The 57671-nt window shown below is 40.2% G+C and carries 54 protein-coding genes, 1 tRNA gene and 1 riboswitch (2 of these 56 cut by a window edge); of the genes, 32 read left to right on the top strand and 23 right to left on the bottom strand.

Going from position 1 to position 57671, the window contains the following annotated elements; genetic code table 11:
- The 4 genes from AAC026_RS16340 to priA form a co-directional block, all read left to right on the top strand.
- A protein-coding gene (locus AAC026_RS16340; RefSeq protein ID WP_339700264.1) for an amino acid permease crosses the window boundary here: on the top strand, positions 1 to 44 show its end. Its footprint begins 1261 nt before the window's first position; 44 of the gene's 1305 nt are visible here — the last part of the coding sequence; the start codon falls outside the window, past its left edge; its stop codon occupies positions 42 to 44.
- A 1-nt stretch (position 45) separates the two neighbouring features.
- Entirely contained in the window at positions 46 to 921 is an 876-nt protein-coding gene (locus tag AAC026_RS16335; protein WP_339700261.1) for an arginine deiminase family protein, read from the top strand.
- 133 nt (positions 922 to 1054) lie between these two features.
- Positions 1055 to 3091 (top strand): thioredoxin domain-containing protein, encoded by a 2037-nt coding sequence (locus AAC026_RS16330; protein ID WP_339700258.1) that lies wholly within the window; start codon positions 1055 to 1057, stop codon positions 3089 to 3091.
- 66 nt (positions 3092 to 3157) lie between these two features.
- Positions 3158 to 5668, top strand: a complete 2511-nt coding sequence (gene priA, locus AAC026_RS16325; RefSeq protein WP_339700255.1) for a primosomal protein N' — start codon at positions 3158 to 3160, stop codon at positions 5666 to 5668.
- Positions 5669 to 5682: 14 nt separating this feature from the next.
- On the opposite strand, the gene AAC026_RS16320 is transcribed toward priA, so the two are convergent.
- Entirely contained in the window at positions 5683 to 7068 is a 1386-nt protein-coding gene (locus tag AAC026_RS16320; RefSeq protein ID WP_339700251.1) for a cation:proton antiporter, read from the bottom strand.
- A 208-nt stretch (positions 7069 to 7276) separates the two neighbouring features.
- Here AAC026_RS16320 and AAC026_RS16315 point away from each other — a divergent pair, with 208 nt between their 5' ends.
- The 3 genes from AAC026_RS16315 (at position 7277) to AAC026_RS16305 (ending at position 9866) form a co-directional block, all read left to right on the top strand.
- Positions 7277 to 7651: a hypothetical protein gene (locus AAC026_RS16315; protein ID WP_339700248.1), complete on the top strand. Its 375-nt coding sequence runs from the start codon at positions 7277 to 7279 to the stop codon at positions 7649 to 7651.
- A gap of 112 nt (positions 7652 to 7763) precedes the next feature.
- On the top strand, positions 7764 to 8252 hold the full coding sequence (locus AAC026_RS16310) for a hypothetical protein (RefSeq protein WP_339700245.1): 489 nt from the start codon (positions 7764 to 7766) through the stop codon (positions 8250 to 8252).
- A 144-nt stretch (positions 8253 to 8396) separates the two neighbouring features.
- Complete coding sequence (locus AAC026_RS16305; RefSeq protein ID WP_339700242.1) at positions 8397 to 9866, top strand: potassium/proton antiporter; 1470 nt, start codon at positions 8397 to 8399, stop codon at positions 9864 to 9866.
- Between the two features lie 10 nt (positions 9867 to 9876).
- Here the strand turns inward: AAC026_RS16305 and metF are convergent, their stop codons facing one another.
- From metF to AAC026_RS16290, 3 genes are read right to left on the bottom strand one after another with little or no spacing between them, the layout of a single operon-like run.
- Positions 9877 to 10830: a methylenetetrahydrofolate reductase [NAD(P)H] gene (metF, locus tag AAC026_RS16300; RefSeq protein WP_339607145.1), complete on the bottom strand. Its 954-nt coding sequence runs from the start codon at positions 10828 to 10830 to the stop codon at positions 9877 to 9879.
- A 40-nt stretch (positions 10831 to 10870) separates the two neighbouring features.
- Entirely contained in the window at positions 10871 to 14038 is a 3168-nt protein-coding gene (locus tag AAC026_RS16295) for a vitamin B12 dependent-methionine synthase activation domain-containing protein (RefSeq protein ID WP_339700239.1), read from the bottom strand.
- Positions 14039 to 14071: 33 nt separating this feature from the next.
- A complete protein-coding gene (locus AAC026_RS16290; RefSeq protein ID WP_339700236.1) occupies positions 14072 to 15085 on the bottom strand; it encodes a homocysteine S-methyltransferase family protein in 1014 nt (337 codons plus the stop codon).
- A 47-nt stretch (positions 15086 to 15132) separates the two neighbouring features.
- A riboswitch (SAM riboswitch) is annotated at positions 15133 to 15237 on the bottom strand.
- A 137-nt stretch (positions 15238 to 15374) separates the two neighbouring features.
- Here AAC026_RS16290 and AAC026_RS16285 point away from each other — a divergent pair.
- The gene (locus AAC026_RS16285; protein ID WP_339700233.1) at positions 15375 to 16283 is read left to right on the top strand and encodes a phosphatase; all 909 of its coding nucleotides are present in this window, start codon (positions 15375 to 15377) and stop codon (positions 16281 to 16283) included.
- Positions 16284 to 16384: 101 nt separating this feature from the next.
- Positions 16385 to 16789 carry a hypothetical protein gene (locus tag AAC026_RS16280; protein WP_339700230.1) on the top strand — a complete coding sequence of 135 codons (405 nt, stop codon included), beginning with the start codon at positions 16385 to 16387 and terminating at the stop codon, positions 16787 to 16789.
- A 250-nt stretch (positions 16790 to 17039) separates the two neighbouring features.
- Here AAC026_RS16280 and AAC026_RS16275 read toward each other — a convergent pair whose 3' ends face one another.
- Positions 17040 to 20126 (bottom strand): hypothetical protein, encoded by a 3087-nt coding sequence (locus tag AAC026_RS16275; protein ID WP_339700227.1) that lies wholly within the window; start codon positions 20124 to 20126, stop codon positions 17040 to 17042.
- A 473-nt stretch (positions 20127 to 20599) separates the two neighbouring features.
- Positions 20600 to 21595, bottom strand: a complete 996-nt coding sequence (fbp, locus tag AAC026_RS16270; RefSeq protein ID WP_339700224.1) for a class 1 fructose-bisphosphatase — start codon at positions 21593 to 21595, stop codon at positions 20600 to 20602.
- Positions 21596 to 21667: 72 nt separating this feature from the next.
- Between fbp and AAC026_RS16265 the strand changes: the two genes are divergently transcribed.
- The 3 genes from AAC026_RS16265 (at position 21668) to AAC026_RS16255 (ending at position 26549) form a co-directional block, all read left to right on the top strand.
- Positions 21668 to 22927, top strand: a complete 1260-nt coding sequence (locus AAC026_RS16265) for an aspartate kinase (protein WP_339608527.1) — start codon at positions 21668 to 21670, stop codon at positions 22925 to 22927.
- 27 nt (positions 22928 to 22954) lie between these two features.
- Positions 22955 to 23698, top strand: a complete 744-nt coding sequence (locus AAC026_RS16260; RefSeq protein ID WP_339700221.1) for a sulfite exporter TauE/SafE family protein — start codon at positions 22955 to 22957, stop codon at positions 23696 to 23698.
- An 88-nt stretch (positions 23699 to 23786) separates the two neighbouring features.
- Positions 23787 to 26549: a M14 family zinc carboxypeptidase gene (locus AAC026_RS16255; protein WP_339700218.1), complete on the top strand. Its 2763-nt coding sequence runs from the start codon at positions 23787 to 23789 to the stop codon at positions 26547 to 26549.
- Between the two features lie 133 nt (positions 26550 to 26682).
- On the opposite strand, the gene AAC026_RS16250 is transcribed toward AAC026_RS16255, so the two are convergent.
- The 8 genes from AAC026_RS16250 to AAC026_RS16215 all read right to left on the bottom strand — a co-directional run bounded on the left by AAC026_RS16250 (position 26683) and on the right by AAC026_RS16215 (position 32645).
- Entirely contained in the window at positions 26683 to 27480 is a 798-nt protein-coding gene (locus AAC026_RS16250) for an endonuclease/exonuclease/phosphatase family protein (protein WP_339700215.1), read from the bottom strand.
- A 217-nt stretch (positions 27481 to 27697) separates the two neighbouring features.
- A complete protein-coding gene (locus tag AAC026_RS16245; protein ID WP_339700213.1) occupies positions 27698 to 28558 on the bottom strand; it encodes a DUF5777 family beta-barrel protein in 861 nt (286 codons plus the stop codon).
- A 4-nt stretch (positions 28559 to 28562) separates the two neighbouring features.
- Positions 28563 to 29120 (bottom strand): YceI family protein, encoded by a 558-nt coding sequence (locus AAC026_RS16240; protein ID WP_339700210.1) that lies wholly within the window; start codon positions 29118 to 29120, stop codon positions 28563 to 28565.
- 9 nt (positions 29121 to 29129) lie between these two features.
- A complete protein-coding gene (locus tag AAC026_RS16235) occupies positions 29130 to 29552 on the bottom strand; it encodes a hypothetical protein (RefSeq protein WP_339700207.1) in 423 nt (140 codons plus the stop codon).
- Between the two features lie 10 nt (positions 29553 to 29562).
- Positions 29563 to 30351, bottom strand: coding sequence for a SprB repeat-containing protein (locus tag AAC026_RS16230; RefSeq protein WP_339700204.1), 789 nt, complete (start codon positions 30349 to 30351; stop codon positions 29563 to 29565).
- 86 nt (positions 30352 to 30437) lie between these two features.
- The gene (locus tag AAC026_RS16225) at positions 30438 to 31904 is read right to left on the bottom strand and encodes an alpha-L-fucosidase (RefSeq protein WP_339700201.1); all 1467 of its coding nucleotides are present in this window, start codon (positions 31902 to 31904) and stop codon (positions 30438 to 30440) included.
- Positions 31905 to 31963: 59 nt separating this feature from the next.
- On the bottom strand, positions 31964 to 32422 hold the full coding sequence (locus tag AAC026_RS16220; RefSeq protein WP_339700198.1) for a DUF2452 domain-containing protein: 459 nt from the start codon (positions 32420 to 32422) through the stop codon (positions 31964 to 31966).
- Between the two features lie 34 nt (positions 32423 to 32456).
- A complete protein-coding gene (locus AAC026_RS16215; RefSeq protein ID WP_062593457.1) occupies positions 32457 to 32645 on the bottom strand; it encodes a hypothetical protein in 189 nt (62 codons plus the stop codon).
- A gap of 26 nt (positions 32646 to 32671) precedes the next feature.
- On the opposite strand from AAC026_RS16215, the gene AAC026_RS16210 reads away from it, so the two are divergent.
- The 6 genes from AAC026_RS16210 (at position 32672) to AAC026_RS16185 (ending at position 38264) form a co-directional block, all read left to right on the top strand.
- Positions 32672 to 32827 carry a hypothetical protein gene (locus AAC026_RS16210; RefSeq protein ID WP_339700195.1) on the top strand — a complete coding sequence of 52 codons (156 nt, stop codon included), beginning with the start codon at positions 32672 to 32674 and terminating at the stop codon, positions 32825 to 32827.
- Between the two features lie 49 nt (positions 32828 to 32876).
- Complete coding sequence (gene dinB / locus AAC026_RS16205; protein WP_339700192.1) at positions 32877 to 33986, top strand: DNA polymerase IV; 1110 nt, start codon at positions 32877 to 32879, stop codon at positions 33984 to 33986.
- 66 nt (positions 33987 to 34052) lie between these two features.
- Complete coding sequence (locus AAC026_RS16200; protein ID WP_068414174.1) at positions 34053 to 34517, top strand: MaoC family dehydratase; 465 nt, start codon at positions 34053 to 34055, stop codon at positions 34515 to 34517.
- Positions 34518 to 34740: 223 nt separating this feature from the next.
- Positions 34741 to 37266: a DEAD/DEAH box helicase family protein gene (locus tag AAC026_RS16195; RefSeq protein ID WP_339700186.1), complete on the top strand. Its 2526-nt coding sequence runs from the start codon at positions 34741 to 34743 to the stop codon at positions 37264 to 37266.
- A 441-nt stretch (positions 37267 to 37707) separates the two neighbouring features.
- Positions 37708 to 37896: a hypothetical protein gene (locus tag AAC026_RS16190; protein ID WP_053224831.1), complete on the top strand. Its 189-nt coding sequence runs from the start codon at positions 37708 to 37710 to the stop codon at positions 37894 to 37896.
- Positions 37893 to 38264 carry a Fic family protein gene (locus AAC026_RS16185; RefSeq protein WP_339700181.1) on the top strand — a complete coding sequence of 124 codons (372 nt, stop codon included), beginning with the start codon at positions 37893 to 37895 and terminating at the stop codon, positions 38262 to 38264. The genes AAC026_RS16190 and AAC026_RS16185 overlap by 4 nt, the downstream gene beginning before the upstream one ends.
- Positions 38265 to 38447: 183 nt before the next feature.
- Here AAC026_RS16185 and AAC026_RS16180 read toward each other — a convergent pair whose 3' ends face one another.
- The 3 genes from AAC026_RS16180 to AAC026_RS16170 form a co-directional block, all read right to left on the bottom strand.
- Positions 38448 to 39941: a M24 family metallopeptidase gene (locus AAC026_RS16180; RefSeq protein ID WP_339700178.1), complete on the bottom strand. Its 1494-nt coding sequence runs from the start codon at positions 39939 to 39941 to the stop codon at positions 38448 to 38450.
- A 77-nt stretch (positions 39942 to 40018) separates the two neighbouring features.
- On the bottom strand, positions 40019 to 40402 hold the full coding sequence (locus AAC026_RS16175; protein WP_339700175.1) for a DUF6768 family protein: 384 nt from the start codon (positions 40400 to 40402) through the stop codon (positions 40019 to 40021).
- Entirely contained in the window at positions 40395 to 40940 is a 546-nt protein-coding gene (locus AAC026_RS16170) for an RNA polymerase sigma factor (RefSeq protein WP_339700172.1), read from the bottom strand. Before AAC026_RS16170 ends, AAC026_RS16175 begins: the two co-directional genes overlap by 8 nt.
- Before the next feature lie 176 nt (positions 40941 to 41116).
- Here AAC026_RS16170 and AAC026_RS16165 point away from each other — a divergent pair, with 176 nt between their 5' ends.
- From AAC026_RS16165 to AAC026_RS16140, 6 genes are all read left to right on the top strand, one after another.
- The gene (locus AAC026_RS16165) at positions 41117 to 42106 is read left to right on the top strand and encodes a Gfo/Idh/MocA family oxidoreductase (RefSeq protein WP_339700169.1); all 990 of its coding nucleotides are present in this window, start codon (positions 41117 to 41119) and stop codon (positions 42104 to 42106) included.
- Positions 42107 to 42124: 18 nt separating this feature from the next.
- A complete protein-coding gene (locus AAC026_RS16160; protein ID WP_339700166.1) occupies positions 42125 to 42952 on the top strand; it encodes a prohibitin family protein in 828 nt (275 codons plus the stop codon).
- Positions 42953 to 43051: 99 nt separating this feature from the next.
- Positions 43052 to 44338, top strand: coding sequence for a citrate synthase (locus AAC026_RS16155; RefSeq protein WP_339700163.1), 1287 nt, complete (start codon positions 43052 to 43054; stop codon positions 44336 to 44338).
- Positions 44339 to 44545: 207 nt separating this feature from the next.
- Entirely contained in the window at positions 44546 to 45004 is a 459-nt protein-coding gene (locus AAC026_RS16150; RefSeq protein WP_339607814.1) for a CBS domain-containing protein, read from the top strand.
- Between the two features lie 249 nt (positions 45005 to 45253).
- The gene (locus AAC026_RS16145; RefSeq protein WP_339700160.1) at positions 45254 to 46279 is read left to right on the top strand and encodes a DNA topoisomerase IB; all 1026 of its coding nucleotides are present in this window, start codon (positions 45254 to 45256) and stop codon (positions 46277 to 46279) included.
- Positions 46276 to 47592, top strand: coding sequence for a DUF2254 domain-containing protein (locus AAC026_RS16140; RefSeq protein ID WP_339700157.1), 1317 nt, complete (start codon positions 46276 to 46278; stop codon positions 47590 to 47592). Before AAC026_RS16145 ends, AAC026_RS16140 begins: the two co-directional genes overlap by 4 nt.
- Before the next feature lie 6 nt (positions 47593 to 47598).
- On the opposite strand, the gene AAC026_RS16135 is transcribed toward AAC026_RS16140, so the two are convergent.
- Positions 47599 to 47883 carry a GNAT family N-acetyltransferase gene (locus tag AAC026_RS16135; protein ID WP_339607817.1) on the bottom strand — a complete coding sequence of 95 codons (285 nt, stop codon included), beginning with the start codon at positions 47881 to 47883 and terminating at the stop codon, positions 47599 to 47601.
- A gap of 476 nt (positions 47884 to 48359) precedes the next feature.
- Between AAC026_RS16135 and AAC026_RS16130 the strand changes: the two genes are divergently transcribed.
- The 7 genes from AAC026_RS16130 to AAC026_RS16100 all read left to right on the top strand — a co-directional run bounded on the left by AAC026_RS16130 (position 48360) and on the right by AAC026_RS16100 (position 54309).
- A tRNA-Asp gene (locus AAC026_RS16130) sits at positions 48360 to 48433 on the top strand.
- Between the two features lie 97 nt (positions 48434 to 48530).
- Entirely contained in the window at positions 48531 to 49817 is a 1287-nt protein-coding gene (tyrS, locus tag AAC026_RS16125; RefSeq protein ID WP_339700154.1) for a tyrosine--tRNA ligase, read from the top strand.
- A gap of 121 nt (positions 49818 to 49938) precedes the next feature.
- Positions 49939 to 50589 carry a protein-L-isoaspartate(D-aspartate) O-methyltransferase gene (locus AAC026_RS16120; RefSeq protein WP_339700152.1) on the top strand — a complete coding sequence of 217 codons (651 nt, stop codon included), beginning with the start codon at positions 49939 to 49941 and terminating at the stop codon, positions 50587 to 50589.
- A 134-nt stretch (positions 50590 to 50723) separates the two neighbouring features.
- Positions 50724 to 51245 carry an acyl-CoA thioesterase gene (locus tag AAC026_RS16115; protein ID WP_339607820.1) on the top strand — a complete coding sequence of 174 codons (522 nt, stop codon included), beginning with the start codon at positions 50724 to 50726 and terminating at the stop codon, positions 51243 to 51245.
- Positions 51246 to 51296: 51 nt separating this feature from the next.
- On the top strand, positions 51297 to 51857 hold the full coding sequence (locus tag AAC026_RS16110; protein WP_339700149.1) for a hypothetical protein: 561 nt from the start codon (positions 51297 to 51299) through the stop codon (positions 51855 to 51857).
- On the top strand, positions 51857 to 53605 hold the full coding sequence (locus AAC026_RS16105) for a potassium transporter TrkG (RefSeq protein ID WP_339607822.1): 1749 nt from the start codon (positions 51857 to 51859) through the stop codon (positions 53603 to 53605). The genes AAC026_RS16110 and AAC026_RS16105 overlap by 1 nt, the downstream gene beginning before the upstream one ends.
- 11 nt (positions 53606 to 53616) lie before the next feature.
- Positions 53617 to 54309, top strand: coding sequence for a TrkA family potassium uptake protein (locus AAC026_RS16100; RefSeq protein ID WP_339607823.1), 693 nt, complete (start codon positions 53617 to 53619; stop codon positions 54307 to 54309).
- A gap of 32 nt (positions 54310 to 54341) precedes the next feature.
- On the opposite strand, the gene AAC026_RS16095 is transcribed toward AAC026_RS16100, so the two are convergent.
- Genes AAC026_RS16095 through AAC026_RS16075 form a run of 5 tightly spaced genes read right to left on the bottom strand, consistent with a single transcriptional unit; the run spans position 54342 to position 57501 of the window.
- The gene (locus AAC026_RS16095) at positions 54342 to 54761 is read right to left on the bottom strand and encodes a molybdenum cofactor biosynthesis protein MoaE (protein ID WP_339700146.1); all 420 of its coding nucleotides are present in this window, start codon (positions 54759 to 54761) and stop codon (positions 54342 to 54344) included.
- Positions 54758 to 55000 carry a MoaD/ThiS family protein gene (locus AAC026_RS16090; protein WP_339700143.1) on the bottom strand — a complete coding sequence of 81 codons (243 nt, stop codon included), beginning with the start codon at positions 54998 to 55000 and terminating at the stop codon, positions 54758 to 54760. The genes AAC026_RS16095 and AAC026_RS16090 overlap by 4 nt, the downstream gene beginning before the upstream one ends.
- Positions 55001 to 55016: 16 nt before the next feature.
- Positions 55017 to 55775, bottom strand: coding sequence for a sulfite exporter TauE/SafE family protein (locus AAC026_RS16085; protein WP_339700140.1), 759 nt, complete (start codon positions 55773 to 55775; stop codon positions 55017 to 55019).
- Positions 55776 to 55778: 3 nt separating this feature from the next.
- Positions 55779 to 56918, bottom strand: a complete 1140-nt coding sequence (gene moeB, locus AAC026_RS16080) for a molybdopterin-synthase adenylyltransferase MoeB (RefSeq protein WP_339700137.1) — start codon at positions 56916 to 56918, stop codon at positions 55779 to 55781.
- Complete coding sequence (locus tag AAC026_RS16075) at positions 56908 to 57501, bottom strand: nucleotidyltransferase family protein (RefSeq protein WP_339700134.1); 594 nt, start codon at positions 57499 to 57501, stop codon at positions 56908 to 56910. The genes moeB and AAC026_RS16075 overlap by 11 nt, the downstream gene beginning before the upstream one ends.
- 156 nt (positions 57502 to 57657) lie before the next feature.
- Between AAC026_RS16075 and AAC026_RS16070 the strand changes: the two genes are divergently transcribed.
- A protein-coding gene (locus AAC026_RS16070; protein ID WP_339700131.1) for a DPP IV N-terminal domain-containing protein crosses the window boundary here: on the top strand, positions 57658 to 57671 show its 5' portion. It continues 901 nt past the right edge of the window; 14 of the gene's 915 nt are visible here — the first part of the coding sequence; its start codon is at positions 57658 to 57660; the stop codon falls past the right edge of the window.

Raw genomic sequence — 57671 nt, 5'->3', positions numbered from 1 at the left:
TATTGGGAATTCCAGTCTATATTTGGAGTAAACGAAAAATCTAAAATGCATACCTCTCATTCGGAATACGGAACAATTAAATCCCTTTGGATCAAGCCTGTAAAACATGGTTTTGTAGATCAGCAAATGATTGACAGCCAATGGATAGATTTGAACTTTCTGGAATGCCCCAGCTACCCAAAAGCACTTCAGGAATACGATAGTTTCAAAGCGAATTTCTATTTCCTTGGTCCGAACTTAAAGACTTTCGGTTCGAATGATTATGTGAAAATAGATTCCATATACTGTAGAGATGCTTCGATCGCTACTGACTACGGAATGATTCTCTGCAATATGGGTAAAGCCGGCAGAGTCAATGAACCCATGTCGCACAGAGAAGCTTATGAGGCGGCTGGCATAAAGATTTTCGGGCAAATTGAAGGACCTGGTACCTTGGAAGGCGGTGATGTGGCTTGGCTCGATGAAAAAACTTTGGCGGTTGGAAATACTTACCGCACCAACCCAGAAGGAATCAGGCAACTCAAAGCGCTTTTGGAACCCAAAGGAATTGAGGTGCTTATCGTAGATTTACCACATTACAAAGGCCCCTCCGATGTATTCCATCTTATGTCTATTCTTAGCCCTGTGGATAAAGATTTGGCTGTGATTTACTCTCCGTTAATGCCTATTTCCTTTAGAAATGAATTAATCAGAAGAGGTTTTGAGTTTATAGAAGTGCCCGAAGACGAGTTTGATTCTATGGGTTGTAATGTATTGGCCATTTCGCCCAGAAACTGCTTAATGGTGGACGGAAATCCTTCCACCGAAGAACAGTTGAAAGCAGCGGGTTGCAGGGTAACGACCTATCAAGGCGATGAAATAAGCTATAAGGGCGGTGGTGGTCCTACTTGCCTTACAAGGCCAATGATGAGGGAAATATAAGCACTTTCATTTCACCCAATCCAAATTCATTTCGAATAGAAGCCTTAAAACTTTTTAGGCTCTAAATTCTATGCGATCTTCGTAAGCAGAACGGCTCATGGTTCGTTCTTCCAACATCAAAAATCGAATACTTATGCCCCATCAAGCCAATCGACTGATCAATTCTTCCTCCCCTTATCTTTTACAGCATGCCTATAATCCTGTAGACTGGTTTCCTTGGGGTGAAGAAGCTTTAGAAAAGGCGAAGAAAGAAGACAAACCGATTATCGTGAGTATTGGCTATTCGGCTTGCCATTGGTGTCATGTGATGGAAAGAGAAAGCTTTGAGAACGAGAAAATTGCAGAAATCATGAACGCGCATTTCGTTTGCATTAAAGTGGACAGAGAAGAGCGTCCGGATGTGGATCAAGTGTATATGGATGCCGTGCATGCCATGGGTTTGCAAGGAGGTTGGCCGCTAAACGCCATTCTCCTACCCGACCAACGCCCATTTTATGGAGGGACATATTTTCCAGCACAAGGCTGGGCTAACTTGCTGCTTCAAATCGCCAAAGTATTTAAAGAACAACGTGCCGAATTAGAAAAATCGGCTGAAGGTTTTATGAATTCGCTCAGCGTGAGTGATATTCAAAAGTATGGCTTGAATTCTATCGGTGCGGATTTCAGCAAAGCGGATTTGAGCCAAATGTTTAAGATTCTCAGTCAGAATTTTGACAAGGAAAAGGGAGGCATGAACAAAGCTCCTAAATTCCCAATGCCTGTCATTTATTCCTTTTTGCTTCGCGAATTTGAAGCGAATAAAAACGAGGCCGCTTTGGCTCATGTAAAGCTTACGCTCAACAAAATGGCTTTCGGAGGGCTCTATGATCAAATTGGAGGTGGCTTTACCCGCTACTCTACCGATGCTGATTGGTTTGCTCCCCATTTTGAAAAAATGCTTTACGACAATGGGCAGCTTGTAAGTCTATATTCTGAAGCCTTTCAGGCCACAAAAGACCCACTTTATAAAGAAATCGTTTTTCAAACCATTGAATGGCTTCAAAGAGAAATGACTACCGAAGAAGGCGGATTCTATTCAGCTTTAGATGCGGACAGCGAAGGAGAAGAAGGGAAATTCTACTGCTGGACAGCGGCAGAATTTCGTGAGGTACTTGGCCCCGATGCCGAACTGATGTTTGCCTACTACAACCTCACTGAAAAAGGAAATTGGGAGCCTCAAAAGAACATTCCACATAGAAACCTAACCGACTCAGAATTTGCAAAGGCTCATCACCTTTCCTTAGAAGAACTTCAAGGCTTAGTAAAAGCAGCTAACCTAAAACTGCTCAAGCAAAGAGAAAACAAGGTGCGTCCTGGTTTAGACGATAAAATACTTTCTGGCTGGAATGGACTTATGCTCAAGGGTTTGGTAGATGCCTACGCAAGCTTTCAAACACCAGAGTTTCTTCAAATGGCCATTAAAAATGCAGAGTTCATTTGCGCCAAAATGAAAAACGGAAAAGGGCTATTCCGAAATTATAAAGCAGGAAAAGCCAGTATTGACGCCTATTTGGAAGATTATGCAGCGGTAACTCAGGCTTTTAACGCACTCTATCAAGTCACCTTTGATGAGAAATGGCTCAACGAAGCTGTCCAATTGACAGAATACACCATCGCACATTTTTACGATGAAGAAGAGCGCTTTTTCTTCTTCACCAATGATGAATCTGAAAAACTGATTGCACGAAAGAAAGAGATTTTCGACAACGTCATTCCAGGGTCAAATTCATTGATGGCCCAAAATCTATATACTTTAGGTACCATCACCAGTAATCAAACCTATACCGACATGGCAATCGAAATGCTCGGTAGGGTGAAGAAAATGGTCATGGTAGAACCTCAATATTTAACCAATTGGGCCTGTTTGGCTACCCAAATGGTAACACCCACTGCTGAAATCGTTATGGTGGGGAGTGATATTCAAACACAGGCCTTTAGTTTCTTTGATCAATTTATGCCGAATAAGGTGTTGGTTGGTGCAGAAAACGAAGGCACGAGTAAACTTGCACTATTGGCGAACCGAGGCAGACTTAATGATCAAACCACTTTTTACGTTTGTTTCAATAAAGCCTGTCAACTGCCGGTAAATTCAGCAAGTGAAGCAATAAATCTAATTCAGGATAGAAAATAGTTTTGGCAGACGAGGATTATTTCTAACCTTGCCAAAGGTTCAAAACCAAGGTGTTTCCATAACGATTTGACGATAGAACAACTCAATATTGACGATGCAAATGAGCAGGTGCTTTTTGCCGATGTGGCTTTATCAGTCCCTGTGCCCATGCTTTACACTTATAGTATTCCTGCGGAATATCGTGGGAATATAAAAGAGCGGACGAGGGTAATCGTTCAGTTCGGGAAAAAGCGAATCGTTACAGGCATTGTTGAGAAAGTGCACGGGAATCGACCTGATATCTATGCTACCAAGCCCATTTTAGAAGTGTTGGATACAGAGCCCATCATTACCCGCATGCAAATGGAGGTAATGAAATGGATGTCGGATTATTACATGTGCACCTTTGGCGAAGTAATTAATGCCGCTTTACCTTCTGGCCTTAAACTGAGCAGTGAATCGCGTATTCAGTTGCACCCACACAACGATTGGAACGATAGTGAATACCCTTTCGATGACCGAGAGCTGCTGATCTTGAAGGCACTAGAGAACAAAGACTCACTTACCTACAAAGAAGCAGCAGAGGTAATTGATCAAAAAAGTGCGCTTAGGTTTATTAAATCCCTCATTCAGAAAGAAGTCATCATTATTTATGAGGAAGTAAGAGAGAAGTATAAACCTAAAATTGTAAAGAAAATACGTCTGGCGGCAAGTTACGCTACAGATGAAAAAACACTTCAATCACTTTTTGCTGAACTTGAGAAAAGACCAAAGCAAAGTGACATTCTACTCAAGTATCTTCAAATGGTGCCTGTGTATCAGAAGCCTGAACGGAATGAAGGCGGTATTCCTAAAAGCACATTTAATGAAGCTGGACTCTCCGTTTCATCACTAAACACCCTAATCAAAAACAAAATATTTGAGGAATTCGAAGAGATTATTTCTCGTTTTGAAGAGAACACCGAAGTTTTTGAAGCTTCTCCCCTTTCCGAGGTTCAAGAAAAAGCCAAGCAGGAAATTCTCGATATTTTTGAAGAGAAATCAACTGCCTTACTCCATGGAATTACGGGCAGCGGAAAGACAGAAATCTATATTACCCTTATACAAGAAGCTCTAGACAATGGCTTGCAGGTACTTTATCTACTTCCCGAAATCGCTTTAACCGCTCAGATTGTAAACCGCCTAAAAGTGGTTTTTGGTGATCGAATGGGGGTTTATCATTCCAAATTCTCTGACAATGAGCGTGTGGAAGTTTGGATGGGCTTATTGGATGGCCGTTTCGATTTCATTGTAGGTGTAAGAAGCGCCATTTTCTTACCCTTTACCGATTTAGGATTAATCATTGTGGACGAAGAGCATGAAAACTCATACAAGCAATATGAGCCCGCTCCTCGTTATCATGCCCGTGATGTCGCGCTTTTTCTAGCCCATAAACACGGAGGTAAAACTATTTTAGGTTCTGCCACCCCTTCCGTGGAGTCTTTCTACAATGCCAGAATAGGCAAATATGGATTGGTGACCATCAACAGCCGTTATGGCGATGCACAATTGCCTCAAATGGTTTTCGCTGACATTAGAACTGAAAAGAAACGTAAAACAGCCACTGGAAACTTCTCTTCTGTACTTATTGAAGCTTTGGGCGGAATACTGGAGAAGAAAGAGCAAGCCATTGTGTTTCAGAACCGCAGAGGCTATTCAAACTTCATTACCTGCGATGACTGCGGTTATACTCCCGAATGCCCAAGATGCGCAGTAAGCCTTACTTATCATCAGTATAAAAACCAGCTCAACTGCCATTATTGCGGACATAAAGAGCCTGTCCCCGTCACCTGCCCTGCTTGCGGTAGCCAGCGCATTAGAACGGTAGGTTTTGGAACCGAAAAGATTGAGGAAGACCTCAAACTGATTTTCCCTGAAGCAAAAATCCAGCGCATGGATTTAGAAACCACACGTGTTAAATACGCCTACCATAACATTATTAAAGATTTTGAGGATGGTAAAATAGACATTCTGGTGGGTACGCAAATGGTAAGCAAAGGCCTTGATTTTGATCGCGTAAGCTTAGTGAGTGTTTTCGATATTGATCGAATGATCCATTTCCCGGATTTCAGATCGATGGAGCGTACTTACCAATTGACCACCCAAGTAAGTGGAAGAGCAGGTAGAAAAGACATTGCTGGAAAAGTAATTATTCAAACAAGTGACCCAGAACAGCCGATTCTAAAGTTGATTTCGCAACAGAATTACAGTACTTTCTTCGATTTAGAAATGCAGGAAAGGGAGAAGTTCAACTATCCGCCTTTTTCTAGAATGATTAAAATTTTGGTGAGAAGTAAGGATAAAAAACTCTCTAAAGATGCTGCCGAATTTTTAGGGAATATTCTGAAAGAAGACTTAGGAACATACCGTGTTTTAGGACCGCATGAGCCCATTATTAATAAAATACGAGATAAATACCTGATGGAAATTTACCTCAAAATTGAACGCAAATACAATATCAATTCGGTTAAGGAAAAGATTAAAGCTGCCTACTTAGAAGCCCTTCGTAAAAAGAGCTTCTCGCAAGTAGAGTTTATTACTGATGTTGATCCTTATTAGGTTCCTTCACCTATTCACTCCTCGTCAAACTCTTCGCTATTATCTATAGGCGAATCCTTCGGCTCTACTTTTGGGTCAACCCTAGGTTCAACCTTCTTCGGAACAATAGACGGATTGGCCTGCGTTTTTATTGGCTCTGTAGTTCGTAAGTCTGGCTCCATACGCTCAATAAAATATGAGATTTTGCGTGCTCCTTTAAGGTTTTCAGGAAGTTTATCGGTGTTCTTGCTAAAACTAACCAAACCCCAAGTCATAATGATACTTGTAGAAAGAATGGTAATCAAAATAATATCTCCGTTAAATAATTCGGACTGAAGTTCTACCGGAATTGAGAAAAACAAGAGTACCGTAATTAAGCCTCTTGGGGTAATCATAAGTTCTGGTAAAATAGATTTCTTCCAGAAAAACGCCTTCAATACAATAAATCGGATCACAAAGAATGAAGCTACAATCATTAAGCTAACACCCAATACTTCTAGATTAACCAAAGCATTAAGATTAATTGTGGTTCCGAACACAACAAAGAAGAAAGTACGTACTACAAATGCTGTTTCTCGAGTAACCAAATGAAGTTCATCCAGAATTTTATCTATAACATCATGTTTGACCCACTTTTTAAGCTTGCCAACAAAAAAGAGTTGACTATTATTAATCACTAAACCGAACGTAAGTATAATTACCAAAGAAGAAAGGTGCATTTGCTTACCAATGGCATAAATCAAAATCAACATAGCAATCAATAAAAAGAGCTTTACCTCTCCTTCTATTCGCTGAAACAACACCACTAAACCATAGCTGAAAACGAATGAGATAATGATAGTTATAATGATGTTGCCTATAATTCCGTACACTACTTCGCCTGCCTGTTCCGTTTCGGCATTTCCTGTTAGAAAGTAGAAAAACATTATCCCGAGAATATCAGAAAATGTACTCTCGTATATCATAAATTCCTTTTTGTCTTTCACCAAACTGCTTACACTGGGAATAACAATGGCGCTACTTACAACGGAAAGCGGAATGGCATACACCAAAGAAATGAGCGGGGTTTCTTGATAAAAGTGATTAATGATTACAGAAATAAGAAATGCACAGCCTCCCAATGAAATTAAGGCCACCGCAAATGATTTCCATATAATGGGCCATTTTTCCTTACTCAACTCTAGGTCTAACGCGGCCTCCAATACAATCATAATAAGCCCTACAATCCCTAAAAGCTCTAAAGTGCTAAAAATCAGTTTGTCTTGATTAATGCCATAAGCATCTAGCCCATACTTTATCCCAATACCTAAAAGGATCAAAAGGATAACACTTGGAATGTTTGTACGCTTCGAAAGTATATTAAATAAGTGCGAAAAAATGATCACACAAGACAGCGCTATGACAAGGTTGTATACATTCATGGCCTAATAATAGGGAAAAGATAAATTATGAGCCTATAAAACGAGGTTAATTATTGACTTCAACCTTATTTTTACGTTTACGGTTACAAATAAGAATCTATTAAAAATTGAGATTATCATATTTTACAAAGCTGATTTTGACTACAGATCGAAAAAAGATTCGGTAGGTTTAATTAAAAATAACCCGTTATGCTCTAATATTGCAACAATGAAAAGCCTGTTCAAATCTATTCTAATATCACTGACCTTATTGGTATATGGCATTGGTGTGGATAACCTCTTGCACAGTGCTTTAATTGAAGCCCAAGTTAATCACCAACAGACCGATCAGGTCAAAAGTGATTTTGCTCCTCTTTATTCTAGTTTGTTTCATTTGCCATCTTACAGTGAGTTGGTCAGCGAAACATCAACCAATTTTCAAGAGTCTGAACAAATCTATTTACCTCAATGGGCTACTGTTAAAAGTTCTAACTCTAGTTTAGGTCAGCAAAGCATTTGGCGAAATGATCTCTTGAGATTTAGACGGATTAACTTTAGTCTTTCGGTAAAAGACATCATCTTCCCTTTTCATACTTTTTCGTAAAGCACTCCATTTATCTTCCTAGCTAACAATCGGTTAGCACATCATCTTAATCTGGCTTCAGAATTCACACCTACAATTCTCTAGCCTTCAACATTATTTAATCAGAAAGAAAATGGAATTATCATCAACGCTATTTGGCTTAGCTGCCATGGCTGTATTTGTTCTCCCTATCGTTTATTTACAAGGGATACAAAAGAGAAAAGAAAAAGTATTATTCGCTGAATTTCTTCAGCTAGCTCAAGAAAAGGGCTTAAAAGTTACCCTGAGTGAGGTATGGAACTATGTCTATTGTTTGGGTATTGACACTCAATCGAAACAACTTATTCACTTTAAAAAGAAGGGTGAAACACCTGAAATTCGGGTTATAGATTTAAAGCCATTTAAAAAATGTAGTGTCAGTAAAACTGTGAGGACGGTAAAAACTAATGATGGTCCAGTAGCTATAATTGAGCGTTTACATTTAACTCTAACACCTTCAAACACTCAAAGTAAAGTTGAAAATATAGAGTTTTATAATGCAGATGAAAGTAGTTCGATTACAACGGAATTGCCACTGGTTGCCAAATGGGAAAAACAAATTAATCAAGCGCTTCAGGCTTAACATAAGCTTCTAATAATAGTCTTGTGGGTTTTAAAGCTCACAAGACTATTTTTCTAAAAGGAATTCATAAGATTGAATCAATAACCACGCTCAAAAGTTATCTTTGCTGTTTCAAAACCATTTTCAGAATTAAACCACTACTAGTTGAGTTTAACCATAGAGAACATTATGTTGATTGGCTCGCTATTGCTGTTCATCAGCATTATTGCGGGTAAAACCTCTTATCGTTTTGGTGTACCCACCTTAGTATTGTTCTTGGCTATAGGCATGTTGGCTGGCTCTGATGGTATTGGAGGAATCTATTTCGATAACCCCTCAGTGGCGCAGTTTATTGGAGTGGTTTCGCTTAACTTCATTCTCTTCTCTGGAGGGCTCGATACCAATTGGTCTTCCATTAAACCCGTATTATGGCAAGGGATTTCACTTTCAACTCTTGGTGTTTTGCTTACAGCAGTAAGCATGGGCACATTCGTTTGGGCCATTACTGACTTTACTATTTACGAAGGCCTTTTACTTGGTGCAATTATATCTTCCACCGATGCAGCAGCTGTTTTTTCCATTTTAAGAGGGAAAAACCTTGCTCTTAGAAATAACCTAAGACCTACCCTAGAACTGGAGAGTGGCAGTAATGACCCAATGGCTTATGTGTTGACCATTGCTTTCTTGGCTCTAGTGATGAATCCAGACCAGAGTTTATTCTCTATTATTCCATTGTTTCTGAAACAAATGATTATTGGAGGCATTGCTGGATTGCTCTTCGGAATGGCCAGTAAGTATGTAATTAACAAAATCAAACTTGGGTTTGAAGGGCTTTACCCTGTATTGGTAATTTCATTAATGTTCATCACTTTTTCCGGTACCGATGCGCTAGGTGGAAATGGTTTTTTGGCTGTTTATTTATGCGCTGTTTATCTGGGAAATCAGGACTTAATCCATAAAAAAACCATTCTCAAAATGTTTGATGGTTTGGCTTGGCTTATGCAAATTGTGCTCTTCCTTACGCTTGGTTTATTAGTTTACCCCACTGAAATACTTCCAATATTAGGCATTGGTTTGCTCATTTCACTTTTCCAGATTTTTATAGCGAGGCCAATCAGTGTATTCTTAAGCCTTACTCCTTTTAAAATGAAGATGAGAAGGCGTTTTTATATTTCTTGGGTAGGGCTTAGAGGTGCTGTTCCTATCGTTTTTGCTACTTACCCATTAATTGCAGGAATAGAAAAGGCCAATATGATTTTCAATATCGTATTCTTTATTTCACTGTCTTCGGTACTTATTCAAGGCACCACCCTGTCTGTAATAGCAAAATGGCTTAACGTAGCTTTGCCAGAAGATTCTAAACCGAAGTCGCCCTTGGACGATCTTCTTTCAGAAACAGCCAAGGCAATTATGGTAGAAATTAAAATGCCAGAAAATGGTATTGCTGTAAACAAAAAGATCGTTGATCTTCATTTCCCCAAAACGGCACTTATTGCAATGATTAACCGCGATAACAAGTTTATTACACCAAGTGGGGCTACAGAAATTTTTGCTGAAGACACTCTAGTGGTTCTTTCTGACACCCAAGAAGGTATCAACCAAGTATATGAGTGCCTTCAAATTGAACCAACTTAAAGTCGGTTTATCAGAATAGCTTTTCTGCAATCTGTTTTACTACTTGAGACTTACTCATAGTATAGTAATGTAAGCAAGGTACTTTTGCTTCCATTAATTCTTTAGACTGCTGAACACACCATTCAATCCCCACTTCTTTTGCTGCTTTATTATCCTTGCATTTATCAAGCTCGTCCACCAAGTCATCTGGCAAATCAACATGGAAAATGCTCGGCAAAATAGTACTATGATTGAGGGTAGTCAGTGGCTTTAAACCCGGAATAATTGGCACATTGATATCTGCTTTTCTACACTTCTCTACAAAGTCGAAATACTTTTGATTATCAAAGAACATTTGGGTTACGATATACTCAGCCCCCATATCTACTTTTTGTTTCAGGTACTTCATGTCGCTTTTTAAGCTGGGTGCTTCAAAGTGTTTTTCAGGATAACCAGCCACTCCCATAGAAAAATTGGTCTTAGCCATTTCTACTTCTTCGTGAAGATACTTTCCTTGATTTAAGTCCAACACTTGCTGCATTAACTCAGTGGCATACGAATGTCCGTCTGGGTCTGGCACGAACCTTCCTTCTGATTTTATGGCATCTCCACGCAAAACCAATACATTATCAATCCCTAAGAAATCAAGATCGATAAGTGCGTTTTCTGTTTCTTCTCTACTAAATCCTCCACAGATAATATGGGGTACAGCGTCTACTCCATATTTGTTCATTATGGCCGCACAAATCCCTACAGTTCCCGGACGTTTACGAGTGGTTACTTTTTCAAGCAATCCATTGTCGTGTTGTTTATATATGTATTCTTCTCGATGATAAGTAACATCAATAAACGGTGGATTGAACTCCATTAAAGGATCAATTGCATCAAAAATACCATTTACATTTTCTCCTTTTCTTGGTGGGAGAATTTCGAAGCTAAAGAGCGTTTTGCCTTTGGCTCTTTTTATATGTTGGGTTACTTTCATTCTTTCGTAGATCAGTTATCAGTAAATCAGAGAATCAGGTCTAAATATCATATGCTAAGTTTGGAGCTAGCCATTTCTCCGTTTCTTCCAAAGTCATTCCTTTTCGTTTGGCGTAGTCGGTTACTTGGTCTTTTTCAATTTTACCTAAGCCAAAATACTTCGCTTCTTCGTGCATAAAGTAAAGGCCGCTTACAGAAGAAGCTGGATACATTGCCATTGATTCTGTGAGAATAATTCCAGTATCTTCCTGAGCGTTCAGTAAGTCAAAGAGTATTGGCTTTTCGGTATGGTCTGGGCAAGCAGGATAACCTGGTGCTGGCCTAATTCCTTGGTAACTTTCTTTTATTAAAGATTCATTGTCTAAAGTTTCATCCTTGGAGTAACCCCAAAGTTCCTTCCTAACTATCGCGTGCATGGCTTCAGCAAAGGCTTCAGCCAATCGGTCGGCAATGGCTTTTATCATAATGGAGTTGTAATCATCATGATCCTTTTCGTATTTTTCAATTAAAGGCTCTATACCTAGCCCACCCGTTACCGCAAAACCACCAATATAATCGACTTTACCTGAAGCTTTTGGTGCAACAAAATCGGCCAATGACAAATTGGGAATGCCCGTGCCTTTTTTACCTTGCTGTCTTAGGCTATGGAATACAGTTTTTACTTCGGAACGAGTTTCATCGGTGTATACTTCGATATCATCACCAACACTATTTGCTGGGTAAAGCCCCACTACCCCATTGGCCTGTAACAGGTTTCCCTCGATTACTTCATCGAGTACTTTTTGAGCATCATCAAACAGCTTTTTAGCTTCTTTACCAATGGTCTCGTTTTCGAAAATTCGTGGATACTTACCTTTTAGCATCCAAGTTTGGAAGAAAGGAGTCCAGTCGATGTATTCTCTAATTATATTTAGGTCGAAGTTTTTGAACACCTTATTGCCTATAAAAGTCGGGATCACGTATTCCTTTTCTTCCCAGTTTACTTTCAGTCTATTTCCTAAAGCCCTTTCATAAGGAATGTAATGCTTGATTTCTTTACGATTGGCATGCTCTTCTCTTAGTTTGGCATACTCTCTCTTAATTTCAGCATTGTACTCTGTTTTTCGTTCTCCGCTTATCAGTTCTCCGGCTACAGGCACACTTTTGGAAGCATCTAAAACATGGATGACTGGGCCAGAATAAACAGGATCAATTTTCACTGCTGTATGGATTCGAGAAGTAGTTGCTCCACCTACCATTAAAGGAAGTGTCATTTTTCTTCTTTCCATTTCTTTAGCCACATGCACCATTTCATCTAACGAAGGTGTAATTAAGCCACTTAAACCAATCACATCTACATTTTCCTCAATGGCCTTGTCCAGAATCTTTTCAGCTGGTACCATTACGCCCATATCGATGATTTCGTAATTGTTGCATGCCAAAACCACTCCTACAATATTTTTCCCAATGTCATGAACATCTCCCTTTACTGTGGCCATAAGGATTTTTCGACCAGATTCCGGTTGATTATTTTGCCCCCTCTCGGTCTCCCCCAAAGTGGGAGATGTTTCTGCAACACGTTGATTGACTACATCAGTAATAGTAGTTAGTGTTTGTTTAAGGTCAGAAATAACCTGACGGTTGGTGAGCCTAACGACTTTATAACCTTGGGCTTCTAACCATTCGGTTCTATAAGTATCATTATCTTTCACCTCAGGCAATTGATGAATAGAACCATCAATTTCGATAACCAACTTCTGTTCTAGACATACAAAATCTGCGATGTATTGCCCTATTATATGCTGTCTTCTGAAGTTATGACCATCAATTTGATCTCCTCGTAAATTCGCCCATAAGATTCTTTCGGCTTCAGTTTCATTTTTTCGCAGCTCTTTTACAAACTCCTTCAATTTGGCATAAGTCTTAGGGTCTGCAGTTTGAAAAGAAGATGTATCACCTTCCCCCGAGGGGAAGGAAGGGTTGGGGCTATTTAGTATCGCTTGTCTTTTTTCTTCCTTTTCTTTTTCCAAATAAGGTAAAAGATAAGCCACAGCTTTTTTCATTACTCGGGCACTCTTTACTACTTGTGGCAGAAACATTTTCCCTGAGCCAAAAAGATCACCGACTACATTCATCCCATCCATTAAGGGCCCTTCGATAACTTTTAGAGGACTCACATATTTCTGGCGAGTTTCTTCTGTATCTTCATCTATAAACTCTATAATTCCTTTGACTAAAGCATGCTCTAGACGCTTTTCAACTGATTCTTTTCTCCATGCATCATCCTTTACTTGTTTCTTCCCTTCGCCCTTTACGGTTTCAGCAAAATCGAGCAAGCGCTCGGTAGAGTCTGGCCTGCGGTTTAAAAGCACATCTTCTACCCTTTCCAATAAATCCTTCGGAATGTCGTCATAAATCTCTAGCATGGTCGGGTTTACAATTCCCATGTCCATTCCTTTTTGAATAGCATGATAAAGAAATGCTGAATGCATTGCTTCTCTTACTGGATTATTGCCTCTGAATGAAAAAGATACGTTACTCACTCCACCACTCACATGGGCTCCTGGCAGATTAGTCCTAATCCATTCTGTAGCTCTAAAAAAGTCTACTGCGTTATTGTTGTGTTCTTCAATTCCAGTAGCTACTGGAAAAATATTGGGATCGAAAATGATGTCGTTTTTAGGAAACTTGACAACATCGACTAGAATATCATATGAACGTTTACATATCTCTATTCTTCTTTCGTAAGAATCAGCCTGGCCTTCTTCATCAAAAGCCATAACGATAACTGCCGCTCCATAACGCTTAATTTTCTTAGCGTGTGCAATGAATTGCTCCTCTCCTTCTTTTAAAGAAATTGAATTCACAACACACTTCCCTTGAACACACTTCAATCCAGCTTCAATAATTTCCCATTTTGAAGAATCAATCATGATTGGGATTCGAGAAATATCTGGCTCAGATGCAATTAGGTTCAAAAACTTGACCATGGCCTCTTTACCATCAAGCATTCCTTCGTCCATATTGACATCCAGAATTTGGGCACCTCCATCTACTTGATCTCGGGCTACCTCCAACGCATCATCAAATTTCTCTTCTAATATTAGCCTAGCAAAACGCTTCGACCCCGTTACGTTGGTTCGTTCCCCTACATTAACAAAATTAGATTCAGGAGTTACTATAAGTGGCTCTAGACCTGAAAGTTGAAGTGTGCTGTTATCGTTCCTCATTCCTATTCAATAAAAAAGTCTTCTGATTTTAATTTAATCTTGAATTATTTGACGCTCTAGGCTACGTGGCTCGTACTTAGCAGCCACATCAGCAATAGCTCTGATATGGTCTGGTGTAGTTCCGCAACAACCACCAACAATATTCAAAAAGTTGTTTGAAAGAAAGTCTTCTATTTGCTCGGCCATTTCTTCTGGGGTTTCATCGTATTGTCCAAATTCATTGGGAAGGCCAGCATTTGGATGAGCACTGGTAAAAAAATCAGCCTTTTCGGATAAGGTTTCTAAATAAGGACGAAGTTGCTTTGCTCCTAAAGCACAATTGAGACCTATAGAAAGCAAAGGCATATGTGACACTGAAATAAGGAAAGCTTGAGTAGTTTGACCCGAGAGTGTTCTTCCACTGGCATCGGTAATCGTTCCTGAAACCATGATTGGCCATTCCTTTCCTTTTTCTTCTGAAACTTCTTCAATGGCAAAAAGTGCAGCTTTGGCATTTAAGGTATCAAAAACGGTTTCTACCAAAAGCAAATCTACACCGCCATCGATAAGTGCAATTACTTGTTCTTTATAGGCTTGAACCAGTTCGTCAAAAGTAATTGCTCTAAAGCCTGGGTCGTTTACATCAGGTGATAAAGAGGCCGTTCTGTTGGTAGGGCCAATTGAGCCAGCAACAAAACGAGGTTTATGCGGTTCTTGCGCAGTTATTTCATCTGCAACTTCTTTGGCAATTTTTGCCGATTCAAAGTTGATTTCATACACGGCATCTTCCAAATGATAATCAGCTTGGGCAATAGTGGTTCCACTAAAAGTGTTCGTTTCTACAATATCTGCTCCTGCCAAAAAATACTGACGGTGGATATCTTTAATAATTTCGGGGCGAGTAATAGAAAGCAGGTCATTATTTCCTTTTAAGGAATGTGGGTGATCCTTAAACCTTTCTCCTTTAAAATCTTCTTCCTCCAAAGGATGTCTTTGAATCATGGTGCCCATTGCACCATCTAAAACCAAAATTCGTTCTTTGAGTATTTCTTTAATATTTCTTGACATATTTCGCATTTAGAATGCTTATCAAGAAAGGCAGGGTGAGTTTTGCAAGCTCATCTTTTCCTCGAATATATTCGAGGCTAGGAGTTAGCACCAGCTTTTACAGGTTGCTAAGACATCACAGGGCCTAGTCCCTCAGTCTTTCTTGATAAGTGATGCAAAGAAAGTAAATAAAGATTAAACCGAAGATAGTTGGCCTTATTATTTCAAGAAAATCTTATGTTTCTAATTTGCACAAAAATTTACTCTATGCCCCTTCTAACAAGAATATTATCTAATTTAACGCTTGTCTATGAGTAACATCAGATTAGCCGCAATCGATATTGGATCAAATGCCATTAGGTTTCAGGTAACCAACGTGTTGAGTTATGAAGGTCAACATATTTTTAAAAGACTAGAGTACATCCGTTTCCCTCTTCGTTTGGGTGAGGATGTTTTTAAACTCAAAAAAATTGGCAGCGAAAAAGAAGATAAGTTCTTGAGATTAATGCATTCTTTTAAGCTACTACTCGACCTTTATGAAGTAGATGACTATTACGCCTGCGCTACCTCGGCTATGCGAGAAGCTGAAAATGGGTATAAAATAGCAGAAAAGGTAAACCAACTGTTTGGGCTTAAAATCAAAATTATTAGTGGTGAAACTGAAGCTGAGTTGATCAATCGAGTAGTACTCAAAAAGCTAGACCCACAGAATTACCTCCACATTGACGTAGGTGGGGGCAGCACAGAACTCAACCTTATTTCAAATGGAAAGAAATTAGCTTCAAAGTCTTTCAAAATAGGTTCTGTCAGAAGCATAGAGCAAATTGAGTCTACCGATATTCTTGACAATATTGATAACTGGATTCGTCAATACATCACAGGTAAGTATAAAGTAATTACCGCTATAGGCACTGGTGGCAACATTAATAAGGTACATGATCTTGCTAATAAACGTAAAATAGATCGAAGCCTCACTTTAAAAGATGTGCAAGATGTTCAAACCTATGTTGAAGGCTTTACTCTAGAAGAACGTATTTTTAAACTGCAGCTTAATCACGACAGGGCTGATGTAATTATTCCTGCTTCTCATATTTATATGCACGTAATGAGATCCGCCAAATGTCGAAAGATTCTGGTTCCTGATGTTGGACTGAAGGATGGGGTTATGCATATGCTCTATGAACGGAACATCAAGGATACTGAGGTTGGTTTTAAATAAAATATTAGTGCTTTATATCCAGTTCTCACCCTTGATATAAATCATTTCTCCCTCGTTAAACCATTACATCTCAGGCATGTCCAATGCTGAAACGAATCAAAATGAGAAAAAGAACTCTATTAATTGTGGCGATATTCTTTGCTGTAGCAGCAACAGCATTCGCTCAACGTGGTGGTGGTCAAGGTGGCCAAAGACCTGACCCCAAAGTACAAGCCAAAACTATGGCCGATACTTGGCAAGAAAAATTCGGTTTGTCCGATGAACAGCATACCAAAGTTTATGATTTACTGATTGCTTCAAATGAAAAGCGTACAGCTAAAATGACTGAATTGAGAAGCAGTGGTTCAATGGATCGTGAGGCTATAACAGCAGCCATGACCAAAATGCAAGAAGATCAAGATAAAGAGTTGAAGAAAATTTTCAGTGCAACTCAATGGACTGCATATGAAACATGGAAAAAAGAAAATCCTCCAACCCAAGGAAGAAGAGGCGGAGGTGGAAAATAATAGAGTTTGTTTTTTAAGTTGATAGAGAGCCCGCTGCATTAATTGCTTCGGGTTTTTTCATACGATGTTATGACCAAAAGTAGCACTTGACCTTATATTGATAGTTACATTCTTTTTATTTTATAAACTTAAAGAAGTATGGTAGGCTCAGGAGCAACTTGTCAATCGTACAGTTTTAAAAAACATATAAGATCATAAAAACCCAAAGCAGCAATGCTTTGGGTTTTTCATTCTTAAGGTACTTTTAAGCTTAAAAGCCTGGTAGTAACTCTAGCTTCAGCCCATCTACATAAGCTTTATAAGCTGGCCAATCGGTTTTAAAGAAAGTATTAATCTCTCCAATTACCTCGTTGGCTTTCTTTTCTGCGTTGGCCAAAGCAAAGCGCATGCCCTGCGTTACTGGATCATAACTTCCACCCATTTTACCTCTAATAGTTCCTAAATAACTTGAGAGAACGCTCTTGTCATTTCGTGAACCTTGCGTGCTTTCAGCATAAATCAATCGATTCAAAGCGGTTAGCTTTTTCTTGATTTCAGCATTCTTCGCTTTCAAAGCTGCATTGTCATCAGCAAAACCATCTATCAAACCAACGCTTTTCGTAGCGGTTTGCAAACGATCAATTGCTTCGGTAACAGGCGCTAAGAAATCATTGTACTCTTGAATAAACTGCTGCTTGGCCTCAATCTCGTTCATGTCCCATTCTGGTGAACGAGGATCTTTCATGACCTTAATCGTTTGGCTGCTTGAAGCATTCCCTTTAGTCATTTTAACGGTATAAGTGCCCGGCAACACATCATAACCACGCGGTGGCGCAGCGCCTTCTCTGCTCGCGCCAGAACCCGGCTGACGAACACCGTCTCCTTCAAAACCCCAGTACATACGGTTTAAACCTTTGTCTGCTGACTCATAAAGAGTTCTTGCCACTTTGCCTTGCGCATCAGAAATTTCAACTTTCACACGACCTGCCTCTTTAGTATAGTAGCTTATTCCTGCACTGAACGGCTTGTTTTCGCCCATGAAAAGCCCATCCCCTGTACTTCTATACCCCATGTACTGACCAATAATGGCATTGGTCGCATCAGGAATAGGGAAAACGTGAAGGTTTTCCACCATCAGCTTTTTTATACCCATTCTAGTCGCTTCGCGAAGCGGACGGATATCGTCCAAAATCCAAAGTGCTCTACCAAAAGTACCGATAATCAAATCGTGCTCTCTCGGGTGAATTTGAAGATCCATAGTAGGTACGGTTGGGTAACCGTGCGTCCATTTGGCCCAAGTAGCAGAACCATCCATACTCACGTAAAGTCCGCCTTCAGTGCCCAAAAACATCAAGTTCGGCTCAATTGGGTCTTGCACAAAGGAAAGGGCAAAACCGAATACAGCGTCCTTCTTCACAATACGCTTCCATGACTTTCCATAATTGGTCGTTTGGTAAACATAAGGCTCCCAGTTGTTTCTTCTGTGGTCGTCAAACACCACCACGGCTGTAGCGGCATCGTAAGTACTTGGCTTGATTTGCTGCACCCAAGTAGCATCTGGCAAACCTTCGAACTTTCCTGCGCTGTTCTCCCATTTTCCACCGCCATCTTGTGTCAACTGAACGTTACCGTCATCAGTACCTACCCAAATCACGCCTTGCTTCAATGGACTCGGCTCAATTACAGTAATCGTAGTATGCATTTCTGCGCCCGTATTGTCATAATTCAAGCCTCCTGTATCAATTTGCCTTTGCTTTTCTGGGTTGTTGGTGGTCAAATCTGGAGAAATGATTTCCCAATTTCTACCATTATCGGTAGACTTGAAAAGGAATTGTGCTCCTATGTACACTGTCTTTTTATCAATTGGATTCACATTTACCCCTGCATTCCAGTTCCAGCGTAACTGTACACCATCAGGGTGCTCCGGTCTAATACCTACCATTTCACCCGTTACTCTATCGTAACGCTGAATGTTAGCGCCCTGACTCAATGAATAACCATAGCGGAAATCAGTAGGGTCTGGCACCACATCGAAGCCATCGCCACCAACTATTCTTTCCCAATAACCATTTCTAATTCCTCCGTTTTTCAACAATTGGCTTGGCCCTAACCATGCGCCATTGTCCTGCATTCCGCCCATTACATTGTATGGGTATTCCATATCGTAATTCACATGGTAGAATTGTCCAATTGGTAAGTTCTCTGAGTATTGCCATCGGCCACCACGGTCGGTGCTTAATACTAAACCACCATCGTTACCCAATACCAAAAAGTTCGGATCATCTGGGTGTATATACCAAGCATGGTGATCGACATGGATAATGCCTGAGTTCACAAAGTTTTGGAAGCTTTTACCGCCATCTTCACTAGATGTAACTTGAGTATGCAGCGAGTAAACCCTATTTTCGTTCTGCGGATCTACATAGATATCGGCATAGTAAAACGGACGGCTACCAATGCCTCTGTCATTCTTGTTCGAAATTCTGTACCACCTTTCTCCCCCATCGTCTGAGCGATAAATGGCGTTTTCTTTTGACTCTACCCAAGCATAAATTCTGTCGGGCATAGAAGGCGCAATGGCCAAACCTATTCGACCTAAATCGCCCTTCGGCAAACCATGCTCCGCAGTCTTTCTTTTCCAGGTTTCACCGCCATCGTAGGTAATGTATATACCCGAAGCTGGACCGCCAGAGTTAAAGAAATAAGGCCATCTTCTGTGTTCCCACATGGCCGCTACAATTTTATTAGGATTGGTCGGGTCGATTACCATATCGGCAATACCAGCGCCCGGACCGCCATAAAGTACTTTCTTCCAAGTTTTTCCGCCATCGGTAGATTTAAAAACACCGCGTTCTTCGTGTTCGCCCCAAGGAGAACCGATTGCGCCTACCCAAATCGTGTTGGGGTCGTTAGGGTGAACAATAAGACGATGGATATTGCTGGTTTTCTCCAAGCCCATGTGCTCCCAAGTGCGACCAGCATCTAAACTCCGGTACACGCCATAACCTGAGTTGAGAGAGTTACGAGGGTTTCCTTCACCAGTACCTACCCAAATTACGCTAGGGTTGGATGGATCGATGGTCACCACTCCGATGGAAGCCACATCTTGATCATCAAAAATCGGCTCCCATAAGGTGCCTTGGCTGGTTGATTTCCATAAACCACCAGAAGCAGTTCCTGCATAAATAATGTTTTTATTCGACCGAACTACATCGATTGAAGTGACCCTACCCGACATTCCTGCCGGACCTATAGAACGTGGTTCCATGGATTTGAATAAGGAAAGGTCGGTTTGCGCTGTGGCCGAAGCAACACAGAGACATAAGAGTAAAAGTGTAAATAGATTTCCGAGCTTCATTGAGAAAGGATTTTGGTTATTTATCAATGGCTCAAGATAGGGCTATCTCAAAGTTTTTGTGGGGTGGAATTTTATTAGTGGTTGATGAGAAATGGCAACTCTTTTAACAATTGGTTATAAAGCTCACTGAGAGAATTATTTACCACTCCTGCTTTCTACGAAGTCATTTCGCAGCTTGCGGAGAAATCTTTTCACGTACCACAAATCAAACCTCTTTGTGTTTCTGAAAAAGACCTCCGAAGTCTCTTAGTAAACATAGGATGGCCTAGTATAAGCCATTGACATCTTCAACTATCTAGCTAAAAATCATTTTCATAAAGACCTGTCAGGTTTTCAAAACCTGACAGGTCTAGTAGACAGCCCATTCGGGCTTGGATCTTATACAAGCACTCAGCTACTCTTAGCCCTTAAAAGGCTAAATACCAAAACGAAAGAGCAGTTGCCATCCATTACTCGATACAGCTAAAGTGAAATTACTCCTCAGAAGCTTCCGCCACCATGTTCTTGCTGCCTACAAAAAACGGTGCTCTTTGGTGAAGTGATGTCGGTTGAATTTCCATAATGCGTTGTTTACCATCGGTAGCTAAACCTCCCGCTTGTTCAGCAATCATGGCTAAACAGTTGCACTCATACATCAAACGTAGTTTTCCATTAGGTGCTTTGGCGGTAGATGGATAAATATAAATCCCACCTTTCAATAAGTTTCTGTGGAAATCGGCAACTAAGGAGCCGATATAACGAGCTGAGTAACCTCTGTCTTTACACTTATCAATGTAATCAGTTACTGACTGTGGAAAGCTTTTAGAACCTCCTTCATTCACCGAGTAAATAGTACCATCTTCTGGCATTTTCATATTTTGGTGAGATAGTAAATATTCGCCCAATGATGGCTCATAAGTAAAGCCATTCACGCCTTTTCCAGTAGTATATACAAACATTGTAGATGAGCCGTACAAAATATATCCAGCAGCAATCTGAGCAGTACCTGGCTGTAATACATCCTCCATCGTTACGGGGCTGCCTACTGGCGAAACTCTTCTGTAAATCGAAAAGATAGTTCCTACAGAAACGTTCACATCAATATTGGAAGAACCATCCAACGGGTCCATCGCAATAATGTATTTTGCACTAGGTGTTTTTAGATCAATAATATCTTCATTCTCTTCAGAAATAATCGCGGCTACTTCCCCACCCTTTTGCAAAGCACGGGTAAAACGAATATTTGCTGCCACATCTAAATTTTGTTGCGCTTCGCCTTGAACATTATCTGCTCCATAAGCACCAGTAATGTCGGCTAAACCAGCACGGTTAATTTCTCGGTTCACTACCTTACCCGCATAGGCTAAGTCCCTGATCAGTTGAGACAACTCACCTGAGGCAAAAGGAAATGCTTCTTGATTTTTCATGATAAATCGATCCAAATTAGAACCAATTGGAAGTGCGATACGAGAATTTTCAGCTTTAGACATGCTAGACAATAATTTTAATCTCAGAAAACGTTGATAACTTGCAGCGAAATTAACAAAAATAACTCACGACCCTTGAAAGTATTTAAGTTTGGAGGCGCATCTGTAAAAGATGTCGATTCGGTAAAAAATATGGCCACTATAATTGAGGCGAATATTTCGGATCAATTGGTGGTCATCGTCTCTGCCATGGGCAAAATGACCAATGCCTTTGAGGCTGTTCTCCAAAAATTGATTGATGAAGAAAATCATTCAGAAGCCCTTCAGTATGTAAAGGATTTTCATCTTGGTATTGTTTCTGACCTTGGCTTGGCAGGCAACCAGCAACTGAACCAAGAAATTCAGGCCGACTTTGAATCAGTAGATCATGAACTAGATAGGTTCAGCTCTTCCATGGGTTATGATTTTCTTTATGACCAAACCGTTTCGTTTGGAGAAATACTTTCTACCAGAATCGTTGCTGCCTATTTAAACACACGGCAGATCAAAACAGCTTGGCTAGATGCCCGGAAAATGGTGAAAACTGATAACATTCACCGACAAGCCCTTGTAGATTGGGGTGCCACGCAGAATATCATTCGGTCTCAGGTATCACAACAGACTGGTTTTGATGTTGTGCTTACACAAGGTTTTATTGGTTCGAACGCCAAGTTTAACACTACCACACTAGGGCGTGAGGGAAGTGATTTCAGTGCAGCTATTTTTGCTACTTCGCTCAATGCTGAATCGGTAACAATATGGAAAGATGTACCGGGCGTACTCAATGCCGACCCAAAGAAATTTGCCGACACGGTTTTATTTGACCAGTTACCCTACAAAGAGGCTGCTGAAATGACCTATTATGGAGCTTCGGTAATTCACCCTAAAACTATAAAGCCGCTAGCGCAAAAAGGCATTCCGTTGTATGTAAAGTCGTTCGAAAACCCTGAAGCGAATGGCACACTCATTAACGAATGTGTAATCCCGAATTTAGCACCTGCTATTATTCACAAAGGCAAGCAAACGGTTATTTCCTTTAAAATCAGTGACTTCTCTTTTATCAACGAGCAGCACATTCATTTGATTTTTGAGCACATCAATAGAAATCACCTGACGATTAATTTGATGCAGAATTCGGCCATCTCATTTACTATTTGCATTGACGACAACCCTGTAAAAAGAGAGCAACTTAGAATGGCCTTAAAAGATGATTTCTTGATCTATTATAATGAAGGCCTAGAAATGATTACGATCAAAAATTATAACCAAGCCACAATAGACTCCTTGATGAAGGACAAACAAATCATTATTGAGCAAAGAAGCAGAAACAACTTCCAAATGGTTTATAAACTCTAAGCCATTTCAATTCGCTAATTTAAACCTGTGTTTTCAGCATTGAGCTTCTTTGATTGGACTGTGGTTTTGGCCGCTGCTTTTGTTTTGGGTTTATCCAAATCTGGCATCAAAGGTATCAGTATTATCATTGTAGCCTTAATGGTCTTAGTTTTTGATGCCAAAGCCTCCACTGGCATTTTACTTCCCATGCTACTTGTAGGAGACATTTGTGCGGTAATCTATTACAACCGCCATGCCCAATGGAAATACCTTTTCAGACTACTGCCCTTCATGATGTTGGGCGTTGTTCTCGGTACTTTCGTTGGCAAGAAAATGGACGAAGAGCTGTTCAGGAAAAGCATGGCCATTGTTATCTTCATTTCTGTGGTCATTATGTTTTGGTGGGACAGACGAAAATCCAAAGCAGTACCGAAACACATTGGCTTTGCCGGTTTAATGGGACTCACCGCGGGTTTCACCACCATGGTGGGGAATTTAGCGGGTTCATTCTCCAACATCTTTTTCTTGGCCATGCGCCTCCCCAAAGACGTTTTTATAGGTACAACCGCTTGGCTCTTTCTGATCATCAACCTTTTCAAAGTGCCCTTTCATGTTTTCAGTTGGGGTACCATTACTTGGGAAACGCTGAAAATAAATCTAGTCGTTATTCCTGCCATTCTCCTCGGTCTTTTTATTGGGATCAAACTTCTTAAAAAAGTCAACGATAAGCTTTTCAGGCAATTCATTTTGGTGATGACCGCCATTGGTGCGATTCTCATCTATTTCACCTAAACCCGTTTAAATCTGGCCACTTTCATGTCTAACCAAGCGTACTTTCTAAGATAGTGTTATATTAGGTTTCCTTAAACCATTGACTATCATGCGAAAACACCATTACTTACTGATCTGCCTTTTTTTTATGAGCAGCTCCACGCTGTTTGCCCAGAAGATTGATGAAGAATACAACAAGAAAATAAAGGAATACACTACTGATCCGCGCTTTCTACCCGCTTCGGTACTTAATCTAGTAGACGACCCTAATGTACCTTCCCCCAGAAAATATTTTGGCCAAATTATAGGTGCACCGGGCGTAATGCACCGTACTTCCGAAATTTACGCTTACTACCAAGAATTGGCCAAAGCTTCCCCTTTCATTAAGGTGGAACAAATTGGCACTACGGAAGAAGGTCGTGCCATTAATTTGGTGGTGATTGGTAATGACGAATCCATGAATCGAATCGATCATTACAAACAGCAGCTTGCCAAACTTTCTGACCCTAGAAAAGTATCTAGCGATGAAGCGGATAAAATCATCACCGATTCTAAGCCCATCTTTTACCTCAATGGGGGACTGCATTCTACCGAAATGGGCTCTCCAGAAATGTTGATGGAACTGGCCTACCGCCTAATTACGGATCAATCTGAAGACATTAAGAACATTCGAGAAAATGTGATTGTTTTGATTAACCCTACTTCGGAACCCGATGGGCGAGACAAGCAAGTGGATTGGTATTACCGCTATACCAAAGCCAGAACAGAATATGACGATGGTTTCCCGAGAAGCACGCCTTATTGGGGGAAATACGTTTTCCACGACAATAACAGAGATGGACTTCAAGTGTCTCAAGAACTTTCCAAAGCGATTTTCAAAGCCTATTTCGATTGGCACCCGACCGTCATGTTGGATTTACATGAATCTGTGCCATTGCTTTATATCTCCACGGGAACAGGCCCTTACAACGATAACATGGATCCGATTGCCATTGGGGAATGGCAGGTCATGGCCAATCATGACATTACCACCTTGGCTTCGCAAGGATTGCCAGGCACTTTTACTTGGGCTTTCTTTGACGGTTGGTGGCCGGGTTATGCCATGTGGGTAGCGAATAACCACAACAGCATCGGGCGTTTTTACGAAACTTTCGGGAATGCTGGAGCAAATACTTACCTCCGCGACTTATCTAGACAGAGCTACGCTGGCGACCCCGCCACAAGCCGTGAATGGTACCGCCCAGCCCCTCCTACCGAATTGATCAATTGGTCTTCAAGAAACAACACCAACTACATGCAGGCGGGTGTATTGGCTTCCCTTACCTATACTGCCGACAATCAGAAGCTACTGTTGCGCAACTTCTACCAAAAAGGAGTGAATAGCATTAAAAGAGGCGTGGAAGAAAACCCTAAAGCCTTCGTGATTCCTAAGGAACAAAGAGACCCAGCGATGGCAGCTTATCTGGTGAATCAATTACGGGTACAGGGCATCGAAGTGCATCAAGCAAATTCAGGATCGAATGCAGGCGATTATGTGGTGTTTCTTGATCAGCCGTACCGAAACCTAGCAGTTACTTTGTTGGCGCAGCAGAACTACCCAAAAGATGCCAAATTCCCTCCTTACGATGACATTGCTTGGAGCTTGGATTATGTCTATGGAGTGGATGTAAAGAAGGAAGACACCGTCAAGTTTGAGAAACGGAACATGAGCTTAGTAACTAGCGATGTGAAATACGTTGGCAATGTTGAAGGAAGTGGAAACAGTTATGTACTGAATTACAAAGCCCAAAACACCGTTTTATCGGCCATGTACTGGATTAAATCTGAGAATAAAAAAGCCAAAATCAGTGTACTGGACGAACAACAAATAATGAATGGAGATACACTTCAGGTTGGTTCTGTTATTTTTAAAGACATCACCAAAGCACAAGCAGACCAAATGGGGAAAGATTTCGGCTTTGACTTAAAAGCGGCTTCCCCCAATGGAAAACAACGCGAAGTGAGCCCGCCAAAAGTAGCCATCTACCACAGCTGGTTCAGTACACAAGATGAGGGTTGGTCCAGGTATACCTTCGAGCAACGAAAACTTCCTTATACTTCAATTGATAAAGACGACTTGAAGTCAGGTAAATTGAGAGAGAAGTTTGATGTGATTCTTGTTCCGAGAATGCGTGGTTCAGTAAGTGACTTTATTTATGGGGTAGACTCTAAATTAGGCCCTATGCCTTTCACCAAAACCGCTGAGTTTCCTTCTCATGGAACACCAGACGCCACTACTGATATGACGGGTGGGCCTGGCATGGATGGCATGAATGAACTAAAGAAATTCGTAGATGCGGGTGGCGTATTGGTTACGCTCGATAACTCTACCACCATGGCGGCCGAAACAGGTATCGCCAGAGAGTTAAAGCCTTACAATCCCTCTGGTCTTTTCCATCCCGGTTCGGTAGTCACCACCAAAACAAGAAGAACGGATAGCCCGATCATGTATGGTTATCCAGAAATCTCTCATGTTTTCAGAGGAAATGGCCCTTTATATCAGGTAGATAAATACAACAGGGACATGATGGTGATGCAATACGGCACCAAGCCTCTAAAGGATGAAATTGATTATACCGGCCCAGTAATGGGGCTGCCAGACAGAAAAGTAGAAGCACCAAAGAAAGACGACACCAAAGCTCCGCCTTATGTGCTTTCAGGAATGGTGCGCAACGAGCAAACGATTATTGGTCATGGTGGAATCTTCAATGTACCGCAGGGCAACGGTCGTATTATCGCCTTTACTTTTGATCCGCTGCACCGCTATTTGAACCACCACGATGCGCCTTTGGTCTGGAACGTTTTGATCAATTGGAATCACTTGGGGAATTGATTTAAATATGGGTGAACCCTCCAAAAGTTGAGGATTCAATGTCATCAGGGCATAATGAATTCATCACAACTATAAAGGAGAACTTTTGGAGGGTTTAGCTGTAAGAAAGAGCTGCCTTAATTAGATTATAGGGTTACTTATCAGGCAGCAATTCCAACACCACTAAAACTGGTCTATGGTCGGAAGCTACACGCTCATCAATGACGCGTTTCTCTAGAATCCTCCACCGATGGGCAGGTCTGAAAAGCACATAATCAATTTTCTTGATGGGTTCGTCTGAAGGAAAGGTGAATACATTATCGGCAAACGACCGCTCCCAATCCTTAAAAAGTAGCTGCATGGCTCTGTTTTCAGGAGTTTCATTTAAGTCGCCCACCAATATGGTTGGCACATTGTCCCTTTTCAACACCCTATTCACTTCTTCGGCTTGAATGTAACGGTTATGACCGTCCGTTTCATGATCTAAGTGCGTGCCCACAAAACGAATGGTATCGCCACTTTTGATCACCACATTTACTTCGGCTGCAGCTCTAGGTTCTTTTCCTTCGGTATAAGGCAAAGGGTGGTTTGTGGTGGTCAGGAAAGTGTACTTTGAAAGAATGCCTTCTCCGTATTCTCCGTCATCATAATACATGGCGCGGGCAAAAAGTGGCGACAGACCTGTGCGGATGCCCAATTCGGTTACCAAATCGTATTTTTTAGAGCGGTTGGTTTTGTAATCTACTTCCTGAAGTGCTACCAAGTCAGGCTTTTCCTTGCTAATCACCGAGGCGATTAGATCTAAATCAAAGTCGCCTTTTAGGGTTTTACCGTGCAGAATATTGTAGGTCAATACCCTTACAATTCTGGAAGAATCTGGGGCTTGGGCCGAAAGCTGACTCCCAAGCAGAAGGGTGACGAATAGAAAGCTTAGGCTTCGAAAGTAGTTCATAATGAATTCTGGTTGATGAGTTCCTACGCTTAAAGGTATTCAGAAATGAATCTAAACACAGAAAATTATGAGCAAAAAAATCCACCAATTCAATTCACTTGAATTGAGCTTTAAAAATGAAAAACCTTCCAAAAGTTGATGCCCTTACTCCATCAGTAGTAATAGATTCATCTGAAACAGATATAAGAACTTTTGGAGGGTTCTTTAACTATAGCCTTTAAAAAACACGGCTGATATTAAAGCCAAAATGAATATCTCCTTTGAAAAAGTTGCCATCTGTTTCGGTAATAAAACCGCGCTCCACCATTGACCGTGAATTGGTGAAGTTCAAATGGAAAACATGGCCTCCAGTTTCAATTTCAACCCCAACCCCTAGGGAGTCTTTATAACTCGCATCTAATTCTTCGGTAAGGCGGTAGTAATATTCAGCATTCAGAGAAACTCTGGTATTCAATTTCATTCTTCCGCCAATGCCCAAAGCAATAATGTCATTTTCTTGATTCTCCAAAACCTTGTTCCGATGCACATAAGTAGGAGCCAGTTGGAAAGAGAATTTATCGTTGAACTTACGGGCAATCAATACTTGATGCGTGTAGGAAACTTTCGAGTTAAAATCATCTTCTGTAAAATCTGGATCTTTTAAAGTGCGAATGGCCATGCTGCTGAAAGCAGTTAACGAAATAGGCATGTTTTTCTCTCCTGTGGACTGCTTTAAAAGGCCGTACTTTAGGAAACCGTCATACACTTTTTCGAAAGAATTTCGGCCAATACCTGCGGTCAGGTTATCGGTAATTCCATATTCCAACGAAAAGCGAACATTGGCACCATCCAAACCAAAAAATTCATCGATCCCCGTATTGATTCTTCCAAAACGATGAGAAATTACAAATTCCAATTCACCCATTTTTCTGGTGACGATGGTGTGGCCGTTGATCAATCGAGCGCCTTTAAAAATAGCCAAGGTGGTATTCACCTCCTCGGTTTGTTCTGAATTCAGAATGTCCAAAAGGTCTTCTTGAGCCTTTACATAATTAGAGGCTAAGGTGATTACAGCTAGGAATATATAGACTTTTCTCATGGGATTACTTGTATGGTTCGTATTCAAAATTGGCAGTAACTTCAACTTGTTCGGCAATATTCTTCACCACTACATTGGGAATTTTGATCTTGTAATCTTTCACTGCTACAAAAAATTTCAATTCGCCAGAAAGCTTCCCTCCTTTTACTGTTAAGGTCGATTTCGTTTCAATGTCATTGGTCACGCCATGGATGTTCAGCTGCCCCTTCACGTCCAATTCATAAACACCATCGGTCATAGACTTCAGTCCTTCGGGTACTGAAAAAGTGCCTTTAAATGTAGATTTTGGGTACTTATCTGACTCTAGATAATTCTCATTGAAATGCTCCTGCATCAGCTTCTTTTCAAACTCAAAAGCCTTGATCAGTAAATCAACAGCCACCTCTCCTTTAGAAAGGTCTACAATGCTGAGCACCTTATTATTGTTGGCTTCGATATCTTCTAAAGGCGCTTTAGAAAAGAATTTGATATGCCCAGTTCTTGTTAAATATCGGTCTTGAGCCTGAAGCGCAACGGCACTCAAAAGCAAAACGATGGTTAGGGCTAATTTTAAGGTTTTCATATGGCTTGACTATTTGGGTTCAACAATGATGGTCCGCTCGATCAAAACGTCTAGCAACATTCCGATGCATTCCCCACGAACAGTGAGGGTTGAATTGATCTTGACTTTATCTAAAGAGTTATCTTCACTGGATTCTAAAGTGCATTTCACCACCCCAAAACCTTCGGTTCTCAAGCTGATGCTGGGCTTACTTTCTTCATCAAGTGTGATGGACTCCACCACACCCTTGACTTCCACTATCTTGTTCTGATACTTTGTGTTTGCGGCCGTTTCATCCATTTCAAATTCTGAATAAAAATCGACCGCAGTGAGGCTATGTTCGGCTTTTAGACTCTTCATTTTGGCTGGCCCTTGGGTCATGCTGGCGTATATAAAATAACCAGCGGCCAATGTCACCACGATGGTTAAGGCTATGAGTAATCGTTTTTTCATGATTATTTGCTTAGTTACTTGAAGCACCATCTGCTACCCAGCAGGCGATTTGACTGATCTGGTCATTCGAAAGCGATCTTCCGCTCGACTGTGGAGGCATTGTTTTCGCTCCCGTTCTGGCCCGAATATTAGTAGCATTGCTTATGATATTACTGTCGCTGGTGAAATTGGGCGACTGAGTTCCATTATGGCAGCCAGAAACCGCACAAGTGGTTTGCACGATGGACTTAATAATTCCAAAATCGACATCTGAAAGCACCTTGATTTGTAGAATGACTTCGCAGCCTCCCGCATCTTTTACCGTTACCTGATAAGTATTTGGAGCTAAATCAGCAAAAGTAGAGGCACTTTGAAAGGCGCCACTGCCAATCTTATATTCGTATGGGCCAACCCCTCCCACTGCGGTAACGGATATTGAGCCATTGTTTGATCCACATTCACTGATATTGGCTTGGGTAGTGGCATTCACCCCATTCTCATTTTCAATGGTTACCGTAATTTCCGCTGAGCAGGTTCCTTCAAAAACAGTAATGATATATGCACCGGCAGTTAAGCCAGTAAAGGTCGGTGATGACTGTTGAGCGCCTCCGCTAATGGCATAGGTTAAATCGGTGGAAGTGCCTGTGGCCATTACCGTAATCGTTCCATCCGTAGCGCCACAGCTTGCATCGCTCTTGGTTTGAAGTGCTATGGTTAATGCGCCCGTGCAATCATCGGGCACAGGTTCTGTTTCGAAAGTACATTGCCACAAGACAAGGCAAATAAAAAATAAGGCAGAAATCAGTTTTACTTTCTTCATGGTTGATTTTGAAATCCTAGGACTGTATAAAACAGTACAGCCTTTCTTTTGGAAAGGCTGCGTCTCAAAAACAAAATTCTTATGATTTACTCGGCTGGCGGTTCGCTCGTAGCCAAGTAAACTTCAAGATTACTGATGGTTGGGCTTCCCTTGGCATCGGTAAAAGTAATCTTCAATTGACTTGTGGTTACTTGCGGCAATCGAAGGATGCGTTTGTAGCCTATGGTGGTTTCATTGGCGATTTCCTTATAGCCGTCCTCTTCCTTCACTTCTACTTTAAACGCTTTAATACGCTGCCCCAGTGGAATGTATTCTTGAAGTACCAAACGATTAAAAGTAGTTTCTTTACTAAAGTTGATCACTAGCTCGCTTTCAATCACTTCATCATCTGTCGCCCAATAGCTGTCGTTATACTCATCCAAAATATTGGAAGACAGATAGTCATTTCCTCTGGTGTTCGAGGCCACTGCTTTTGCGCCTTTGGCCAAATTCACGGCAAAGGTTTCGTCTAAGGTCTTGCGCAGTTCCATCAAGGCTTTCACATCATTCTCATGTACCAAACCTCTCCGATCGACAGGTAAGTTGAGCAGCAAGTTGCCGTTTCTCCCTACTGACTTATAATAGATATCCAGCAGTGCCGACAAGGATTTCACTTTATCATCTTGACTTTCATGGTAATACCAGCCCGGTCTGATAGACACATCACATTCGGCAGGCACCCAATGCGTTCCGTCTTCATGGCCAGAAGTCAATTGCTGGTATGGACCGATACCTGGAGCAAATTCATTGCGCCTCAGCGGTGCCCAGTTGGTAGCATCAGCAAAACCGTTTTCATTTCCCACCCAACGGACATCTGGGCCGCCATCGCTAAAGACCACAATATCGGGCTGAAGTTCTTTGGCCAACGCAAAAGTATTCTCCCAATCGTAATAGGTTTTTCGGTCTACATTTCGGGTTTCGTTGGCACCGCCATAATAGCCGTCACCACCATTGGCTCCATCTACCCAAAGCTCAAATACCTCCCCATAATTGGTCAGCAATTCTCTCAACTGATTACGGTAATAAGTAATGTATTCAGGATTTCCGTAGTCGGCATGGTTCCTGTCCCAAGGCGAAAGATAAAGCCCCATTTTAAGCCCAAATTCTTTACAAGCTGCCGCCAATTCTTTAATCACATCACCTTCTCCGTTCTTCCAAGGGCTATTTTTTACAGAATGTTCTGTATAAGCTGAAGGCCACAAAGAGAAGCCATCGTGGTGCTTTGCTGTCAGGATAATGCCTTTCATTCCAGCCTCTTTGGCTACTCTTGCCCATTGGCGGGCGTCCAATTCCGTAGGGTTGAAAAGGCTTGGCGACTCTCCTCCAAGTCCCCACTCCATATCCGTAAAGGTGTTCATATTGAAATGAACGAAAGCGTAATATTCTAACTCGTGCCAATTCAATTGTTGGGTAGTTGGCAACGGCCCAATGGGCGCTGGCGGTGGAACTTCTTTAGCGCAAGAAAAGCAGAAAAAGGAAGCAAGAAGGAGTACTCGTAGCTGATGTAATTTCATAAGAATTTAAAAAAGTCAGCAACAAGATAAGGAAGAAAGACTAGACTATAAACCGAGACTTAGGCTTCCAAAACCTCCCAAGTATGGTCGGCTAAAAGTTTTACGCTGGAGATAAATTTTTTGAAGGGTTTAGACCTCCCCCATTCCTTTGGGCCAATCAGGGAAAGTAAATCCGTTCCATCTTCTCGTTCGTAGAGGTGGTAGGTTTTTCCGATCAAAGGCTCAAAACTCATTTTGGCCATATAAATTCGTTCCGACACCTCTACCCTTTGCTGAATGGTCTTGACTTGTTCGGCCAACAGTCGCATTTGATCATAAATCTGTTTGACCTGCATTTCGGTTTGCTCGTGCATGGCCGACACTGCCCTGCCCTTAATTCTGCCTTTGTCTTCTGGCTTAATCATGGCGCCACCCACCGTATGCGGAAAACTGATGAGCCCCGGGTTCTCGGTCGTCATCTCGCTCATTTTTTCTAAATCAATCTGATCTAGGTCTATCTTTTTGCCCGTTTTTGTCATGCTGAAAGATTAACTCAAGTTTAATAAAACTGTTTTACTTTTCTTTGAGGCTATCGATTTTAAGCGAATCTTGGGTATCGGGTTCCGAAGGTGCAATCGATTCCTTCAACAGTTTTTTAGAGCCCGGAAAACTCGTTCTGGTGGTAATATCATAGCCCACAAGAATGGTGGCCAGAATGAACAATATGGCTACAATGACGAATATCTTTTTTTGACGATTCATAAACGAATGTGACAATCTTTTGAAGAATGAAATCTGAAATCGACTTTAAACGCAACCCTCCAAAAGTTGATATTTCTACTTTAGAGGGGCTTTATTTGCCAGCGGAACTATCGTTAAGAACTTTTGGAGGGTTAGTCCAAATGTTCCGCCCTACATTATTCAACTTAATGTCGCTTTATTAATCGAACTCAGATCGTAAAGTTCATAAAATCGTTGCTTAATTTCGAGCCAATGGAGAAAAAGCTGCCCAATTCTGATCGCAAAATCATTCATATCGATATGGATGCCTTTTTTGCTTCGGTAGAACAGCTGGACAACCCTGAATTTAGAGGCAAACCTGTGGCGGTAGGCGGCAGTAAAGAGCGAGGCGTTGTGGCTGCGGCCAGCTATGAGGCCCGTAAATACGGAGTGCGCTCGGCCATGCCTTCTAAAACGGCCTATCAAAAATGTCCGCATATTATTTTCACCCCGCCTCGGTTCGAAAGGTACAAGGAGGTTTCTGCGGTCATTCGAAGCATTTTTCTGGAATATACCGATTTGGTAGAACCGCTCTCTTTAGACGAAGCCTTTTTAGACGTAACCGAAAACAAAATGGGCATTGCTTCGGCCACCCTGATTGCCAAAGCCATTCGGAAACAGATTTTTGAGGAAACTGGTTTAACCGCCTCAGCAGGCATTTCCATCAACAAGTTTTTGGCTAAAATTGCCAGCGATTACCAAAAGCCCAACGGCATTACGCTCATTGGCCCCGAAAAAGCCGTCTCTTTTTTAGAGCAATTGGAAGTAGACAAGTTCTTTGGAGTGGGAAAGGTAACCGCCAAGAAAATGCACAGCTTGGGCATCCACACTGGGCTTGACTTAAAGCAATGGACCAAAGAAGCGCTGAGGCTTAAATTTGGCAAAGCAGGCCCTTTCTATTACGACATTGTTCGGGGGGAAGACCAACGCCCAGTAAACCCCAATAGAATCAGAAAATCATTGGGGGCCGAAAACACTTTTGATCAAGATTTGGTAGAAATTGAAGACATGAAAATGGCCTTGGACCCTATTCTTCAAACCGTTCATAAAAGACTAGAGAAAGCCGACAAATTTGGCAAGACGCTTACCCTTAAAATAAAATTCAAAGACTTTAGCCAGATTACCCGCAGCATTACCCAAACCGAGAATATTGTAAGTAGCGAAATACTTAAACAACTGACTTTCAATTTACTTGAGCAGGTGAATTGGGAAGATTTTCCGGAAGGCGTGCGCTTGTTGGGCGTTACCTGTTCCAACTTTGAGCAAGACGAAGCAGAAGAAAATATCAAAAAAACGGGATACCAATTGACAATTGACTTTTAGAATTGTTAAAATAGAATAAAATTTAATCGCTAAATCGAGTAAATTTGAGCATTATTGAAACTCAATATGGAAAAGTTAGTTATAGCAAGCCACGCAGAATTTGCAGAACACATTGGTAAGGAATTGGGCGTTTCAGAATACCTTAAAATCGACCAAGAGAGAATCAATGTTTTTGCCGATGCCACACTAGACCACCAATGGATTCATACCGACCCTGAAAGAGCCAAATCTGAAGGCGGTTTTGGAAATACCATTGCCCATGGTTATTTAACTTTATCTATTCTTCCGCATTTATGGGAGCAAATTGCCGATATCCGTAACATCAAAATGATGATTAACTACGGCATCGAAAGACTTAAATTCAATCAGCCCGTAGTGGCAGATTCTGAAGTAAGACTGAGGGTAAAACTCACTTCTTTGGCCGATTTAAGAGGCATTACCAAATGCCAGCTGAATGTAAAACTTGAAATCAAAGACAATCCAAAACCTGCCTTTACAGGCGAAATGATCTTCTTATACCATTTCGCATAAGCCCCATTTTAAAAGGAAATAAAATACGCAAAGCCTAACTCCAAAGAGTTGGGCTTTTTTGTTTGTTGGGGGAATAGGATCACATCTATACAAAAACCGATTAACAGCATCTCCACATAGAATTACACAAGCGCTTCATTACATTATCACAAAACAGTAGGTTATTATTTTGTTTTTCGGCAACTTCCGCCCAACAACAAGTTATGGGCATTACTAACTTACTATGGTAGATTTCAGGAAAAGACTAGGTATAAAACAAATTGAAAAGAAAATAAACCCCGTTGAAATATATGATTCTCTAGACAGAAGAAGCGTAACAGGTCCTCTTAGACCAGCACAAGAAGATGTTTTAACAACATGGTTCAATAGTAGAAGGAATGACCGAGACCTTATAGTTAAGCTACATACAGGTGAGGGCAAAACTTTAATTGGTCTGCTAATTCTTCAGTCAAAAATTAATTCTGGAGATGGCCCATGTATTTTTATTTGCCCCAACATTTACCTCGCTGAACAAGCATGCCTTGAAGCTGAGAAATTCGGTGTACCATTCTGCGTCATTGAAACTGACAATTCAATACCTAATGATTTTTCAGATGGCAATAAAATTCTCATTACTCATATTCAGAAAGTCTTTAATGGACTCACTATTTTTGGGTTAGATAATAATTATGTTCCAGCGGAAAATGTAATATTGGACGACTCTCATGCATGTATCGATGCAATAAAGAATTCGTTTACAATTAGAATAAAAAGTAATAGCTCTGCTTATGAGCAGATCAAATCGCTTTTTGAGACTGATTTGATTAACCAAGGCCATGGAAGCTTCATGGAGATAGAAAATGAGGAGTATAATACCTTTTTACCTATACCCTATTGGTCATGGATTGATAAAAAAGATCAGGTAATCGATGTTATTTCATCGAATAAAGAGCTGAATGAAATCAAATTCGTCTGGCCAATAATTAAAAACAGCATTGAGTATTGTCAAGCTTATATTTCGGGTAAAGGCATAGAGATCAGCCCTTATCATATGCCAGTAAGCAAGTTCGGAACATTCTCAAAAGCTTCGCAACGAATTCTTATGTCGGCCACTACTCAGGATGATTCCTTTTTTGTTAAAGGGCTCGGGTTCAAACCAGACTCCGTAAGAACTCCCCTCTCTTGCGAAACTCAAAAATGGTCTGGAGAAAAAATGATTCTAATCCCTTCATTGATTCACGATAACCTTGATAGAGAATTAATGGTTACGAATCTAGCCAAACCAAAAAATAAACGTTATGGAACAGTAGTTCTTGTTTCAAGCTTCATAAAATCAGAATACTATAAATCTCTCGGGTCTACCGTTTCAAAATCTGATAGCATCTTTCAGAACGTAATGAACCTGAAAGAAAGAAAATCTTTCGAAAAGACATTAGTCCTAGTAAATAGATATGACGGAATTGATTTACCTGATGATGCATGTCGTGTACTAATTATTGATTCAAAGCCATTTTTTCATTCCTTGTCTGATAGATATGAAGAATCGTGCAGGCAAAACAGCGAGACCATAAGTATCAAGCTAGCACAACGAATTGAACAAGGGCTTGGCAGAAGTGTAAGGGGGGAAAAAGATTATAGTGTAATACTGATTATTGGTGGTGATCTAGTAAAATTCATTAAGAGTTCAAGATCTAACAAGTTCTTTTCTCCTCAGACACGTAAGCAAATAGAACTAGGATTAGAAATTGCCAAGTTGGCATCTGAAGAGTTAAAAGAAGGAGATAGTGATTTTAAAATAATAGAATCATTAATCCGGCAATCTCTCGATCGAGATGAAGGTTGGAAAGAATACTATAAAGAAAACATGGACAAGATTGAGCCCAAATCAGATTCAAACGATCTTTATAATATGCTTAGCCTTGAACGAGAAGCAGAAGAGCAAAATTTTATTGGTAATGCAGAAACAGCATGTGAAATCCTCCAAACGCTGATCGACACTTATATATCTGATAATGAAGAAACTGGCTGGTGTTTACAAACCTTAGCACGTTACAAATATGAAATAAGTAAGACAGAATCAAATCAGCTACAAAAAGACGCTTTCTTGAAAAACCTTCAACTTCTTAACTCAAGAGAAGGCATAAGCTATCAAAAATTGGATTTTATAAATGAAGATAGGATCCGGAGAATAAAAACCAGTCTGAGTAAGCACGCTGATTACTCAGAATTAATGCTTTTTGCTGATGGTATGTTAGACAATCTTAATTTCGGAGTTCAGTCTGAAAAGTTTGAAAATGCCATAAAGGAACTGGGTGAGCTTCTTGGTTTTAAAAGCCAAAGACCAGACAAGGAATACAAAAAAGGGCCTGATAATCTTTGGTGTGGGGTCGACAGCCACTACTTTATACTAGAATGTAAAAGTGAAGTAAAAGACACCAGAGATGAAATCAACAAACATGAAGCAAGCCAAATGAATTCACATTGTGGGTGGTTCGATGATGTGTACAATACGCAGAAGGTTGAGCGTATACTTATAATTCCAACGAGAAAGCTTTCCAAGCACGCCAACTTAACTCACACCATTAAAGTAATGAAAAAAGGCAAGCTAAAGAGCCTGAAGAGTAATGTACATTCTTTTTTAAAAGAGCTTAAAAATTATCATTTACATGAAATTAGTGACCAAAAATTTCAAGAGTTAATTAACACCCACAAATTAGATTTAGAGAGCTTGAAAAATGATTATACAGAGATGGTTTACTTTCAAAACTAATCTCCATAACACCCAACCTAAAACAATTATAACCCCTGTCGCAGGCTCTCCGATTCATCTGCCAATCTGCAGAACCTGTTACGATTATAAACTAGGACTCCTGTCCTTGTGTGCTTGAGTACAAATCACCCACCTACCGCCCCACCTTGTTTTGCTGAAGTTTCACGAAGGCAAGAAGGGCGGACATCCGTGCGAGTTTCAAGCTTCTGCTGTTTATTCGGAGTAGCAGACGGATCCTGAGACAGGCTCAGGATGACGGTCTGAAAAAAGCCTAATCGGAGTGTCATGCCGAACTAGTTTCGGTATCCCTCAAATTAACGCTTTGCCTTACACAGACGCTCCGAAACTTCGGAGAAAATGACGGTGAATTTTGGCGCTCGGTTTAATCCATGAACCCGGCATTTGGTTAACCATATTTCCATGAATTTCGTAAATTGAACCATGAGCAGAGAAGAAGTAAAAACAGCAATCAACCAATTGTTGGACAATACACCAGAAAAAGCACTCCAAGAAGTTTACGACTATTTAAAGTCTGTTCAAGGCAAGTCTGACAAATCTGTGAGCTTATCTCAAAACCTAAGAACCATCTTAACGGAAGACAAAGAGCTTCTTGAAAGACTAGCCCAATGATCTCAGAGCGCGAAGTTCTTGAAATACATTCCATTTTAATTGGACGGTTTGGGGGTTCTGAAGGAGTTCGAGACCAAGAACTGTTAGATTCCGCATTGAACCGTCCTTATCAAACTTTTGATGGACAAGAGCTTTATCCTAGTCCAGTCGACAAAGCAGCGGCAATTATTGAAAGCATAGTAAAGAATCATCCTTTTGTTGATGGGAATAAACGAACTGGTTATGTGCTTGCCAGGCTTCTGTTAATGAATGAACAACGCGATATACATGCACATCAAGAGGATAAATATCAATTTGTAATTTCAATTTCTACTGGAGAACTCAACTTCGATCAAATCAAAGAATGGCTTGACAAGAATTCTAAGTAATCCTCATCATAGGCTGTAATTTCGTACAAATCCCCCACCAACCGCCCCCGAGGGCGGACATTCGTGCGAGTTTCAAGCCTCTGCTGTTTTTTCGGAGTAGCAGACGCCCGCGAAGCTTCGGGGGTTTCGGTATCCCTCAAATTAACGCTTTGCGTTTCTCAGCGTTCTTCGCGGTTAGATTACCTACTTCTTTGTTTTCACCAAAATCAATTCCTCTTGTGGGGCGATTAAGTACTCCGCACCATTGGCCGTAATTACCGCCATTTCTTCCACAGAGATAGTTTTTTCGGTTCCATCCTCGCGCTTCCAAGCGTGGAAACCATCGAAGGCAAAGGTCATCCCTTCTTTTAATAATTTGGTAGAAACAGTCCGTACTCGGGTTGACATACCACCGCCTAAGCTTGGCCCAACATCGTGCGCTACATAACCCACCGGATGCCCCGTACTCCATGGCACATTTTCAGATTTAGCTTCTTGCATTAACAGGCGTTGCGCTCTATCCACCTCTGCTCCTGTAGCTCCGGGTTTCATGGCATTAAATGCAGCTCTATTTCCTGCTTTGCTGCTGTTCCAGTAAAATTGAATTTCTTCTGGAGCCGTTTCTTCCCCGTCTTTCAATACATAAGCAAAACGCTGAATATCGCTTACCCAGCGGTTATAAACCTTGATGCCGAAATCTATTTGTATTACATCACCAGGCATAATCACTTTGTCGGTAGCATGAGAATGCCCACGATCTGGCCCCGAATTTACATTTGGATTTTGGTCGGCAGCCCAACCATCCGTAACTCCATATTCAGCCATTTTTTGCTTTAAAAATCTGGCAATATCGGCATCGGTAGATTTTCCTGGAATGATTTGTTCGTAAGCCTCCACTTCCCATTCGGCTGTTAATTTTGCAGCCTTTTTAAGTACCTCTACCTCTTCAGGCAGTTTTATAGAAAGCCATTCATATATTAAATCAGTAGACGAAACGAGTTTCTTGCTTTCGGCTCCTAGTAAACCTTCTAAGCTCATGCGTTGCGTATAAGTAAGGCCATCGGCCATTGAGTTGCTGCTCGAAGAATTAACTGCTACGCGGCTGAAATTTTTCTCTTTAATAAAATCGGCAGCCATGCCCATTGCCGAACTTCCAGACACTTTCACAACTTCATCATGTATGTCCATTTCATCCAAAGCAGTGGCTTCGCCTGAAGGAGAAAATACTTTGGAATGAAAACCATCGGCATCTCTATAAAATAAAAAGGCAGCGGTTCCACCTGCATTTTCACCGCCAACATGGTCAGCAATTGGGTCATTGTTGTTTTCTCTACACACCACCAACCAGCAATCTACATTGGCAGCTTCCATGGCTTGTGGCAGCAATTGATTGATCCGCTGTTTCCTGATTTCTGGCCAAGGACTTTCGCCCCAATATGCCTCTGGGTCAATGGCTGTGGTGTTTTCTTCTTTCGGTACGCAAGAGAATAATGTCACGAACGTAAGCATCAGAAGGAGTATCGGTGTTTTGGTAGAAATCATGGTAAAGCGGTTTATCATAATTCTAAAAATAATATAGATTTTCGGTTTTACCCTTTCCGACTGTAACGTTTTAGAAAAATGCGCTCCCCACCTACTGCCCCCTGTTTTGCTGAAGCCTTGGAGAGTTTCGGTAACCCTCAAATTAACGTTTTGCATTCTTCAGCGTTCTTTGCGGTTAGTTTAGCTATCTGTGTTTCTGAAAATAAAATTACATAGATTGGGGAAAAACCTATTTACTGCTTCTTCTTTCCTAACAGCGAAACCTGAAATTCTAATCTCTTTATTTCGCGAAGAAGGCTATTCTTATCCATTTGATTCCAGCTCCAAATTTTAAACAGTATGTTGCTCATAAAACCAATAAGTGCATAAAATGCCCATTCCAGTTTATCTGAGAGCACATCGGTATTAAGCATTTCGATAAAACAGTACACCGACAAGCTTAACACTACCAGACTAATGAGCATCATTATTACATTGAGCCAGCTGTTCTTTCCCTTAAATAACCCCAATAACCTTTGCGGTACATTCTGCTCTCCTAGTTGGTCGTAATAAGCTGCCTCTTCTTTTGAAAGCGCTTCTTGGATAAGCTGATCGATTTCTTTTTCTGACTTATTCATGACTGATATTTTTTAGCTTCTTTTTCAATTGTTCTCGAGCATGAAACAAGCTCGATTTTATAGTTCCTTCTGGTTTATCCAGCAATTGTGCAATCATTTTAATAGATGATTTTTCGAGATAAAATAACCTAAGAATACGTTGATGATGATCTGATAATTCTTTGATCGCTTCAAGCATCACCTCAATTTGGTCAGCTGATTTATCTTCAATAGGCACTGTTTCGATTTTCACCTCCTTCAAACATTGCCTTTGGCGTTGCTCTTTTCTTATCCAATCGGCAGACTTTCTTTGTACAATTCTGTAAGCCCAAAATCGAAACAATGCCGGATCAGTCAACTGATTAATACTCTTGAAAATCGAAATCCAACTTTCCTGAGCTACTTCATGGGCCATATCCTGATCATTCAAAAAACCATAAGACCATTTCAATACTTTCGGTTGCCAACGTTTCCATAACAAACCAATAGCCACTTGATCGTGTTCCTGACACCGTAAGATGAGCAACTCATCAAAAATTTGTTCTGAACTCCGCTTCATAAAAATCTATCAAGGAGTCGCATAAATGATGAAAAGGTTCAAATAAAGAATAGCCAACAGATAAATACTTGTTGTTACGAGAGTATGATAAATACAAGATACCCAAAAACAGCTGCTTTCCTTAGAGCCTGATATTTTTATGGCTACTTTTGCCCCTGTTCAAAAAAACCATATCCATGCTTAAAATTGGCGTTCTGGGTGCTGGCCACCTTGGTAAAATTCACATCAAATGCATTAAAGACATTCCCGAATATGAACTTGTAGGGTTTTATGATGCTTCGGAAGAAAATGCAAAAGCGGTAGCACAAGAACATGGCATTAAAGCCTATGCTACTATTGCAGAATTACTAGAAGTAGTAGATGTAATAGATATCGTCACTCCTACCTTGTCTCATTTCGATTGCGCAAAACAAGCGCTAGAAGCTGGTAAGCATGTATTTATTGAAAAACCCGTAACCAATACCATTGGTGAGGCGGAAGGACTGATCGCACTTTCAAGAGCGAAAGGGTTAAAAATTCAAGTGGGGCATGTTGAAAGGTTCAATCCTGCCTATGTAGCGGCTAAAGATTATCTTAAGCAACCCATGTTTATTGAAACACACCGCTTGGCCCAATTCAACCCAAGAGGTTTGGATGTTCCTGTAGTGTTAGATTTAATGATCCACGATATTGATGTGATATTGCACGCTGTAGGTTCTGAGGTTAAAAACATTTCAGCAAGCGGAGTAGCTGTGGTAAGCGACACTCCTGATATTGCCAATGTGCGTTTGGAATTCGAAAATGGTTGTGTAGCAAACCTTACAACCAGCCGTATAGCCGTAAAAAACATGCGCAAATCACGTTTCTTCCAAAAAGACGCTTATGTATCGGTAGATTTCCTTGAAAAGAAATCAGAGATCGTAAGAATGCAAGAAGCTACAGGAGAAGAAGGTCCTTTTTCTATGATCCTAGACCTTGGCGAAGGTAAAAGTAAAAAGGAGATCATTTTCGAGAACCCTAAAATTCATCCAACCAACGCTATACGTGAAGAGCTCTTCACTTTTAATCAGGCCATAAGCAATAATACTGAACCTATAGTAACTATAGAGGATGGTCATAAAGCGCTGAAAGTAGCCCAACAGATTCTAGACATTATTGAAGCTAACCTCAAACAGATTAGCTCTTAAACATAAACAACAAACATTATGGACAACAGAAAATATTTACCCGCAATAGTTATCACTGCCATTGCGGTGATCATTCTTTTTGCAATATCAAGCAGCGTTTTTTACACCATACAAGCCAACGAAAGAGCAGTGCTCTTTAAAAAATTCTCTGGTGGTTTAGACAAGGACAATGTAATCACTCAAGGCTTTCATGTAAAAGCGCCTTGGAATGAATTGATTGTTTTTGACGTAGCCGAAACCCAAGTGGAAGAAACAATGGACGTGCTCGACAAAAACGGTTTGAGTATTAAAGTAGATGTGTCGGTTCGTTTTTATCCAAAATTCGAACGCGTAGGCTATATCTATGAAAGCTTCAGAAAAGGCTATGTAACTACTTTGGTTACACCAGAAGTACGCTCTACTGTTCGTCAAGTAATGGGACGCTACACTGCAGAAGAGATTTATTCTACTAAAAGACCAGAGGTAGAAGCTGCTATTAGAACAGAAACTGCCGAAGTTTTAGGCAGCGAAGCAAACAATATAGAAATGAGAGCTCTCCTTATCCGTTCAATCAATCTACCTGATAAAATTAAGCAAGCGATTGAAAGTAAATTACAACAAGAGCAAGAAGCCTTGGCCTATCAGTTCCGTTTAGATAAAGAGAAAAGTGAAGCGGAAAGAAAAAGGATTGCTGCGGAGGGCGAGTCTGCCGCTAACAAGATTATTAACAATAGTTTAACACCAAGCCTTTTAAAGATGCGAGGTATTGAAGCAACTTTGAAACTAGCTGAATCCCCTAATTCAAAAGTGGTAGTTATTGGTCAAGGAGAAGACGGCTTACCATTAATTTTAGGGGGTAACAACTAAAAATACCCAAAGTCGGGAACAAGAGTTTCATTTAAGTGTTTTATACATTAAATTCGCTCGCCTAATAAAGCACCCCAAACTAGTAAACCACTTTATAGAATGTCAAGTACTGCTGAGATTAAAGTTGACGGTAAAACATTAGAACTACCGGTAATTGAGGGCACCGAGAATGAGAAAGCCATAGATATTTCTTCTTTAAGAGGAGAAAGTGGCGTAATCACCATCGACCCAGGATTTAAAAATACAGGTTCAACCCAAAGTGCCATCACCTTTCTAGATGGTGAGAAGGGAATTCTACGGTATAGAGGTTACTCAATTGAAGAGTTGGCTGAAAAGTCTACCTTCCTTGAAGTATCATACCTTTTGATCTACGGAGAACTTCCTACCCCAGAACAGTATAAGGAATTTACAAAAACCATCACCAATCATACATTGGTGCATGAGGATATCAAGAAAATTCTTGAAGGATTTCCTTCAACCGCACACCCAATGGGCGTACTTTCTTCTTTGGTTTGTGCTCAAACCGCCTTCTACCCTGCTTCTTTAGATCCTAACAGAGCAGCTCCAGAAGTAGATATGAGCATTATCCGTTTACTGGCTAAAATGCCAACTTTTGCAGCTTGGTCATTCAAGAATCAAATTGGCCACCCAGTAAACTACCCAGACAATAGCTTAGACTATTGTAGCAACTTCCTTAAAATGATGTTTGCTACTCCAGCTGAAGCTTATGAGGTAGACCCTGTAGTAGCTAATGCTTTGGACAAACTATTAATCTTACATGCTGACCACGAACAAAACTGCTCTACTTCAACAGTGAGAATGGTGGGTTCATCACATGCAAGTTTATACGCTTCAATTTCAGGTGGAATCAATGCCCTTTGGGGACCGTTACATGGTGGTGCTAACCAAGCGGTAATCGAAATGCTTGAAAACATCAAGAAAGATGGTGGAGACACTAAAAAGTGGATGGCTAAAGCAAAAGACAAAAACGATCCATTCCGTTTGATGGGTTTTGGACATAGAGTTTATAAGAACTTTGATCCAAGAGCTAGAATTATTAAAAAAGCAGCTGACGATGTTTTAGAAAAATTAGGAGTAAACGACCCTATTTTAGATATCGCTAAAGGCTTGGAAGAAGAAGCTTTGAACGATTCTTACTTCGTAGAAAGAAAACTATATCCAAATGTTGACTTCTACTCAGGTATCATCTACAGAGCTTTGGGTATTCCTACCGATATGTTTACTGTAATGTTTGCCATGGGTAGACTTCCAGGATGGATTGCACAATGGAAAGAAATGCGTGAGAACAAAGAGCCAATCGGAAGACCAAGGCAAGTATATACTGGTTATAACGAAAGGTCTTATACCGCTATTGATAAAAGATAATTGAGTTTTTACTCATTATTTGAAAGGAGCTTATTCAGTAAATAAGCTCCTTTTTTATTGATGTAGGAGCCAAACACCAATAAAACGCAATCAAAATATACACTTGACAAAACAATTACTACCAATCTATAGTTTTGATATTCAACTGATTTACAGTATATTATACTTCAAATTGATAAATATTCAAAATTACTAAATCGAAGCTATATGAATTTCCAAGGAGTAAAAGCACCAGACATCCCTAAAGGCGTTCAGCAGTATCGCCCAGTTACGGATTACATGACCCATGAAGTAATTTCATTCACACCAGAACAAAGCATTGCAGATGCAATGGATGTTTTCTTAGAAAAGCATATTTCAGGCGCACCTGTTATTGATGAAAAAGGGAAAATCATTGGAATACTTTCAGAGATTGATTGTATGAGAATTATGGTAGATGAGGCCTACCACAACCTTCATCACGGAAAAATAACCGTAGCAGAATACATGAGCAACAACGTGGCTACCATTTCTGTCGATATGGACGTATTGGACTGCGCTCAAAAGTTTCTAAGAACTCACTACAGAAGATTTCCTGTAGTAGATGTAAATGGAAGGTTAAAGGGACAAGTGAGCCGAAGAGATATTCTACAAGCTACACGCGACTTAAAAACATCTTCATGGTAATATCAAGATTTAACCAGTGAAAAAAGCAGCATAAAAAATAGCTGCTTTTTTTATGCCTATTTCGGTAAAGTCTACTCAAACAAGTGTGAAATAATTACCCAATACCAAACCATGAAATCATGCATTAGGAAGTAAAAACTACACCTAACATCCCAAAAACATCAATTTCAAGAAATCATAAGTATGGTTTAAAAATTGAATAGCTACACTTAAAAAAACTCCAATACCCAGACACAAACACATCGCTTCATGAGCCCTTTGGAAAACTGCCCACATAACATTCAATACATTTCTGATGAATGTGATGGCTTTAAGCGTGTAAAAAAAGGTGATAAATTCATCTATCAAACGAAAAAGGGTAAGACCGTAAAAGAGAAAGCTTTGCTACAAAGGTTTGACAGCTTAGTGATTCCCCCAATGTGGGAAGAAGTATGGATTTGCGAACATGAATTTGGTCATTTACAGGCAACCGGTTACGATCTAAAACAGCGAAAACAATATATCTATCATCCGCTTTGGATCGATTTTAGGCAAAAGCAGAAGTACAATAAACTATCTCAATTCGGACAAGCACTTCCTATTATCCGAAAACAAGCCATGAAAGATATTCAATTGAAAGGCTGGCCAAAAGAGAAGATACTGGCAGTCTTAGTCTCATTATTGGATCAACACTACATTAGAATTGGCAATCACATATATAGGAAAGAAAATGAAACCTATGGGCTAACCACCTTAAGAAGAAAGCACCTTGAAAATGAAGGCTCTAAATTGAAACTAAGCTACAAAGCAAAAAGTGGTAAATACAGAAACATTACCATCAAGAATCAAAAACTAGCCAAGCTAATTCGTAAAAGCTCAGAACTACCAGGTTATGAAGTTTTCAGATACATTAATGAGCAAGGAAAAAGTCAAAAATTAGATTCCAGCGATGTAAATGAATACTTATATCAAATTAGCGGAAGTCATTTTACAGCAAAAGACTTCAGAACATGGGGTGGCACTGTGGTCGCCATTGATTCTTATCCGTCTGCCCTAAAAGCTGTTGAAGAAAACCCCAGACTGAACCTTGAAACAACCATAGTGAAAAAAGTAGCCAAAGTACTTGGTAACACAATTGCCACATGCCGTGAATATTACATCCACCCTAAAGTTTTAAGTATTTTGGTTGAAGGAAAACTACACCAGTATGAACAGAAGAAGCTGCCAAAGGTTAAGTATCGAAAGGAATTGAGAAAAAACGAACTCTTAGCACTCTCCATTATCCACAATAAATGAAATCAACCCAAAACTTACTACACAAAACCTACAGGTCCATAACAGGTAGTATTGCCTTTTATCCCACACTAATTGCAGTAGGCTTTTTTATCTTCTCAACCGTTATAATGCTCATTGAATATGAGCCATTCATGATGGATGTAAAGGAGCGTATCTCATTTGTTTTGGTGAAAAGTAAAGAAGATGCCAGGTTAGTATTAGGCACCTTGGTTGGAAGCATCATCTCATTAATGGTATTCAGTTTTTCTATGGTAATGATTGTGCTCAATAGGGCATCCTCTACCCTTTCTCCTCGTGTTATTCCTGGTTTAATCACCGATAAATCTAACCAAGTAGTACTCGGCTTTTACCTTGGCAGTATTGTTTATAGTCTCATACTCATTGTCAATGTACAATCAGAAGAAACCATCAGTACGCCTGATTTCGGCATTCTTCTAGCCATGATTTTTGGCATTACTTGTTTGGCGTTTTTCATGTACTTCATCCACACAATCAGTCAGAATATTCAAGTAGATAATATATTAGACAGCATCTATTCTAAGACGAAAAGAGAAATGGATCGATTGACTTTAGATGAAGATGAAAAAGAAAATCAACAACCAGATACAGAAAATTGGTTTACCCTAAACACATCCAAGGCAGGCTACTTTAAAAAGATGAAAGTAAAAGAGCTGGTTGAGCTATGTGAACATCACGAAGTCAAAGTTCAAATACTCGAGCCCATTGGCTGTTTCTTTGTTGAGAATGCCCCACTCTTTCAGATCGATAAGCAGATTGATGATGAGTTAAAAGATAAAATCGAGAGTTGCTTTATCTTATACCCGCAAGAATGGGTGAGCGATCACTATGTGTTTGGTTTTAAGCAAATTTCTGAAATAGCTATAAAAGCACTTAGCCCAGGTATTAATGATCCAGGCACAGCCATCAAGGCAATTCATCTGCTTACTTTACTCTACATCAAGAAAGTTCAGATGAATGAAAAGTACGTGATTCAAGATAGTGAAGGAGAAGACAGGCTATTTTTTAAGCAAATTACTTTTGAAAAACTCTATGATGACCACATTACTCAAATAAGAATTTATGGCAAGTCAGACACATTGGTAATGTTGGCCTTACTTCATGGGCTTCTAAATATGTATAAAGCCGATGCGTATGGAAATAATAAAGACTCCATCATCCGCTATTTCAAAGCCTCAATAGAAGTATGCAATAAAAATTTCGAAAGTGAGCTAGACTTTTCTTCAGTTCATAAAGTAATCGAAGAATTCAACAGCCTAAGCCCTACTACATCAATTACGCAGTTGAGTACTTAATTTTGATTAGAGTACATCACTCCATTCTTCATGGCGTTTTAGCGTAGCCTTTGCAAAAGGGCAAAGAGGAATGATTTTAACTTTATTCTTGCGAGCGTATTCAACTGCATAAGCTACAAGCTTTGCGCCCATACCAGTACCTCTTAAAGTATCGCTCACTTCGGTATGATCTATAATGATTTTATCAGGCCCAGCTTTTGAAAACGTCATTTCCGCTAATCGTTCGCCCTGTTTCTCAAAATAAAAACTGCCTTTGCTGTCTGTTTCCTGTTCTTGTATTATAACCTCCATGGCTTCTTTTTAGCTTTACAAACCCTAAGTTAACAAACATGAAAGGTATTATATAAGTTACTCCTAGTATTCAGGACAAAAAAATAAGCCCATGCAATACGCTACATGGACTTAATATATTATAGGTTGAGGGCTTGAAAGTAACTGAGCCTCTTCAATTACTTTCAAGTACAAAGGAGAATGAATACAAATACATTACACTCCGCAAAAAGCGCAAATCTATTACTAAGTAAATTACCTACAACAAAGGACGGTCTAAGATGGTAAATGCCTCAGATTTGCCTACCAAAAGTTAATAGATCACTTCTTCATCAAAATAAATCGACATTGCCGAAATATTTATCCTACTCAAGACCAAAGGGTTGAAGATTTTTCGAGAAATTAGTTCGTTTTTTTAGCTCCTGATGTTTGTAAATAAAGAACAGTATACTACTTTTGCATCACCTTAAACGAAAGGGGTTACAAACAAAGATATTGGAGCGGTAGTTCAGCTGGTTAGAATGCCTGCCTGTCACGCAGGAGGTCGCGGGTTCGAGTCCCGTCCGTTCCGCAAAAAGCCTTAGAGAAATCTAAGGCTTTTTTTGTTTCTGCCTTTCACCCTCGCCTTTCAAATTCTATATTTGCGCTCCGAATTCAAAATATACCTAATGAGCGAACTCATCAAAGAACTACAATGGAGAGGCATGATCCACGATATTATGCCTGGAACAGAAGAACAACTAGATAAAGAGCAAACCACAGGTTATGTTGGCTTCGATCCTACTGCCGATTCCCTGCACATTGGCAACTTGGTTCCCGTAATGCTTTTGGTTCATCTTCAAAAAGCCGGACACAAGCCTATCGCTTTAGTGGGTGGCGCTACAGGTATGGTGGGCGACCCATCAGGTAAATCATCTGAAAGACCAATGCTTTCAGAAGAACTCTTGAACCATAACCTAAACTCACAAAAAAAACAGCTTCGTAAATTTCTAGACTTTGATTGTGGTGAAAATTCAGCACAAATTGTAAACAACTACGATTGGTTCAAAGACTTTAACTTCCTTGATTTCATTAGAGAAGTGGGTAAGCACATTACCGTGAATTACATGATGGCCAAAGATTCTGTAAAGAACAGGCTGGAAAGCGGCATGTCATTCACTGAATTTACTTACCAATTGGTTCAAGGCTACGATTTCCTTCACTTGAATCAAAACTACGATTGCAAACTACAAATGGGTGGTTCCGATCAGTGGGGAAACATTGTTACGGGTACGGAATTAATTAGAAGGAAAATACAAGGTGAGGCTTTTGCCATGACTGCTCCTTTGATTAGAAAAGCAGATGGATCTAAATTCGGGAAATCAGAAGGCGGAAACGTTTGGTTAGACCCTAAGAAAACTTCCCCTTACAAGTTCTACCAGTTTTGGTTAAATACATCTGATGAAGATGCATCAAACTTCATTCGTGTATTTACACTTCTAACGAAAGAAAAGATCGAGGCTTTAGAAACTGAGCATAATGAAGCTCCTCACTTGAGAGTTTTACAAAAAGCTCTAGCCGAGGATATCACTGTAAGAGTTCACTCTGAAGAAGATCTAAAAACGGCTATTAAAGCGTCAAATATTCTTTTCGGAAAGTCTACCACTGAAGACCTTGAATCTTTAGATGAAGACACATTGCTTTCTGTATTTGAAGGTGTTCCCCAAGTACAGGTTTCAAAAGCAGACTTAGACCAAACCGAAAACTCAATTGATCTACTTTCAGTGGTTACTCAAGAAGTGATCTTCAAATCAAAAGGCGAGGCCCGCAGAATGCTGCAAGATGGCGGTGTGAGCATTAACAAGGTTAAAATTGAAGACATGAATGCAAAACCTGCTATTCGACTTCTTCAGGATAAGTACTTTTTGGTTCAGAAAGGGAGAAAAAATTACTACTTGATTTCAATTACTGAATAGGGTAAATTGACATAAATCATTCAAAAAGAAAGCGTTAAGAAATTGATTTTTTTAGCGCTTTCTCTCTTTTACACATATTAACTCAATACACATATCGGAAATTCATTGCCGATTCTTCACTATGGAAGACAGCTACAGACATAAAGGAATGCGAAGGCAACTCGTAAAAACAGTTCGATCTAAGGGAATTAAAGATGAACGCGTTTTAGATGCCATTGGTAAAATTCCGCGACACTTTTTCTTTGAGAATGCCTTAGTAGAACATGCTTACCAAGACAAAGCCTTCCCTATTGGTGAAGGCCAAACCATTTCTCAGCCCTACACCGTAGCCTTTCAAAGCGAATTGCTTAATGTAAAACCGGGTGATAGGGTATTAGAAATTGGAACAGGTTCGGGCTATCAGGCCATTGTGCTTTTAGAGCTTGGCGCGGAAGTATATACCATTGAGTACCAAAAAAAACTTTATGAACGCACACGATTTGCCCTCCCAGAAATGGGCTACAATGCCAAGTTCTTTTATGGAGATGGGTCGCTAGGACTGCCTAAGTTTGCTCCGTATGATAAAATAATTGTTACCGCTGGTGCCCCTACCGTTCCCGATGCGCTGATAGACCAATTAAAAGTGAATGGTTGTTTGGTAATTCCTGTAGGCAATGCTAAAACTCAACAAATGCTTAGACTTACCCGACTTGAAGGAAACAAATTGCGAAAAGAGGTTTTCCATGATTTCAAGTTCGTACCCCTACTTGGTAATGATGGTTGGAAAAAATAAACATGAAATAAATAACATATTTAAATGTATATATTTTTAACTATATAAATATATAGTTTTATAAATTTATAAAAATCAAATTCCCTTCCGTTCTTTCAACTAACCGCATTAGCTTTGCAGCATAAAATCAGAGTATGGCAGCTAAAACAAAAACCACCAAGGATTCACGTGTAACCATGACGGAGCTAGTCCTCCCTAACGATACCAACACGCTTAACAACCTTATGGGGGGCAAACTGATGCACTGGATGGATATTAATACCGCCATTGCAGCGCAAAAGCATTCTAACCGTATTGTGGTAACTGCTTCTGCTGATAACATCTCATTTGGAAAGCCTATTGCCTTAGGTGACGTGGTTACGCTTACAGCCAATGTAACTCGTTCATTCAACTCATCTATGGAAGTCTACTGTGAAGTTTGGGCAGAAAACATTCCTTCTGGGCGAAAATTCAAGAGCAACAGTGCCTATTTTACCTTTGTGGCTGTAGACCAAAGCGGAAGGCCTATTGATGTGCCAGAACTAGTTCCTGAAACACCAGAAGAAAAGGAGCATTACGAAGGCGCATTAAGGAGAAGGCAACTTAGACTTGTTTTAGCAAAAAGGATGAAGCCAGATGAGGCAACTGAATTAAAAAGTCTTTTCTTCGAATCATAGTCTGTATTTTAATAGACAATTGTTAGATTGGGCAAAATAACAAAAGGCGTCATGGCTGAGGATATATCCTTTCTTTCTCATTTTCTTACCGAAGAAATTTATCTCATTCAAGATGATGTTGCAGCAGTTTCAGCACAACCAGTCAAAACTGAAGAGGTAGATACGCTAGAGGAAAAAAGGCCTCAAACTGAGCCCGCCCCTATTGTACAAGAAGCGGAACCAATTTACATCAAGCCTCTTCCTACTGAAGGTAATAACCTTAAACACTGTCTCATCTTTTTTGAAGATGTACAACCTCAATTAAAAGCCGAGAAAAAAGCCTTCTTACTTAAGATATTAAGTTCGGTTAAACGTAGTTTAGACGATGTTCTTTTGGTTAATGTAAAAGAGGCTTCTCCAGAACAGATTGAAGCTGTGCTGAATGAGTTTAACCACCGTCATGTCTTAATCTTCAATTCTAAAAAACTTGATGGTTATACAGAAAGCCCTGTTTACGAGGTAAAAGAAGATCGAAAGAAGTTCTTTATGAAGGCAGACGACCTTGGCGAAATAGAAAGCACTGTAGCTTTGAAAAAAGCCCTCTGGGCTGGTTTGCAGAAGATGTTCTTATAATGCGTTTCAATTTAAAGCGGCTTGATCACCTGGCTTTCTGGATAAGTTTTTTCGGAATAGTGGTTTTCATTGCCGACTTTGGCTACAGTCAATCCGACCTATCGCAAAGCATTATTAACGGTTATTATTTTGTCGTTCTAGGAATTGGGCTAGCCTCAATTGCCCTGCGATATATAGAGAAGAAGAACCAGAAAAATACCAAGGTACTTGTATTCGATATTCTCAGCGTACTCATTACCATTACGGTACTCTATTTCCACCTTATCAATGGGCAGAACCATAAACTTCATCCCATATTATTCAATGACAACCTGATTAAATTTGCGGTTGTTCTTACGTTCATTCGAGAGTTTTCAGAATTAAGGCTCATTTACAAACGAACGGTATTAAATCCTGCCCAACTCTTTATAATAAGTTTCTTGGTGATCATTTTGTTAGGCACGGTACTCCTAATGCTTCCCAAAGCTACCTATGATGGAATTTCGTTTATTGACGCCTTCTTTACTTCCACCAGTGCTGTCTGCGTAACTGGGCTTATTGTGGTGGACACTGGAAGCTATTTTACAGAATTCGGGCAGGTGATTATCATATGTCTTATTCAGATTGGAGGCTTGGGAATTTTGACTTTTGCCAGCTACTTCAGCTATTTCTTCAAAGGTGGTTCCACTTATGAGAATCAATTGGCCTTAGGAGATATGAGTAATTCAAAAAAGCTCAGTGAAGTTTTCTCCACCTTAAAATACGTGCTTATCATCACCTTTGGCATTGAAATGATGTCAGCAATGATGATATACTTTAGTTTGGATGCCAGCACTTTTGAATCTCAATACAGTCAAATATTTTTCGCTGTCTTTCATTCAGTTTCAGCATTCTGTAATGCGGGCTTCTCTACACTCAGTAATAGTGTTTATGATGTAGGTTTTAAGTTCAACTACTTCTTACAAATCGTATTGATCTTCACATTTGTGTTAGGCGGATTGGGCTTTCCTATTGTGGTCAACATCCTTAATTATTTGAAATATCGTCTTTCTCAGGTCTTCACCTTTTCAGAAAGGCTAAAGAATTACAGACCTTGGGTACTCAACCTAAACAGCAGAATCAACTTAATTACCACAATCTCTTTAACCGCCATTGGCTTTGTGGTTTTCTTTATTCTAGAATACAACAACACAATGGCCGAGCACGGGTTCTTCGGAAAAATAGTAACGGCTCTGTTTGGTGCGGCCACGCCAAGAACTGCTGGTTTTAATTCAGTAGACATGGCTGCTTTAACATTTCCAACTCTTGTAATGACACTTCTGCTAATGTGGATTGGCGCATCACCCTCTTCTACTGGTGGTGGTATAAAAACCAGCACATTTGCCATAGCTACGCTGAATATTCTGAGCTTGGCACGAGGAAAAACTAAAATTGAAATTTTTAGAAGAGAAATAGCCGACATATCGGTAAGAAGGTCTTTTGCCATTATATCTCTTTCGCTATTGGTCATCGGTTTTGGGGTAATGGTAATTTCAATATTCGATGGAGAAAAGAGTCTAATGCAAATCGCTTTTGAGTGCTTTTCGGCTTATAGCACTGTGGGCTTAAGTTTAGGTATTACTGGCGACTTAAGTAGTGTAAGCAAAATCATGCTCATTATTATCATGTTTGTAGGCAGGGTAAGCATGTTGTCCATTATGATTGCCATTATGGACAAAGTAAAGCACAAAAGTTACCGATACCCTACGGAAGAAATTACAATCAATTAAAATCTGAATCAATGAAATACATCATAGTTGGATTAGGGAATTTTGGAGCATCGTTAGCAGAAAAGCTAACTGCTCAAGGCAATGAGGTAATTGGAATAGATACTTCAATGTCGAAAGTAGATTCGTTCAAAGAAAAGATTTCTCATACCATATGTATGGATGCTACCGATGAATTTACTGTATCAGGCCTTCCGTTAAAAGACACCGACATTGTAATTATTGCGATTGGTGAAGATCAAGGCTCTAACGTAATGGTGACCGCGCTGTTCAAAAATTTAGCGGTTAAAAGACTCATTAGCAGAGCAATAAACCCTTTACATGAAAAAGTACTTAAAGCTTTGGGTGTAGATGAAATTGTGCACCCAGAACAAGAAACAGCAGAACGCTGGGCCAAAAAACTATGTATGAACAATGTGGTAGACTCTTTTGAATTAGGAGAAAACTACAGCATTATAGAAGCCAGCGTACCGGAAGAGTATGTGGGGCAGTCCATCCGAGATATGGGCTTCAGAAAGCGTTTTAACTTACTAATACTAACTACAATTAAGAAAATTGAAGTAAACAGCACATTGGGTAAAAGTAAGATTGAATCGAAAGTGCAAGGTGTTGCAACACCTGAATTGGTGCTTGAAAAGGATGATATTCTTGTGCTCTACGGATCGAATAAAGATTTGAAGAAATTCTTAAAGCAAAAAACTGAGTAGTATTTCTAAACAGATTGAGCGTTAGATAAATATCAGGGATGAGCAGAAACCCAAACTTCGCCATCTTCAAAAAATTCTTTTTTCCAGATGGGTACCGTTTCTTTTAAGGTATCAATACAATACTCACAGGCTTGAAAAGCAGCCTTTCGGTGCTGAGCAGCCACCACAATTACCACTGCTTCCTCTCCTATTTCGACTACTCCCGTACGATGATGAATGAGCACCTCTTCTACTTGAAACTCGGTTTTGGCATAATTAGCAATCTTCTGCATTTCCTTCAAAGCCATTTTCTCATACGCTTCAAATTCTAATTTAAGGACTGACTTGCCCTTGGTTTGATTGCGTACCGTACCTACGAAACTAACTATGCCCCCACATTCAGGGTAAGAAACAGCCTCTACGCAAGCTTGAGGATCGAGTTTTTCAGAAGTAATATGAATCAGTGTTTTCATCCGCCACTTACTGGTGGAATTAGCACCACCTCATCGTTTTCTTTGACCAAATAATCATCATTTACATAATCGGCATTTACGGCTAACTGCAAAGAAGCAAGCCCTTGAAACGCAGGGTAAAGATTAACCAAGGCTTGACGAACATCGGCCACAGAGCTTTCGCTTTCCACTTCCAATGTCACCTGATTACCATTCAGAATATCCTTTGCTATGCCAAAAGCTATTACTTCAATTTTCATTCTTTTCCTTTTCCGATCAAACAAGGTACTTCAATAATAAGCGTCCTCCAGCAAATAAAACCAATAATGCTGTCAGTATTTTGACTTTCTTCTGCGAAAGCTTAAACACCGAAAGCCTAGAACCAAGCTGTCCGCCTACCAAAACGCTAAGCCCCAAATACAAAATCATTTTAAAGTCGAAAGTTAGATTACCTTGACTCAACTGCCCAGCCAAGCCCGATGCCGAATTGATTAGAATGAAGAAACTGGCAGTACCAGCTATCGTTTTGGCTTTGTCCCAATGCATAATGTGTAGCAAAGGTGAAAGGAAAATTCCACCACCAATACCAACGGAGCCTGCTAATAAGCCAATACCTCCACCAATGGCTCCATTAACTATGGGCATGGCTTTCTTGCCTTCTGAGGCATCCTGAATGCTCTTCTTCCTTAAATAGTCTTCCAACAACATGATAATACCAGCAATGATCAAAGTTGACCCTAAAAGAATGAAGAATACATTTTCCTTAAAGGGAATTCTAGCTCCTATAAATGCCAAGGGCACACTGACTAAAACCAGTGGTAAGGTTTTCTTCCAATTAATATGACCTTGCTTCGCGAAAAGGTAAGTACCTCCGCTCACGACAATCAGATTACAAACCAAAGCGATGGTGCGTAGCAATCGATACTCAAAGCTATAAAGCGATAGAATGGCCAAATAACTGGAACCACCACCAAAGCCTACAGAGGAATAAAGAAAGGCTATTGCAAAAAAGAAGAAGATCAATTCGTAGTCCATACTCTAATAGATTTCCATGCTCTGGTCTATCTCCTTTTGCCAAGCCAAGATTCCACCTTTCAAGTTTTTCAATTTTGAAAAACCTTTATTTTTAAGGATTTGAAGAGCTTTTTGGCTTCGTTGTCCACTTTTGCAGTGAATTATGACTGTCTCATTTTGAGACAGCTGCCCAACCTCATTTTCAAGCTTTGAAAGCGGAATATTAAGCCCATTCAAGTTTGAAATAGCATATTCATAATCTTCGCGGACGTCCAAAATAAAAGGAACTTTACCCGACTCTACCATCTGATGCAACTCATGAACTGTGATGTCATTTACATCCTTTTTGACTTCATTCAAGCCACAAAAGACCTCATAGTCAATCAAACTTGTAATAATTGGGTGCTCTCCTGATACAGGGTTATTTTTATTCGACTTTATATTTAAAAATCTAGTAGTAAAGCTCTGGCTATCAAATAATAATAGTCTACCATCTAACAACTCTCCTAAGCCAGCCAACAGCTTAATTACTTCATTGGCTTGTATGGCACCGATGATTCCAGCCAAGGCACCAAATACGCCTCCTTCGTTGCAACTGGGCACCATTTCTGGCGGTGGTGGTGTAGGGAAAAGGTCTCGATAATTTGGCCCTCGACTACCGTCTTTTCTTTTAGCATTGAACACACTTATTTGGCCTTCGTAGCGAAAAATTGCAGCATAAATAAGGGGCTTGCCCAAGAGTACGCAGGCATCATTCACCAAGTATCGTGTGGGTAGATTATCACTTCCGTCAACAACTACATCATAGTCTTTAATAATGTCTAGTGCATTACTAGCATCTATCTGGGTTTCGTAAAGTTGGGTTTTAACATTCGGGTTCAACTCTTTAATAGAAGCAATAGCAGACATACCCTTACTTTCTCCTGTTTGGCTTGTGGTATAAATGGTTTGTCTTTGGAGATTGGTGAGACTAATTTCATCAAATTCGACCAACCCAATTCGCCCCACTCCTGCTGCTGCCAAATAGCTAAGGTTAGGAATTCCCAAACCACCAGCACCAATCACCAACACGCTTGCAGCCTTCAATTTCTCCTGGCCTTCAACTCCAAAATTGGGCAAAATGATTTGTCTATTATAGCGTATAAGTTCTTCTCTACTTAGCATTTGTCCATTTATCAAAATCGGCTTTCGTATCAATGTCTAATGTAAAGCGAAGGTTGTTGGTTTCAAAGAAGTGCACCTTTTTGGAGTTCTGTTTTACAATTTGGCTACAGCCGTTTGGGTGGGTATGTTCCAGAATTTCTTTTCTATAATCTTTATCAAACAAAACGGGATTGCCTTTTACTCCTTCGTAAAGGGGAACAAGAATATTCTTCCCATTCTCTTCTCTGAAACAATCCATCAACTGATTATAATCAGCAGCGGTCAAAAATGGCATATCGGCCAAGCAAATGACATATACATCGCCAGTTGCTTCGGCAATTCCAGTTTGAATAGATGGGGTCATTCCTAATTCAAAAGTTGAGTTTACTACAGTTTGAACCATATATTCTTTCGGAATCAGCTTTTCAAGCCTTTCGGCTTCTTTGCCTAGCACAACAATGACTTCTAAAAAATCGGCAGCGGTAATTGACTTCAAGCTATGTTCAAAAACGGTTTTCTCATCAATGGACATTAGAAGTTTATGTCCTCCTTCCATTCTTGAAGAAAGTCCTGCGGCTAATACTATGGCAGAAAATTTTGTCATTCCATTTCAATGATACGGTTTTTTAAACCAGTTGCCCAATCATAAAGAGGATTGAATTTCAATCCCAATTAAAATTCTCTCATGACAGTTTCTTTCAATGAATGATTAAATTATCGTACTTTAAATTTCTATGATTTCCATTAAATTTTTCTGCCTATGAAATCGCTAAT

This window comes from uncultured Roseivirga sp. (assembly GCF_963973945.1).
Classification (GTDB): Bacteria; Bacteroidota; Bacteroidia; order Cytophagales; family Cyclobacteriaceae; genus Roseivirga.
The sequence above is the reverse complement of the archived record's forward strand: the minus strand, read 5'-3'. Positions and strand labels throughout refer to the sequence as shown.

Excerpts from the sequence above, each read along its gene's own strand:
- AAC026_RS16335 (WP_339700261.1), top strand. The coding sequence starts at position 46 with ATGCATACCTCTCATTCGGAATACGGAACAATTAAATCCCTTTGGATC.
- AAC026_RS16330 (WP_339700258.1), top strand. The coding sequence starts at position 1,055 with ATGCCCCATCAAGCCAATCGACTGATCAATTCTTCCTCCCCTTATCTT.
- AAC026_RS16320 (WP_339700251.1), bottom strand. The coding sequence starts at position 7,068 with ATGAATGTATACAACCTTGTCATAGCGCTGTCTTGTGTGATCATTTTT.
- AAC026_RS16315 (WP_339700248.1), top strand. The coding sequence starts at position 7,277 with ATGAAAAGCCTGTTCAAATCTATTCTAATATCACTGACCTTATTGGTA.
- AAC026_RS16310 (WP_339700245.1), top strand. The coding sequence starts at position 7,764 with ATGGAATTATCATCAACGCTATTTGGCTTAGCTGCCATGGCTGTATTT.
- metF (WP_339607145.1), bottom strand. The coding sequence starts at position 10,830 with ATGAAAGTAACCCAACATATAAAAAGAGCCAAAGGCAAAACGCTCTTT.
- AAC026_RS16295 (WP_339700239.1), bottom strand. The coding sequence starts at position 14,038 with ATGAGGAACGATAACAGCACACTTCAACTTTCAGGTCTAGAGCCACTT.
- AAC026_RS16290 (WP_339700236.1), bottom strand. The coding sequence starts at position 15,085 with ATGTCAAGAAATATTAAAGAAATACTCAAAGAACGAATTTTGGTTTTA.
- AAC026_RS16285 (WP_339700233.1), top strand. The coding sequence starts at position 15,375 with ATGAGTAACATCAGATTAGCCGCAATCGATATTGGATCAAATGCCATT.
- AAC026_RS16280 (WP_339700230.1), top strand. The coding sequence starts at position 16,385 with ATGAGAAAAAGAACTCTATTAATTGTGGCGATATTCTTTGCTGTAGCA.
- AAC026_RS16275 (WP_339700227.1), bottom strand. The coding sequence starts at position 20,126 with ATGAAGCTCGGAAATCTATTTACACTTTTACTCTTATGTCTCTGTGTT.
- fbp (WP_339700224.1), bottom strand. The coding sequence starts at position 21,595 with ATGTCTAAAGCTGAAAATTCTCGTATCGCACTTCCAATTGGTTCTAAT.
- AAC026_RS16255 (WP_339700218.1), top strand. The coding sequence starts at position 23,787 with ATGCGAAAACACCATTACTTACTGATCTGCCTTTTTTTTATGAGCAGC.
- AAC026_RS16250 (WP_339700215.1), bottom strand. The coding sequence starts at position 27,480 with ATGAACTACTTTCGAAGCCTAAGCTTTCTATTCGTCACCCTTCTGCTT.
- AAC026_RS16245 (WP_339700213.1), bottom strand. The coding sequence starts at position 28,558 with ATGAGAAAAGTCTATATATTCCTAGCTGTAATCACCTTAGCCTCTAAT.
- AAC026_RS16240 (WP_339700210.1), bottom strand. The coding sequence starts at position 29,120 with ATGAAAACCTTAAAATTAGCCCTAACCATCGTTTTGCTTTTGAGTGCC.
- AAC026_RS16235 (WP_339700207.1), bottom strand. The coding sequence starts at position 29,552 with ATGAAAAAACGATTACTCATAGCCTTAACCATCGTGGTGACATTGGCC.
- AAC026_RS16230 (WP_339700204.1), bottom strand. The coding sequence starts at position 30,351 with ATGAAGAAAGTAAAACTGATTTCTGCCTTATTTTTTATTTGCCTTGTC.
- AAC026_RS16225 (WP_339700201.1), bottom strand. The coding sequence starts at position 31,904 with ATGAAATTACATCAGCTACGAGTACTCCTTCTTGCTTCCTTTTTCTGC.
- AAC026_RS16220 (WP_339700198.1), bottom strand. The coding sequence starts at position 32,422 with ATGACAAAAACGGGCAAAAAGATAGACCTAGATCAGATTGATTTAGAA.
- AAC026_RS16215 (WP_062593457.1), bottom strand. The coding sequence starts at position 32,645 with ATGAATCGTCAAAAAAAGATATTCGTCATTGTAGCCATATTGTTCATT.
- AAC026_RS16210 (WP_339700195.1), top strand. The coding sequence starts at position 32,672 with ATGAAATCTGAAATCGACTTTAAACGCAACCCTCCAAAAGTTGATATT.
- dinB (WP_339700192.1), top strand. The coding sequence starts at position 32,877 with ATGGAGAAAAAGCTGCCCAATTCTGATCGCAAAATCATTCATATCGAT.
- AAC026_RS16200 (WP_068414174.1), top strand. The coding sequence starts at position 34,053 with ATGGAAAAGTTAGTTATAGCAAGCCACGCAGAATTTGCAGAACACATT.
- AAC026_RS16195 (WP_339700186.1), top strand. The coding sequence starts at position 34,741 with ATGGTAGATTTCAGGAAAAGACTAGGTATAAAACAAATTGAAAAGAAA.
- AAC026_RS16190 (WP_053224831.1), top strand. The coding sequence starts at position 37,708 with ATGAGCAGAGAAGAAGTAAAAACAGCAATCAACCAATTGTTGGACAAT.
- AAC026_RS16185 (WP_339700181.1), top strand. The coding sequence starts at position 37,893 with ATGATCTCAGAGCGCGAAGTTCTTGAAATACATTCCATTTTAATTGGA.
- AAC026_RS16180 (WP_339700178.1), bottom strand. The coding sequence starts at position 39,941 with ATGCAAAACGTTAATTTGAGGGTTACCGAAACTCTCCAAGGCTTCAGC.
- AAC026_RS16175 (WP_339700175.1), bottom strand. The coding sequence starts at position 40,402 with ATGAATAAGTCAGAAAAAGAAATCGATCAGCTTATCCAAGAAGCGCTT.
- AAC026_RS16170 (WP_339700172.1), bottom strand. The coding sequence starts at position 40,940 with ATGAAGCGGAGTTCAGAACAAATTTTTGATGAGTTGCTCATCTTACGG.
- AAC026_RS16165 (WP_339700169.1), top strand. The coding sequence starts at position 41,117 with ATGCTTAAAATTGGCGTTCTGGGTGCTGGCCACCTTGGTAAAATTCAC.
- AAC026_RS16160 (WP_339700166.1), top strand. The coding sequence starts at position 42,125 with ATGGACAACAGAAAATATTTACCCGCAATAGTTATCACTGCCATTGCG.
- AAC026_RS16155 (WP_339700163.1), top strand. The coding sequence starts at position 43,052 with ATGTCAAGTACTGCTGAGATTAAAGTTGACGGTAAAACATTAGAACTA.
- AAC026_RS16150 (WP_339607814.1), top strand. The coding sequence starts at position 44,546 with ATGAATTTCCAAGGAGTAAAAGCACCAGACATCCCTAAAGGCGTTCAG.
- AAC026_RS16145 (WP_339700160.1), top strand. The coding sequence starts at position 45,254 with ATGAGCCCTTTGGAAAACTGCCCACATAACATTCAATACATTTCTGAT.
- AAC026_RS16140 (WP_339700157.1), top strand. The coding sequence starts at position 46,276 with ATGAAATCAACCCAAAACTTACTACACAAAACCTACAGGTCCATAACA.
- AAC026_RS16135 (WP_339607817.1), bottom strand. The coding sequence starts at position 47,883 with ATGGAGGTTATAATACAAGAACAGGAAACAGACAGCAAAGGCAGTTTT.
- tyrS (WP_339700154.1), top strand. The coding sequence starts at position 48,531 with ATGAGCGAACTCATCAAAGAACTACAATGGAGAGGCATGATCCACGAT.
- AAC026_RS16120 (WP_339700152.1), top strand. The coding sequence starts at position 49,939 with ATGGAAGACAGCTACAGACATAAAGGAATGCGAAGGCAACTCGTAAAA.
- AAC026_RS16115 (WP_339607820.1), top strand. The coding sequence starts at position 50,724 with ATGGCAGCTAAAACAAAAACCACCAAGGATTCACGTGTAACCATGACG.
- AAC026_RS16110 (WP_339700149.1), top strand. The coding sequence starts at position 51,297 with ATGGCTGAGGATATATCCTTTCTTTCTCATTTTCTTACCGAAGAAATT.
- AAC026_RS16105 (WP_339607822.1), top strand. The coding sequence starts at position 51,857 with ATGCGTTTCAATTTAAAGCGGCTTGATCACCTGGCTTTCTGGATAAGT.
- AAC026_RS16100 (WP_339607823.1), top strand. The coding sequence starts at position 53,617 with ATGAAATACATCATAGTTGGATTAGGGAATTTTGGAGCATCGTTAGCA.
- AAC026_RS16095 (WP_339700146.1), bottom strand. The coding sequence starts at position 54,761 with ATGAAAACACTGATTCATATTACTTCTGAAAAACTCGATCCTCAAGCT.
- AAC026_RS16090 (WP_339700143.1), bottom strand. The coding sequence starts at position 55,000 with ATGAAAATTGAAGTAATAGCTTTTGGCATAGCAAAGGATATTCTGAAT.
- AAC026_RS16085 (WP_339700140.1), bottom strand. The coding sequence starts at position 55,775 with ATGGACTACGAATTGATCTTCTTCTTTTTTGCAATAGCCTTTCTTTAT.
- moeB (WP_339700137.1), bottom strand. The coding sequence starts at position 56,918 with ATGCTAAGTAGAGAAGAACTTATACGCTATAATAGACAAATCATTTTG.
- AAC026_RS16075 (WP_339700134.1), bottom strand. The coding sequence starts at position 57,501 with ATGACAAAATTTTCTGCCATAGTATTAGCCGCAGGACTTTCTTCAAGA.